At 51.5% G+C, this 57,671-nt stretch carries 44 protein-coding genes and 4 pseudogenes (1 of these 48 only partly in view); 22 read left to right on the top strand and 26 right to left on the bottom strand.

Features of this window, described 5'->3' with window-relative positions; genetic code table 11:
• Positions 1 to 1,486 carry the 3' portion of a [protein-PII] uridylyltransferase gene (locus AC1RP7_RS14910; RefSeq protein ID WP_057716175.1) on the top strand. The gene continues 1,217 nt to the left of window position 1, outside the view, so 1,486 of the gene's 2,703 nt are visible here — the last part of the coding sequence; its start codon lies off the left edge, out of view; it ends in the stop codon at positions 1,484 to 1,486.
• A 158-nt stretch (positions 1,487 to 1,644) separates the two neighbouring features.
• A complete protein-coding gene (dapC, locus tag AC1RP7_RS14905) occupies positions 1,645 to 2,844 on the top strand; it encodes a succinyldiaminopimelate transaminase (RefSeq protein WP_218495036.1) in 1,200 nt (399 codons plus the stop codon).
• Between the two features lie 21 nt (positions 2,845 to 2,865).
• Here the strand turns inward: dapC and AC1RP7_RS14900 are convergent.
• Positions 2,866 to 3,663: pseudogene (locus AC1RP7_RS14900) on the bottom strand (cation:proton antiporter family protein); the annotation flags it as partial.
• 289 nt (positions 3,664 to 3,952) lie between these two features.
• On the opposite strand from AC1RP7_RS14900, the gene AC1RP7_RS14895 reads away from it, so the two are divergent.
• The 6 genes from AC1RP7_RS14895 to AC1RP7_RS14870 all read left to right on the top strand — a co-directional run bounded on the left by AC1RP7_RS14895 (position 3,953) and on the right by AC1RP7_RS14870 (position 12,871).
• On the top strand, positions 3,953 to 6,277 hold the full coding sequence (locus AC1RP7_RS14895) for a hypothetical protein (RefSeq protein ID WP_493182175.1): 2,325 nt from the start codon (positions 3,953 to 3,955) through the stop codon (positions 6,275 to 6,277).
• A complete protein-coding gene (locus AC1RP7_RS14890; RefSeq protein ID WP_493182173.1) occupies positions 6,270 to 8,405 on the top strand; it encodes a tyrosine-type recombinase/integrase in 2,136 nt (711 codons plus the stop codon). Before AC1RP7_RS14895 ends, AC1RP7_RS14890 begins: the two co-directional genes overlap by 8 nt.
• A gap of 1 nt (position 8,406) precedes the next feature.
• Positions 8,407 to 9,411, top strand: coding sequence for a hypothetical protein (locus tag AC1RP7_RS14885; RefSeq protein WP_493182172.1), 1,005 nt, complete (start codon positions 8,407 to 8,409; stop codon positions 9,409 to 9,411).
• A complete protein-coding gene (locus tag AC1RP7_RS14880; RefSeq protein WP_493182171.1) occupies positions 9,408 to 10,718 on the top strand; it encodes a site-specific integrase in 1,311 nt (436 codons plus the stop codon). The genes AC1RP7_RS14885 and AC1RP7_RS14880 overlap by 4 nt, the downstream gene beginning before the upstream one ends.
• A gap of 610 nt (positions 10,719 to 11,328) precedes the next feature.
• Positions 11,329 to 11,865, top strand: coding sequence for a 2,4'-dihydroxyacetophenone dioxygenase family protein (locus AC1RP7_RS14875; RefSeq protein WP_017340009.1), 537 nt, complete (start codon positions 11,329 to 11,331; stop codon positions 11,863 to 11,865).
• 103 nt (positions 11,866 to 11,968) lie between these two features.
• On the top strand, positions 11,969 to 12,871 hold the full coding sequence (locus tag AC1RP7_RS14870) for a LysR family transcriptional regulator (protein ID WP_493182170.1): 903 nt from the start codon (positions 11,969 to 11,971) through the stop codon (positions 12,869 to 12,871).
• Between the two features lie 104 nt (positions 12,872 to 12,975).
• Here the strand turns inward: AC1RP7_RS14870 and ydiJ are convergent, their stop codons facing one another.
• Positions 12,976 to 16,029: a D-2-hydroxyglutarate dehydrogenase YdiJ gene (gene ydiJ / locus AC1RP7_RS14865; protein ID WP_493182169.1), complete on the bottom strand. Its 3,054-nt coding sequence runs from the start codon at positions 16,027 to 16,029 to the stop codon at positions 12,976 to 12,978.
• A 160-nt stretch (positions 16,030 to 16,189) separates the two neighbouring features.
• On the opposite strand from ydiJ, the gene AC1RP7_RS14860 reads away from it, so the two are divergent.
• Entirely contained in the window at positions 16,190 to 17,089 is a 900-nt protein-coding gene (locus tag AC1RP7_RS14860) for a LysR substrate-binding domain-containing protein (protein WP_017340012.1), read from the top strand.
• A 69-nt stretch (positions 17,090 to 17,158) separates the two neighbouring features.
• Here the strand turns inward: AC1RP7_RS14860 and AC1RP7_RS14855 are convergent, their stop codons facing one another.
• The 3 genes from AC1RP7_RS14855 to AC1RP7_RS14845 are packed head-to-tail and all read right to left on the bottom strand — an operon-like array spanning position 17,159 to position 21,015.
• Positions 17,159 to 18,760: a GMC family oxidoreductase gene (locus AC1RP7_RS14855; RefSeq protein ID WP_493182167.1), complete on the bottom strand. Its 1,602-nt coding sequence runs from the start codon at positions 18,758 to 18,760 to the stop codon at positions 17,159 to 17,161.
• Entirely contained in the window at positions 18,747 to 19,577 is an 831-nt protein-coding gene (locus AC1RP7_RS14850; protein WP_493182165.1) for a shikimate dehydrogenase family protein, read from the bottom strand. Before AC1RP7_RS14850 ends, AC1RP7_RS14855 begins: the two co-directional genes overlap by 14 nt.
• Before the next feature lie 4 nt (positions 19,578 to 19,581).
• Positions 19,582 to 21,015, bottom strand: a complete 1,434-nt coding sequence (locus AC1RP7_RS14845; RefSeq protein WP_493182164.1) for an aldehyde dehydrogenase family protein — start codon at positions 21,013 to 21,015, stop codon at positions 19,582 to 19,584.
• A 749-nt stretch (positions 21,016 to 21,764) separates the two neighbouring features.
• On the opposite strand from AC1RP7_RS14845, the gene AC1RP7_RS14840 reads away from it, so the two are divergent.
• Positions 21,765 to 23,192 (top strand): amino acid permease, encoded by a 1,428-nt coding sequence (locus AC1RP7_RS14840; RefSeq protein WP_493182283.1) that lies wholly within the window; start codon positions 21,765 to 21,767, stop codon positions 23,190 to 23,192.
• A 277-nt stretch (positions 23,193 to 23,469) separates the two neighbouring features.
• On the opposite strand, the gene AC1RP7_RS14835 is transcribed toward AC1RP7_RS14840, so the two are convergent.
• On the bottom strand, positions 23,470 to 24,105 hold the full coding sequence (locus tag AC1RP7_RS14835) for a cupin domain-containing protein (protein ID WP_493182162.1): 636 nt from the start codon (positions 24,103 to 24,105) through the stop codon (positions 23,470 to 23,472).
• Positions 24,106 to 24,491: 386 nt separating this feature from the next.
• Between AC1RP7_RS14835 and AC1RP7_RS14830 the strand changes: the two genes are divergently transcribed.
• The 7 genes and pseudogenes from AC1RP7_RS14830 to AC1RP7_RS14800 all read left to right on the top strand — a co-directional run bounded on the left by AC1RP7_RS14830 (position 24,492) and on the right by AC1RP7_RS14800 (position 32,248).
• Positions 24,492 to 25,544, top strand: a complete 1,053-nt coding sequence (locus AC1RP7_RS14830) for an ABC transporter substrate-binding protein (RefSeq protein WP_493182280.1) — start codon at positions 24,492 to 24,494, stop codon at positions 25,542 to 25,544.
• A gap of 173 nt (positions 25,545 to 25,717) precedes the next feature.
• Positions 25,718 to 26,797, top strand: coding sequence for an ABC transporter ATP-binding protein (locus tag AC1RP7_RS14825; protein WP_493182160.1), 1,080 nt, complete (start codon positions 25,718 to 25,720; stop codon positions 26,795 to 26,797).
• A gap of 10 nt (positions 26,798 to 26,807) precedes the next feature.
• Positions 26,808 to 28,055: an ABC transporter permease gene (locus AC1RP7_RS14820; RefSeq protein ID WP_493182158.1), complete on the top strand. Its 1,248-nt coding sequence runs from the start codon at positions 26,808 to 26,810 to the stop codon at positions 28,053 to 28,055.
• A gap of 5 nt (positions 28,056 to 28,060) precedes the next feature.
• On the top strand, positions 28,061 to 28,885 hold the full coding sequence (locus tag AC1RP7_RS14815; RefSeq protein WP_493182156.1) for an ABC transporter permease: 825 nt from the start codon (positions 28,061 to 28,063) through the stop codon (positions 28,883 to 28,885).
• Between the two features lie 100 nt (positions 28,886 to 28,985).
• Positions 28,986 to 30,233 carry an aspartate aminotransferase family protein gene (locus AC1RP7_RS14810; RefSeq protein WP_493182154.1) on the top strand — a complete coding sequence of 416 codons (1,248 nt, stop codon included), beginning with the start codon at positions 28,986 to 28,988 and terminating at the stop codon, positions 30,231 to 30,233.
• A 101-nt stretch (positions 30,234 to 30,334) separates the two neighbouring features.
• Positions 30,335 to 31,390, top strand: a pseudogene (locus AC1RP7_RS14805) (HAMP domain-containing protein); the annotation flags it as partial.
• A 93-nt stretch (positions 31,391 to 31,483) separates the two neighbouring features.
• Positions 31,484 to 32,248 (top strand): methyl-accepting chemotaxis protein, encoded by a 765-nt coding sequence (locus AC1RP7_RS14800; protein WP_493182276.1) that lies wholly within the window; start codon positions 31,484 to 31,486, stop codon positions 32,246 to 32,248.
• Between the two features lie 248 nt (positions 32,249 to 32,496).
• Here the strand turns inward: AC1RP7_RS14800 and AC1RP7_RS14795 are convergent, their stop codons facing one another.
• Complete coding sequence (locus tag AC1RP7_RS14795) at positions 32,497 to 33,255, bottom strand: response regulator transcription factor (RefSeq protein WP_493182152.1); 759 nt, start codon at positions 33,253 to 33,255, stop codon at positions 32,497 to 32,499.
• A 111-nt stretch (positions 33,256 to 33,366) separates the two neighbouring features.
• Between AC1RP7_RS14795 and AC1RP7_RS14790 the strand changes: the two genes are divergently transcribed.
• Positions 33,367 to 34,191: a carbon-nitrogen hydrolase family protein gene (locus AC1RP7_RS14790; RefSeq protein WP_493182150.1), complete on the top strand. Its 825-nt coding sequence runs from the start codon at positions 33,367 to 33,369 to the stop codon at positions 34,189 to 34,191.
• A gap of 97 nt (positions 34,192 to 34,288) precedes the next feature.
• Positions 34,289 to 35,614: an APC family permease gene (locus tag AC1RP7_RS14785; RefSeq protein ID WP_493182148.1), complete on the top strand. Its 1,326-nt coding sequence runs from the start codon at positions 34,289 to 34,291 to the stop codon at positions 35,612 to 35,614.
• A 431-nt stretch (positions 35,615 to 36,045) separates the two neighbouring features.
• Here AC1RP7_RS14785 and AC1RP7_RS14780 read toward each other — a convergent pair whose 3' ends face one another.
• From AC1RP7_RS14780 to AC1RP7_RS14745, 8 genes are all read right to left on the bottom strand, one after another.
• The gene (locus AC1RP7_RS14780; RefSeq protein ID WP_493182146.1) at positions 36,046 to 36,351 is read right to left on the bottom strand and encodes a hypothetical protein; all 306 of its coding nucleotides are present in this window, start codon (positions 36,349 to 36,351) and stop codon (positions 36,046 to 36,048) included.
• Between the two features lie 49 nt (positions 36,352 to 36,400).
• Positions 36,401 to 37,255 carry an S-formylglutathione hydrolase gene (gene fghA / locus AC1RP7_RS14775; RefSeq protein WP_493182144.1) on the bottom strand — a complete coding sequence of 285 codons (855 nt, stop codon included), beginning with the start codon at positions 37,253 to 37,255 and terminating at the stop codon, positions 36,401 to 36,403.
• A gap of 83 nt (positions 37,256 to 37,338) precedes the next feature.
• A complete protein-coding gene (locus AC1RP7_RS14770; protein WP_493182142.1) occupies positions 37,339 to 38,007 on the bottom strand; it encodes a glutathione S-transferase family protein in 669 nt (222 codons plus the stop codon).
• 11 nt (positions 38,008 to 38,018) lie between these two features.
• The gene (locus AC1RP7_RS14765; protein ID WP_493182140.1) at positions 38,019 to 39,785 is read right to left on the bottom strand and encodes a PDR/VanB family oxidoreductase; all 1,767 of its coding nucleotides are present in this window, start codon (positions 39,783 to 39,785) and stop codon (positions 38,019 to 38,021) included.
• A gap of 28 nt (positions 39,786 to 39,813) precedes the next feature.
• Positions 39,814 to 40,668 (bottom strand): aromatic ring-hydroxylating dioxygenase subunit alpha, encoded by an 855-nt coding sequence (locus tag AC1RP7_RS14760; RefSeq protein ID WP_493182138.1) that lies wholly within the window; start codon positions 40,666 to 40,668, stop codon positions 39,814 to 39,816.
• A 164-nt stretch (positions 40,669 to 40,832) separates the two neighbouring features.
• Positions 40,833 to 41,918 (bottom strand): sugar phosphate isomerase/epimerase family protein, encoded by a 1,086-nt coding sequence (locus AC1RP7_RS14755; protein ID WP_493182136.1) that lies wholly within the window; start codon positions 41,916 to 41,918, stop codon positions 40,833 to 40,835.
• A 32-nt stretch (positions 41,919 to 41,950) separates the two neighbouring features.
• Positions 41,951 to 43,294: a nucleobase:cation symporter-2 family protein gene (locus AC1RP7_RS14750; protein WP_493182134.1), complete on the bottom strand. Its 1,344-nt coding sequence runs from the start codon at positions 43,292 to 43,294 to the stop codon at positions 41,951 to 41,953.
• A 113-nt stretch (positions 43,295 to 43,407) separates the two neighbouring features.
• Positions 43,408 to 44,475: a Rieske 2Fe-2S domain-containing protein gene (locus AC1RP7_RS14745; protein WP_493182132.1), complete on the bottom strand. Its 1,068-nt coding sequence runs from the start codon at positions 44,473 to 44,475 to the stop codon at positions 43,408 to 43,410.
• Positions 44,476 to 44,879: 404 nt separating this feature from the next.
• On the opposite strand from AC1RP7_RS14745, the gene AC1RP7_RS14740 reads away from it, so the two are divergent.
• Positions 44,880 to 45,542, top strand: a complete 663-nt coding sequence (locus AC1RP7_RS14740) for a GntR family transcriptional regulator (protein ID WP_493182130.1) — start codon at positions 44,880 to 44,882, stop codon at positions 45,540 to 45,542.
• A gap of 31 nt (positions 45,543 to 45,573) precedes the next feature.
• On the opposite strand, the gene AC1RP7_RS14735 is transcribed toward AC1RP7_RS14740, so the two are convergent.
• The gene (locus AC1RP7_RS14735) at positions 45,574 to 46,362 is read right to left on the bottom strand and encodes an outer membrane protein OmpK (protein ID WP_493182128.1); all 789 of its coding nucleotides are present in this window, start codon (positions 46,360 to 46,362) and stop codon (positions 45,574 to 45,576) included.
• A 682-nt stretch (positions 46,363 to 47,044) separates the two neighbouring features.
• Here AC1RP7_RS14735 and AC1RP7_RS14730 point away from each other — a divergent pair.
• Positions 47,045 to 48,100 (top strand): Rieske 2Fe-2S domain-containing protein, encoded by a 1,056-nt coding sequence (locus tag AC1RP7_RS14730; protein WP_493182126.1) that lies wholly within the window; start codon positions 47,045 to 47,047, stop codon positions 48,098 to 48,100.
• A 189-nt stretch (positions 48,101 to 48,289) separates the two neighbouring features.
• On the opposite strand, the gene AC1RP7_RS14725 is transcribed toward AC1RP7_RS14730, so the two are convergent.
• Positions 48,290 to 49,402 carry an S-(hydroxymethyl)glutathione dehydrogenase/class III alcohol dehydrogenase gene (locus AC1RP7_RS14725; RefSeq protein ID WP_493182124.1) on the bottom strand — a complete coding sequence of 371 codons (1,113 nt, stop codon included), beginning with the start codon at positions 49,400 to 49,402 and terminating at the stop codon, positions 48,290 to 48,292.
• Positions 49,403 to 49,531: 129 nt separating this feature from the next.
• Here AC1RP7_RS14725 and AC1RP7_RS14720 point away from each other — a divergent pair, with 129 nt between their 5' ends.
• Positions 49,532 to 50,527: a GlxA family transcriptional regulator gene (locus AC1RP7_RS14720; protein ID WP_493182122.1), complete on the top strand. Its 996-nt coding sequence runs from the start codon at positions 49,532 to 49,534 to the stop codon at positions 50,525 to 50,527.
• Between the two features lie 326 nt (positions 50,528 to 50,853).
• Here AC1RP7_RS14720 and AC1RP7_RS14715 read toward each other — a convergent pair.
• The 9 genes and pseudogenes from AC1RP7_RS14715 to AC1RP7_RS14675 all read right to left on the bottom strand — a co-directional run.
• Positions 50,854 to 51,102 (bottom strand): annotated as a pseudogene (locus AC1RP7_RS14715) (MFS transporter); the annotation flags it as partial.
• Between the two features lie 415 nt (positions 51,103 to 51,517).
• Positions 51,518 to 51,883 (bottom strand): histone-like nucleoid-structuring protein, MvaT/MvaU family, encoded by a 366-nt coding sequence (locus tag AC1RP7_RS14710; RefSeq protein WP_493182120.1) that lies wholly within the window; start codon positions 51,881 to 51,883, stop codon positions 51,518 to 51,520.
• 566 nt (positions 51,884 to 52,449) lie between these two features.
• Entirely contained in the window at positions 52,450 to 53,004 is a 555-nt protein-coding gene (gene yddG / locus AC1RP7_RS14705) for an aromatic amino acid DMT transporter YddG (RefSeq protein WP_493182118.1), read from the bottom strand.
• Between the two features lie 190 nt (positions 53,005 to 53,194).
• A pseudogene (locus tag AC1RP7_RS14700) lies at positions 53,195 to 54,163 on the bottom strand (DUF4113 domain-containing protein); the annotation flags it as partial.
• Between the two features lie 453 nt (positions 54,164 to 54,616).
• Complete coding sequence (locus tag AC1RP7_RS14695) at positions 54,617 to 55,090, bottom strand: DUF411 domain-containing protein (protein ID WP_493182117.1); 474 nt, start codon at positions 55,088 to 55,090, stop codon at positions 54,617 to 54,619.
• Positions 55,080 to 55,817, bottom strand: coding sequence for a c-type cytochrome (locus AC1RP7_RS14690; protein WP_492586612.1), 738 nt, complete (start codon positions 55,815 to 55,817; stop codon positions 55,080 to 55,082). Before AC1RP7_RS14690 ends, AC1RP7_RS14695 begins: the two co-directional genes overlap by 11 nt.
• Positions 55,818 to 55,826: 9 nt before the next feature.
• Positions 55,827 to 56,813, bottom strand: coding sequence for a copper resistance protein B (locus tag AC1RP7_RS14685; RefSeq protein WP_493182115.1), 987 nt, complete (start codon positions 56,811 to 56,813; stop codon positions 55,827 to 55,829).
• Positions 56,785 to 57,051: a hypothetical protein gene (locus AC1RP7_RS14680; protein WP_492625591.1), complete on the bottom strand. Its 267-nt coding sequence runs from the start codon at positions 57,049 to 57,051 to the stop codon at positions 56,785 to 56,787. The genes AC1RP7_RS14685 and AC1RP7_RS14680 overlap by 29 nt, the downstream gene beginning before the upstream one ends.
• A 12-nt stretch (positions 57,052 to 57,063) precedes the next feature.
• The coding region (locus AC1RP7_RS14675; protein ID WP_493183991.1) for a multicopper oxidase domain-containing protein at positions 57,064 to 57,671 on the bottom strand (608 nt) is incomplete at its 5' end.

Below are 57,671 nucleotides of genomic sequence, written 5' to 3'. Positions count from 1 at the left end.
CGATATTCGCAACACCAGCCTGTTTATCGAATTGTTCAAATGCAAGATCGGCATCCACCGCAACCTGCGGCGAATGAACCGTTACGGCATCCTTGGGCGTTATCTGCCCGAATTCGGCTTTATCGTCGGGCAGATGCAACACGACCTGTTCCACATCTATACGGTCGATGCCCACACCCTGAACCTGATCAAACACCTGCGTAAGTTGCAGTACACCCAGGTGTCGGAAAAATTCCCGCTGGCCAGCAAAGTCATGGGCAAGCTGCCCAAGCCCGAGCTGATCTACATGGCCGGCCTGTACCACGACATCGGCAAAGGCCGGCATGGCGATCACTCGGACATCGGTGCGGTGGATGCCGAGGCCTTTTGCCAGCGTCATCAACTGCCCACGTGGGACAGTCGCCTGATCGTGTGGCTGGTGCAAAACCACCTGGTGATGTCGACCACCGCCCAGCGCAAGGACTTGTCCGACCCGCAGGTGATCCACGATTTCGCCCAGATCGTTGGCGACGAAACCCGCCTCGACTACCTGTATGTGCTGACTGTCGCAGACATCAACGCCACCAACCCGACCCTGTGGAACTCCTGGCGCGCCAGCCTGCTGCGCCAGCTCTACACCGAGACCAAGCGCGCCTTGCGCCGTGGCCTGGAGAACCCGGTGGATCGCGAAGAGCAGATCCGCCAGACCCAGAGCGCCGCCCTGGATATCCTGGTGCGCGGCGGCACCGACCCGGACGATGTCGAGCAATTGTGGGCGCAGTTGGGTGATGACTATTTCCTGCGCCACACCGCCGGCGACGTGGCCTGGCACAGCGACGCGATACTCCAGCAACCGGCCGACGGCGGACCACTGGTGCTGATCAAGGAAACCACCCAGCGCGAGTTCGAAGGTGGCACGCAGATCTTCATTTATGCCCCGGACCAGCACGACTTCTTTGCCGTGACCGTGGCAACGATGGACCAGCTCAACCTGAACATTCACGACGCCCGGGTCATCACCTCCAGCAGCCAGTTCACCCTCGACACCTATATCGTGCTCGACACCGACGGCGACTCGATTGGCGATAATCCGGCGCGGGTCAAACAGATCCGCGAGGGTCTGACCGAAGCCCTGCGTAACCCGGACAACTACCCGACCATCATCCAGCGCCGGGTGCCACGTCAGCTCAAGCATTTCGCCTTTGCACCACAAGTGACGATCCACAACGACGCCCAACGCCCGGTGACGGTGCTGGAACTCACCGCGCCCGACCGCCCGGGCCTGCTGGCGCGGATCGGCACGATCTTCCTGGAGTTCGATCTGTCGTTGCAGAACGCCAAGATCGCCACCCTCGGCGAACGCGTGGAAGACGTGTTCTTCATCACCGACGCCAACAATCAGCCGTTGTCCGACCCGTTGCTGTGCAGCCGCCTGCAGGATGCGATCGTCGAACAACTGAGCGTCAACCAGGAACCTGATATCAAACTGTCGCGCATCAGCATCTGACTTAACAACGGCCCGCCTTTTGTAGGAGCAAGCTTGCTCGCGATGAACTCAAATACGCCGCGTTATTCTGGCAAGAACGCGTTATCGTTGACGACCATCGCGAGCAAGCTCGCTCCTACAGGGACCAGCGCCGCTCCAACACCGAACGAGATTTATCGATGAACAACGCTCTGTCCCAGCTCCAGCCCTACCCGTTCGAGAAACTCCGCGCTCTGCTCGGCAGCGTGACGCCCAATCCGGACAAGCGTCCGATCGCGCTGTCCATCGGCGAGCCGAAACACCGTTCGCCAAGCTTTGTCGCCGAGGCCCTGGCCAGCAATCTGGAAAAAATGGCCGTGTACCCGACCACACTCGGTATCCCGGAGCTGCGTGAAGCCATCGCGGCATGGTGCGAGCGTCGCTTCGATGTGCCTAAGGGCTGGATCGACCCGGCGCGCAACGTGCTGCCGGTCAACGGTACCCGCGAAGCGCTGTTCGCCTTCACCCAGACCGTAGTCAACCGTGGCGATGACGCGCTGGTGGTCAGCCCGAACCCCTTCTACCAGATCTACGAAGGCGCGGCGTTCCTCGCCGGGGCCAAGCCGCATTACCTGCCATGCCTGGACGAAAACGGCTTCAACCCGGATTTCGACGCCGTATCTCCGGACATCTGGCAACGCTGCCAGATCCTGTTCCTGTGCTCGCCTGGCAATCCGACCGGCGCCCTGATCCCGGTCGAGACCCTGAAAAAGCTGATTGCCCTGGCCGACGAATACGACTTCGTGATTGCCGCCGATGAGTGCTACAGCGAGCTGTACTTCGACGAACAAACGCCGCCACCAGGCCTGCTCAGCGCTTGCGCGGAACTGGGTCGCAAGGACTTCAAGCGTTGCGTGGTGTTCCACAGCCTGTCCAAGCGTTCGAACCTGCCAGGCCTGCGCTCGGGCTTTGTGGCCGGTGATGCCGACGTCCTCAAGGGCTTCCTGCTCTATCGCACCTACCATGGCTGTGCGATGCCGGTTCAAACCCAACTGGCCAGCGTTGCCGCGTGGAATGATGAAGTGCACGTGCGCGCCAACCGGGCGCTGTATCGCGAGAAGTTCGATGCGGTACTCGAAATCCTCAGCCCGGTGCTGGACGTACAGCGTCCGGATGGCAGTTTCTACCTGTGGCCGAATGTCGCCGGTGACGACGCTGCGTTCTGCCGAGACCTGTTCGAGCAGGAGCACGTGACCGTGGTGCCGGGTTCTTACCTGTCGCGGGACGTCGATGGCGTCAATCCGGGGGCCGGGCGTGTGCGCATGGCGCTGGTTGCGCCGCTGGCAGAGTGCGTTGAAGCAGCCGAGCGGATTCGCGATTTCATCCAGCGCCGCAAATAACCCCCCCACGGGGGGCAGGTGTTACTTCACCTGACCGAGTTTGGCCTCGCTCAGATCCAGTTCCCCCAACACCTCACGCAACACGTCATCACCAATCTGGTGATGACGACTGAGGCTGTACAACTCCAGGCGCTGCGCCCGTAGCGCCTTCAAGCGCAAACGCCGTTCCAGCAAGTCCATCTGAAACGCCAGGGCTTGCGCCTCAGCGGAGTCGTTGAACACCTCCAACTGATGTCGGTACTCGGACATGATCCGCGCCTTGAGCTCGACGGCCAGTGCGGACTGGGCGGCGCCCTGTGGATTGACCTCTTCTGTCTCAAGCGCATGAATGGCCGCCTCGGCGGTCTTGCGCCAGGCGTCGCGCACTTCGTTGCGCCGCTTGTCGTCCGGACTGGCTTCGATGCCACGCAACAACAGTGGCAGCGCGATGCAGGCCGCAATCAACGACAGCAGAATCACCCCGGCGGCGATGAAAATCAGCAGGTCGCGCTCGGGAAATGCGCTCCCTCCCATGAGCATCGGCACCGACATCACACCCGCCAGCGTCACGGCCCCGCGCACGCCGCCCACGGTCAGCAACCAACAGGATCGCGCCGTCGGCACCCGGGTCACTTCACCCTTGCCGCGCAATCGCCGCAGCAGTACCGACAATCGCCAGATGCTTTGCACCCAGACGAACCGCAAAACCAGCAGCACCAGGAAAATCGCCACCACGTCGAGCCCGCGATACAACAACGTCGGCCATAACGAAGTTTCGTGACTGGCCACCGCCTTGATGATGTCCGGCAACTGCAAACCCAACAGCAGGAAGATCAAACCATAGTTTATCTTTCCATCATATGTAAACCCAACATGATAGTTTCCACGATTCGGAAAAGTAAACCATTCAGCAGGATCAAATGATGAGACAACTCCCATCCCCCGACACTCAGACCTCCTCGCCTCCCGAGCCTCAGGCGTTCTGCCGAAACCTAAAGGTGGTGAGCATAAAGGGTGTGCCAAGAACAGATCGCTGCTGCCGGCCTGCAATCCATCAAGTCTTCGCGAACGCTATTCCCATCAATCAGACGGCTTCACTGGCAAACAAGAAGATACCGGAGGGACTAGTGTGAAGGATGAACCTATCGACCCTCCGGTCAACGACGCTGTTTCACCACCCGCCGAGCAAACCCTAGAACAAGGCCCCCGAGACGCTTCTTTTGTCGGGCGTCCGGGAATGAAGGAAGGAGGTGGTGAAGATCAGCAATCGCTCGTTATTCCGGTCATATACGCATCGAATGGACAGCCGATCACCTGCACCTATGTGAACCATCCTGCATGGAATGAAAGCACAAACATTTGCATGACCCTGCATTTCATTATGCTCACGCTAGGCCCGACGCGAACTGCATCTTGGAGCTACCAGTTTCGCATAGCGATCGAAAATTTTTTCGACTTCGTGATTGACTACAACAGTCGGCATACTAGTTCACTACATATTGTGCACATCAGGGACATTACGCCTTCCACTCTACGAAGCTTCGGCCTATTTCTAGATCAGACGAGAAAAACGCGGAGACATGCCGTAATTCTTAAATCAGCTATTAATGTAGCAGCTAACGAAACCGCCGTTGTGCCGCGACTTGAACTTCCTGTTATCAAAATAAAACCAGGACCCGGGTCAGAGCCTCTTAGCGAAGAGGGCGTGGCAAGTCTCACAACCGCCACTCGGCAAATCGTAGATATCATACGTCAAACAATTGAGCGACGAAAAATAATTGATGCTTCGGAGCCTTACACCTTTGAAGAGCTTCAAGCGCACTTTGAACAACGGACAACCAAAAAAGACATCCTAACATGGGTAAAGTACAATCTTGACAATAACATCACCTTCAGAGCAGTCCAAGCAATGTTGCGTCTGGACAAATGTTGCGACCCTGAAATGATTGAATTGCGCAACGCACCTGGGCTTGTCAAGGCGCTCAAAAAGATGGCCTCAGCCGATCCAGACATTCAAATCCCAATAAACTATGAACCTAACATGAGGAAGACAGAAAGCTGGCAAAACACAGTGCTTGAGCCGCACCGCGTCGTAAAAACACTCAACGAGCATGGTTTCCCGTTTAAATTCAGTAGCGGCGACGTTAAGCAAGAATACTCAGGACTAGGAAACTCCGTCATTAAAGACTGCGACGATGTCATTAAACTTATTCTCAATAAGCTATATACTATTCGCATAAGATTTAACCGTAATTGCAAACAGGAACAGCACATGCTGTCCCTAGATGAACATCTTGCCCTGTATTATCCGACTGGAATTAACATGGCAGGGCTTGCCATACTGATGATGCTGCAAGCGGGGTGGAACAAAGAAACGGTAATGAGTTTAGACAAAGATAACTTCGAGCACCCACTCACCTCTACGATCGAAGAATCAATAAAGATTATTCACTCGGAAAAATTTCGTAGCCAAGGTTCAATCATACCATACGCTAAACCTAAGCAGATCCTAGCAGCCTCAGATGCTGACAACTCTTACTCATTGTACAACCTAATTCTTCTAGCGAAGGAATTCACTGCCCCTCTTGCGCCCTTCCTCAACGGCATGATTGATCCGATTAAGAACCGTCAAGTTAATACTCTCTTCGCCTACATGCGCCCTTGGTCAGGCTGGGTTAAATCAGAGAGTGTAACTGGACTGGCAACTCTCGATTATGCTAACCAATTTTCAAGAATGATGAGCGACCTCTTGAGTAACTATGAGGTAATCGATAACGGGAAACGTCTTACCTCTTCCTCTGAAATCTCTCGGCGCCTGCGTGTTTCTTGGCTGTTCTACAATTCGGAGGCAAAACCATTTGCTTTCCTGTCGCAACTAATGGGGCACCAATCAAGGGACACCAGCGATATATCTTATGACAATTCCCCTCAAGCCCGCGCCCGCCGCTTGAAGCGCCTGCGCTCAGGGCTTGAGCACATTGTGGAATTGTTGCGGGCACGCAAGTTCAAAGGTCTCTTGGGAAAGAAGGCGAGCGCGCTAGCGAATACTAAGCTTAGTATTTTCTTTTTGCCACACTTGGAGCGGCCTTTGTGGGCTTGCGGTAATCGCTACAAACCTGACTGGCCTGGAACGCCAAAGTTACCTAAAGGCGCCAAATGTGCTGCCTTGGAGCAATGCTTTTTCTGCACCCGAGTGTGGATTCTAGAAGACTCTCTTCCTTATTTGATTGAGCGGCTTGCTCATATCGATGAATTGCTGCGCGACGGCAGCGTGGCTGAATTTGGCAGCCGGCTTGAGGCTGAGCGGGAGGCGATTGACGTAATTCTGGATGCTTGGCCTGATGAGGATGCCATCGATGAGGCACTGCAGTACAGAACTGTAAACTCTCCCCTTCTGCCGCGTAACTTGCAGGATCTCCGCCTAATCTTCAAAACTGGTGATCTCGATGAATAATAGAACTAAGAATAAAGCCTCGCCAAGGAACCAAGCAGGGAATTCACTAGAGGACAAAGAGAGCTACGCTCAATCTCTCATTAATGAATTTGAGCAAGATATTCAAGAATCCATTCATGCGGAGATTGAATCCTTGCTCAGAGACACGGTAGACACGCACACTCCGAAAGGTGGACATTTGATCCTTATGCTGGAGCATAGCCAAGGTGAATTCCCTGTTTCACGACACTCGCTTTACCTCAATACCATTTGGCGGTTTCAAGTTAATAGCGGCTCTACTTCCCGCTCCATATCCTTCAACCACGTTACTGAAGGCGCCAATGATCTGAAGCGTGCACTCACATTTTATCTGCTTCCTGAACACAGCCATATTTTCGGCATAAAGAGCTATACATCCACTTTGAAATATTCCAGTGGCTTTTCACTCCTTGAAAAGTACGTATTCATTGATAATCACATCACTGCAAATCAACAATCACTGCAAACGATTAGCACAGTGATGATCAACAAGGCATTGGACAGAGCACGAGATTACGATTCTGCACCTAACTACATGTCCCTATTCTATATAATTAGGCTCTGGCTCAGTCTTTCAGCGCATGAACTCATTCCTGTAGGTATGCGAATAGATGTATCGCTCAAGAAGATCGTGGTGCCTGAAAGACGAGCTGATCTTTATGAAAAATTGCGTGCCAGCCTCCAAGCATGGGTGCCGTTTTCTGAGGACGATCTCAGCCACATGATGGAGTACGCCCTCTTCTGGATCGAAAAGGCCGCCCCGGAGCTTGCCAAAGTTGAGCCAACCATCGACAAGGTGAATCGGGACAACAAGCAAGGGGGCATCAGCCGCAGCAAACCCGACCGCGAACTGGAGTCGATGTTTGAAGTGAAGGTGGAAGGCAGAATTATCATGCAAGCCACTCGCCATCCTGCCTCCAACCGCCAGAACAAGAACTACTGTCGGTATACGTGGAAGGAAGACTGGGCTCTGGCTCTAGATCATGTCCGTAATGCCGTATTCATTCTAATTGCGTTAATCACCGGCGCCCGAGCTTCGGAGCTCGCGCCGCTTAGCATCACAGACATCACCAACGACAGAGAAGACGGCTCAGGTGAATACTGGATCCGTATTGTGCGCTGGAAGACAGCTCACGACCCGAACTACAACGGTGAAGTAGAGTACCTGCCACTGCCTAGGTTTATCGCGGAAAATGCGATTGCCTATGACAAGCTGCGCAATATCGGACGCAAAACCAACCGCCACTGGCTGTTCCAAAGCAACAGGAAGGGTTCGATAAATGAAATGCAGACGGTTACGACTCAGCTCCTAGCAGGCTTGATCCGTCAGCTCAAGGACGCCTTGCCGATCGAGCGTATTCATATACACCGGTTTCGGAAAACTATTGCCGAGATCCTAATTAACCAAGATGAACGTAACCTCGATCTTATTCGCGCGCTATTCGGCCACAAGACCTTCAAAATGACCATGAAGTACATCGCTCGCAATCCTGCCATGGTACGCAGCGTTGCTCTGAGCTTGGAGCAGTCGTACACCCATGAGCTCCAAGAAATCATCCAAGCCATACGTATCGGCGCCTATTCTGGACAAACTGCGCTCCGTATCTCCGAGCAAATTAAGGCCAAACTAGATGACTTTCAAGGCAAGAAAATTCAGATTTCGCTTCTGGAGTACGTGACCAATCTGCTGATAGGAGGTCACCCTTTGTTCATCAAGCGGACTGCCATTGGCACCTTCTGCGTAACGGCTGAACACTTCAAGCTCGATAACCTACCTCCCTGCATCCAAGGACGGGACTTCGGCGGTGCGCTGCCACGCCCCGACCCCACAAATTGCCATTACGACTGCCGCAAGATTGTAGTGCTGGAGAAGGCTAGGACTGCGCTTGAGCAGAACGTGAGGTTCTTCCAGCGAATTTTGGACAATCCAAAAGCAACGCTTCCCGACGCAACACGTCATGAAATACAAACGAAGATCGAGTCGTACCGATACCATCTGGCCAACCTGACTCACAGCAATCTCCATCATTACAATCCTGATTTTGCAGACCAATTAGCCGAAAACGACCCGCAATCCAATCGTATCTCAGCGGTAAGCCTCGATGATTAAAATGACGCAGAAAGAAGAAGATCTGAGCGCAAAAACGCAGAAGAATTCGACACGGCAGAAGCTGATCGAGATCATCGTGGACACCTACTTCAGCCGTGGTGGTGCTTTGCAGGTGGGCAAGGTAGCTAAAGAGGCAGGTATAACACGACAAGCCTTCCACCGTTACTACGGGGATCTGCTTGGCTACATCAAGGGCGAAAAGGATGTGAATGCCCTGCTGCCGAAATCAGCACCGAATTCGGTTAGTGGATTACTGCAGGTCACTCAGGAAAGGGCAAGCCAGTTGGAGAAAACCCTTGCCGAGATTGAGAAGCGGCACAAGGCAGAACTCTCCGCAGCGCTTGACCGCCACATCACATCACTCATGAACAATGACATCACATTGTTCGAGACGGACTGCGTCCGTGTGACGCTGGACAAACAGACCACCTATATCGGCAATCTGATAGCGCAGTTGGACCAGGCTAAGGCTGAGCTCACCAAGGCGAAGCTCAATGCTACCAACCAGCGGCTGGTCGCCACCCCAGGCTCGCGAATCGTTTACGAGCCCAACCTTAAGCCGGCTTTCGCCACTTACAAAAAAGGAGGCGACTACAAGGTTTATCTGGGCGAAAAAAACAAGGAAATCACCAAGATCATCGACAAAGTGAACCTGCATGAAAACCCTTCCACCCAAGTGATCATTTTTGTGGATCGTTTCATCTCCAACTTTGAGGATTTCCTTGAACAACTTCCACCTCCGCGCACGACACAGATTGTAGTTCGCCTGCCAGTTTTCAGTTCAATGGAGATCAAAAACCATCTCCGTAAAATCAGAAACACCTCGATTTTCATACATGTCCCTGAGTGCCCATCCGTCGCGGAAACGGCAGCGCAGCGAAAATTTCGAGCGAACAGCTTACCTGCAGAGGAATTGTTGGCTGCCGAGAAAGCCGACCATATTTTTCTTTTCAAAGGTATCGAGCAAGTCGTCCATTTCAGCGCTACAAGTGGGACGGCCAAGTGATCAAGATAACCAAAAAATATGTTGAATATGTGCCTGCAGAGAGCAACCGAAGAGTCGCCCACTACATCCTAATTTTCGAGGACAAGAAACACAGTGTGCTGTTGAGCCATGTGAATCTTTTCCTCTATTCGAAGACCCGTTCTTCGGAAAAGACCTCTTCACGGTACGCCAGTATCATTTCGATGTTCTATCGATACCTGTCGACAACGGACGACCATCAACGAATCCATCCAAGCCAATACCATCTGTTCGCCCGCAACAAGCATGTGAAGCGATGGCAGAACGCTCGTGAAATGGAACGCGTTGCAGAAGGCTCAGCTAGCCCATCCACGGAGACAATTTTCGGGGAAGCCAAGCTGCTTATGAATTACTTCAGGTGGTTGGGTGATGCTGGTTTTAATCCGGGTGTTGAGGTACAGCTCAAGACCTGGATTCCCCCCTATAAAAGCTCCCGATACCAAGCCTACATTGCTGTGAAAGCAAAGAAGGTAATAGATCCCACGAGCATCGAGGTGCTGGACAAGGAGAGTCGTCAGTCGGCAATTCGTTCGCTCATCACCCCTCAGGAGATCAGCCAGCTGGTTGCAAATTACTCAGACCCAGTTTATGCCGCCTTGCTTGTGTTCGCCGTGGCCACCGCAATGCGACCTATGGATCTCTGCCGATTCCCGTACTACGGAAATGGTGTCAACGCGCACATCGCGCCCTTCTCTTCCATGGAGTTCAGCGAACAGAACGTGAGCTATACCATTTACAACAGTAAGGGTCGGAAGACGCGCACGATCCTCGTACACCGGGATGCGCTCCGGGACCTTGAACAAATGTACATCAAGCCCCTTTACGCAGAGAGGGCCAAAAAATACGAGAAAAACTATGGTGAGAAACCACCGCTATCTCAGCTATTTCTGACCAAGGATGGCCACCCAGTGACACCGGATAGGATTGCGCAGCGCACGACCACCGCAAAAAAGAAGGCACTCGAACTCAACCCTAAGCTTCGGAGGAATCTCAAGTTCTACGATGCGAGGGACTGGTGGCCGACACAATTTCTCATTCGTAACTTCGGCGAAGATATCTTGCAAAATGACGGGCTTTTTAACCTAGCGGTGGCTCAAGTGCTACAGAATCAGATGGGGCACAAATTTCTCCAGACGACCTTCGATCACTATGTCGATCTGGCCCGGGTGATCATGACGATGCACAAAAAACGGTCGACAGAGATTTACAAAGCCGCAGATTTGTCTGCCAAGGACTTCATCAGCGCAGTGGGAACACTCGACGAGAATAAAATGGTGTCCGTAACTTGACCATCTTCCCTCTCTCTCGCATCCGCCTAATTATGCGAAATTGCGTCCCAGTCGACCACCCATTTGCATTGCTCTTGACCACTCGTTTGCATTGGATGTGACCATCCGTTTGCATTCGACTTGACCAACATTCGCGGTAGCGGACACCGGCAGAGAACGGCCAGAAGCAGACGTTCGACTAAGAGCTACTCCCGGTCAAAGGCAATCATCGGTTGCCCAGTGAGTCCGAGGAAACACTATGCTGCGTTTGCTACTGGACGATCGTTGGAAAGAAACCCACTTGCTGCAAATGATCCATATACTGCTTGGTTGCGCGGCCCCCACACCGAGCGCTACGATAATCTTCGCGGCCACCGCAGAGCCCGGGATCCCAAATGACTAGCGATTTTGCTCAGCGCAATTTCATCCTTCTCTGTTACGCATTCAACTCGTAATGCTCCATCAATTTGCGACCCGAAATCCCATACTCGGCCCCTCCAAACTATGACGACTGTTCACACTTACTGTGAAGTTTGACGTCTTTTTTCGCCTGTCTTGCTGCCGTACTCTTTGGTTCAAGCCCTCATGTCACCACTAGGGCCCCACTAACCTAGCTGTGGAAACCATAAAAATGAGCACTGCACCGAAGCCTGATGAACTTGCAATCCCCTATCAACTGCCTCAGGTTCCATTCATGTCGCCAGACATGGTGCACCCAGGCGTCCTGACGAACTGGCTGGAAGACGACAAGCTGTGGGTACCCGTCACCGGCTCGGTCTCCTTCAAGCCATTGCTGCTGAGCGTCACTGGCGGTTACTACATCAACCTGCTCCGCGTACGCCAGGCCGGTGTGCTGTCCCGCCATCGCCACACCGGCGGTGTTCATGCCATCGTGCTCAAGGGCCGCTGGTATTACTTGGAGCATGATTGGGTCGCATCCGAAGGCTCCTTTGCGTACGAGCCTCCAGGCGAAACCCATACCCTTTTCGTTCCAGAAGATGTTGAAGAAATGATCACCTGGTTCCACGTCCAAGGCGGATACACCTACGTCGATCCACAAGGCGTGGCGGTCGGCTACGAAGACGTTTTCACCAAGCTTGAAGCAGCCCGCAAGCACTACAAAGAGCTGGGTCTACCTGATGACTACATCGAGCAATTTATTCGCTGATAAGTGATCCGAAGATCTCAAGCGCGCCTATGGCGCGCTTGTTGTTTCAGCCCTAGAAAAGTGGCACGCTGATTTTCGAAAAGCCCTCCTACAAGGTAGATCAATGGACAATTACTCGCAGATGTTGGCCTTCATTTGGGCTACCGAGCACGGTAATTTTTCTGCAGCAGCGCGCTCAAATGGACTAACACCTTCCGCCATCAGCAAGCTCATCACTCGCCTTGAAGATCGGCTGCAAACTCGCCTGTTCCAGCGAGGTACTCGCAATCTCACACTCACTGAAGAAGGTGCTGCTTACCTAGTGAGCGCGCGGGAAGTGGTTAACGCCATGGCAGAAGCAGACTCCCTGGCTGAAGCGTTCCCTACGCGCGTTAGCGGAACTCTGCGCATCCATACGATGACAACCTTCGCCAAGCATCAAATTTTGCCCTGGCTACCAGAGTTCCTTGCCACATACCCTGCCCTGAGCGTCGACATTCAAGTTGGCCCCCAATACATCGACCAATTTGAACAGGGTCTTGATATAGCTATCCACAGCGGTGTCTTACCCGACTCATCACGGATTGCCAGAAAGGTAGGTGAAAGTGCTTGGGTCATCTGCGCCTCGCCGGAATATATCGAGCGTTGCGGTAGACCTAATCACCCACAAGACCTTGTGAACCATGACTGTTTTAACTTCAGCTTCAAAAGCGCATGGAATAACTGGGAGTTCGAAATCGACCACCACAAGACCTTGATCCCTGTCGGCGCTAAAGCGTCTTTTGCTCAGGGTGACCTGCTTCGCCAGATGGCACTATCGGGTGCAGGCATCGTGAAGCTTGCGCAATTCCATATCGGGGCGGATATCAGGAAAGGGCGCCTGATCCCATTGCTTGAGGAGTACGCCCTAGATGAAAAAGAACCCATCTACATGGTGTACTCAAACCGCAAGCATCTCAGCCCAAGGATCAGGGTCTTTCGAGATTTCCTTGAGACCAAAATTGCTGAGCAACCCTGGGCCATATAGCTATCGCGCAGAAACAGCGCGCCCCATTTACCATACAGCCTCACTCGAAAATGCGAGGCGTTTGAACCGCACCAAGCCACGGGGGGTAATCAGCGAGGTGACAATTACCCGACGATACCCCGAACGACCGCTAATAAAGCCTGTAGAGGATGCAGAATCGTCGCACCATGCTTGCGTTTAACCTGGCTTCGGCATGAATAGCCATCCGCCAATAGGCGCCCTGATTGGTTGAATTTTTCCACCAGCGGCCCCCAAGACTGACTGTAAATAACGTCTGAAGTCTTAGCGTTTTGCGTCTCATGTCCATACGTGCCTGACATGCCACAGCAACCACTCGCTTGTACCTGCAGCTTCAACCCCACTCGCGCATAAATTTGTTGCCAAAGGCCGATGCTGCCAGGCTCATTAGTTTTCTCGGTGCAGTGAGGAAGGAAGTAGTAGGTGTCTGTGTCCTTGATCGCATTCGATGACGGGAGCACATCCGCAAGCCACTCCTGCGGCAACAAGACGGTTGGAATCTGGTCGCTGCCAAGCGTCTTGGCGTACTCTTGCCGATACACCAAACTCATAGCGGGATCCAGGCCAACCAACGGAACCTGATATTGGTGAAGCTTATTCAGCGATTTGGCATTGAAATGCGCGGCTTTTTCAAATGCCTTGAGGAAACCCTGAACCTGCAGAGGTTTACCGTTCGGAGAGAACGGAGCTATGTACACCTGGAACCCGAGCCTTGAGATCAGCTCAACCCAGTCGGCAAGCACATGAGTTTCGAAGTAGCGCGTAAAGGCATCCTGCACGATAATCACACTGCGCTTACGCTCCCCCTCCTCCAATGCAGCCAAACGCTCCGGGGTTGCCATCTGCACCTTCCAGCGACGGCATACTTCATTAAAGTCCATCAAGCTGAGCAATGGGCTATCGACCATTCCGGCGACGTGCTCAAGAAGGACGCGTACAGGACGGGCGCCCATGATGAAGTTGTATAAACGCGGCACGCGCGCAATGTAGGGAATGGTGTACTCAAGCGAGCCGATGAGATAGTCCTTCAAGGGGCGCAGATACCGGCTGTGATACAGCTCCAGGAACCGCGATCGGAACTCCGGCACATTGACCTTCACAGGACACTGACCAGCACAAGATTTACAGGCGAGACACCCCGCCATGGCCTCATAAACCTCATGGGAAAAATCCTTTTGCCCCAACTTTTGCGCGACTGTATTCGCAGCTCGTTTAGCAATACTAAATACGCTGGAAGTCGAGCGCAGCCGATCACTGGTGGCCAATACATCGATGTCTTGTTGGCCCTGCAATCTCAACCATTCCCGAATGAGCGAAGCGCGACCTTTGGGTGAATGGACTCGGCTACGAGTGCCTTTCCAGGAAGGACACATAGCGTCATCAGGATCGAAGTTGTAGCAGGCACCATTGCCGTTGCAGTGGACGGCAGTGTCATAGCTTTTCCAAACCCGCTCATCAATTGTCCGATCTAGCTCGCCCCGCAACTTGACCTCGTCAACGCGCGTCAATCGAGCGCTAGGCACAGTCTTCGGCGTGGCGATTTTGCCGGGGTTGAGTTGGTTGTGTGGATCAAAAGCAGCCTTGAGCTCCTGCAATGCTGGATAAAGCTTCCCGAAATAATCGGGCACATACTGGGATCTCAACCCCTTTCCATGCTCACCCCACAACAAGCCGCCATGCTTTTGCGTCAACACGGCGACGGCATCGGAAATCGGCTGAATCAGAGCAGCCTGAATTGGGTCTTTCATGTCCAGGATCGGGCGCACATGAAGGACTCCCGCATCGACGTGCCCGAACATTCCGTACTCCAAGTCATAGCTGTCCAGAAGCGCTCGAAACTCCAGGATGAAGTCGGCCAAATTCTCAGGCGGAACGGCGGTATCTTCGACAAAGGGTTGTGGCCGGGCCTCTCCTTTGACGTTGCCGAGCAACCCTACTGCTCGCTTACGCATCGCATAAACGCGTTTGAGGGCGTCAGCACCTATTGCAAGCGTGTGACCCAATCGCACGACGCTGGTATCGCGCTGCAGGTGCAAAACAAACTCATGAACACTCTGCTGAACTGTCTCTTCATCGTCGCCGCTAAATTCAACAAGATTGATTCCGAGTGTCGGTGCGTCTGGGTCTTCCGGGAAGTATTCTGCGACGCCGTGCCACACTATGTCCTTCATGGCCAGCATGAGCACTTTGGAATCGACTGTCTCGATAGACAAAGGCTTCAAAAGCATCAACGCCTTGGCGTCCCTCAGAGCATCCATGAACCCTGCATAACGCACGTTCACCAGGATCGAATACTTGGGGATTGGTAACACGTTGAGCTTGGCTTCAACGATGAACCCAAGGGAGCCTTCGGAGCCACACAAAACGCTGTTGAGATTGAATCGATCATTTGGCTCTTGCAGGTGAGCCAGGTCATAGCCAGTCAAGCAACGATTCAGTTTCGGAAACGTACTCTGGATCAGATCAGCATGATTGCGCGCGATGTCTGTGGCACATCGGTAGACCTCACCTACCCGATCTGTGCGACCTGTTTCCGCCCACCAACAATCGCGTTCCAAAACAGAACTGTTGAGTCGATCCCCACCCAGCAAAACGGTAGAAAGTTCCAAGACATGGTCACGGGTTTTGCCATACGTACAGCTTCCCTGACCACTCGCGTCGGTATTAATCATTCCGCCGATGGTGGCGCGGTTTGATGTGGATAGTTCGGGCGCGAAAAATAATCCATGTGGTTTCAATGCAGTGTTGAGCTGATCCTTAACCACACCGCTCTGCACGCGAACCCAACGCTCCTCGACATTGATCTCAAGAATACTGTTCATATGGCGAGACAGATCGACAACAACCCCCTCTGTTAGTGATTGGCCGTTGGTACCGGTTCCACCTCCACGGGGTGTGAGCACAACAGATCTAAACTCGGGACGGGCCACCAGGCGTGCCAAGGTCTCGACATCCCGAGCATGCCGTGGAAACACCGCCGCTTGTGGTAGGCGCTGATAGATCGAGTTGTCGGTTGCCAACACCATCCTATCGCCATAACTACGCGCGATTTCGCCCTGAAAGCCCTCTTCCTCAAGCCGACTTAAAAATTCTTCGTAGGATACGTTTTGGACATCAGGGGGAGACAGCCGAGCAATCATGGTGGAGTTCCTACGGGTAATGCAGCTAATCTAAACATTCTCGTTATGTATGCTCAGCACCAAGGTGCTAGCAAACCATAAGGGGTTTTACCTTCGATTTTGTCGGGACATGATGACTCGGACAAACGTAAAACCTGCAAAATTTGCATGAGCTTTGTGAATGAACCCAAGAAGACTGACGCCCTCCATGTCCCTGCTGATTGCCTTCGAAGCAGCCGCTCGGCATTGCAGCTTTACCAAAGCTGCAGACGAACTGGCATTGACTCAAAGTGCCGTCAGCCGGCAAGTGCAATCCCTGGAAGCCCAGCTTGAGATCGAGCTCTTTCGCCGTGATGGACGGAAGATCGAATTAACTGCAGCCGGTGCCCTGTACCAACATGAGCTTGCCGCTGCACTGGGTCGAATTCGAAGCGCAACACTGCAGACAATTGCTTACAAGGCTGAGGGTGGGCCGCTAAACCTCGCTGTACTTCCGACATTGGGATCAAAGTGGCTCCTCCCCAAAATGCATGAGTTTTATGCACTCCACCCGGGGAACCTGGTGCACATCCATTCAAGGATCATTCACGCCGATATCCAGTCCAGCGCGAGCGACATGCAGGCAATCATCTGCGCCGGCAAAGGAGACTGGCCAGGCTACATTTCGCATCTATTACTCAAAGAAAAACTGGTCGTTATAGCGAGCCCTACAGCGCTTGCGGATTTTCGCGCCATGTCACCACCGGACGTCGCTGATCAAGTTTTGTTGAATGTCGTCTCTCGGCCCAATGCGTGGTCTGATTGGTTTGACCGCAACAACCTCGGCCATAGAAGCATGCGTACCGGCCCAAGTTTCGAGCTCACTGCTCACCTCATTCAGGCCGTATCAGCGGGTATTGGAATCGGGCTGGTTCCCGACATTCTGGTGCAGGACGAACTCAAATCCGGAGCGCTGGTAGCACTGTTCGACCCGATGGAAAGCGGTCGCAATTACTACCTTGCGTATGCCACACGCTATCAACATCTGCCCGCGCTAAAGACCTTCAGCACTTGGCTGCTGTCCCTACCATTCCCGGATTAAAGATCCCTGGAGCACAACACCACAGCAATGCTTAGTGTTACTTCAAGCATTGCTGTGGCGAGCCCATTCTCAGTAATGAACGGGAGCGGAGCCAAGTATCAAGTCAGCCCCACGCTCAGCAACAGCCATAACCGCACCTTGGATGTTGCCGGAGATCATTGATGGAATGACCGAGGCATCGACGACACGAAGACCACTTAGGCCATGAACTCGCAACTGTGAGTCGACCACGGCCCCCTCGTCCTCGCCCATCCTGCAGGTGCCGATGGGGTGATAAATCGTCTGACCATTATCTCGTGCAAATTCGAGCCAATCTTCATCGCTCTTGGTTTGGGAGCCCGGACTGGTTTCTGCATCGACGAATGCACTCATCGCCGGTTGTTCCATAATTCTTCGCGCGATTTTCATGCCCTCAATCAGACTCGTGCAGTCTTCATCCTCGGTCAGAAAATTCGGGCGAATCGCCGGCATAACATCAGGATCCTTTGATTGGATGTGGATGCTGCCCTGAGACTTAGGGCGTAGCTGACTGACTCCAATCGTGAAGCCCGGGTGCTTGTCCAAAATTCGCTCGGCGGCATTGGCATAGCTTGCATGTACGACGAAATATTGCACATCCGGCGTAGGCATTTCAGGCTTGGTCTTCACAAAACCATGAACCAAGCCGGTACCCAGTGTCAGAATTCCCGTGCGCTTGGTGAAGTACTCAGCCACGGCAAGACCAAGTCTCCATCCGCGTGCCAGCTCGTTGAGAGTCACCGTGTTCTTCAGTCGCCAGTTCATACGGGTGGCAAAGTGATCGATGTAATTTTCCCCTACACCATCAAGACGGTGCTTGAGTGGGATGCCAGCCTTGTCGAGCACATCAGGTCGCCCGATTCCCGACAGCTCCAGGATTTGCGGAGATTGAATGGCGCCGGCACACAGAATGACATCCTGTCGGGCACTGACAGTGACCTCGCGACCGCCTTGACGGTAAGTGATACCAGTGCAACGTGAGCCTTCAAGTTCGAGGCGCAACACATGCGCATTGGTCTCGATATGCAGGTTAGCGCGTGCTCTTGCCGGTTTAAGATAGCCGTCCACAACGCTCCAGCGCCGCCCCTTGTGCTGGGCAACCTGGTAGTAACCAAATCCAGTCTGATCATCGCCGTTGTAATCTTTATTGTGCCGGTGCCCATCTTGAATGCTTGCCTCCAAGAAGGCGTCCGACACGGGATAGCGCTCTGTGACCTGTTGAATATGCATCGGGCCTTCATGCCCACGGGAGTCATCACCTTGAGCATAAGACTCGAATTTTTTGAAGTAGGGCTTGAGCGTGGCGAAGTTCCACTGCTTCGCCCCTGTGGACTCCCAAGCGTCATAATCCCCAGGCTGCCCACGCACATAGATCATCCCGTTAATGAGGGTAGATCCGCCGAGGCCTTTTCCACGGGGTACGGAAATTTCCCGTCCGCGCGTGTTTGCCTCAGCCTGAGTCTTAAATCGCCAGTTGTAGCGCTTGTCCACTAGCAGCTTGGTAAAGCCAGCAGGAATAGGAATCCAAAAACCGTTCGGTTCGCCCCCCGCTTCCAGCACCAAAACTTTATATTTGCCTGAAGCAGTAAGCCGATTGGCGAGGATACAGCCAGCGGTGCCGCCTCCAACAATGACGTAATCAAATGTACTCATGATTTTGCTCGTTCTTATTAGTCGCCATCGCCTCAGCCATCAACTCAATCTGGCAAAGCAGCATTGGCATTCCATCAAGCACTCGACAACCCTTTTCAGTTGCGGCTGCCAACAGGGGAGTGATCGCAGGTTTCATAATGATTTCTGCGACAATTTGCGATGAGGTAAGCAACGCCACATTCAAGGGCAGAATGTCATCCACAGAGAGCCCAAGGGATGTACTGTTTACTACCAAATCATGGCCAGATGGATCATCTGAGCCGACACACAACTCCACAGCGGGGAAGACAGTGGCGAGTCGTTGGATAAGCGCCTCTGCCTTGCATGTGGTGCGATTGAAGATGGTGATTTTTCTGACGCCTGCAGCGGCGAGAGCGAACGCGATTGCCTTTGCTGCCCCCCCTGCACCAGCCAAGTAGACCGACATGCCGGTCGGCTCTACATCCCGTTGACGTAGACCTGCCAAGAAACCCGCACCGTCCAGAATGTCGCCATGCAGGCTTCCATCTTCGTTGCGTCTCACTACGTTGACCGCACCTACGAGTCGCGCAGCATCTGACACAGAATCGCATAGCTCAACGACTGCAGATTTGTGCGGCACCGTAACGATGAATCCATCCAGGCTTTGTATTCCGCGCAGTCCTGCAACAACGCCGTGGAGACTTTCTGTGCTGACATGAAATGGCACCATTACCCGATCGTCACCGCGCTCAGTGAACAGGCGGTTCATCGCACCAGGTGTCTGCACATGATGGATGGGGTCAGCGATGATCGCGTATACCCGTGTGGTGCCACTGATCTTGTTTTTATTTTCCATGAGTTCAGGCCAATGTATAGGTGGTTTTGACGGAGGTATAAAATTCCTTTGCGTACCCACCTTGCTCGCGAGACCCATAGCTTGAGTTTTTGCGACCGCCGAAAGGTGCGTGGTAATCCACTCCTGCCGTCGGGACGTTGACCATCACCATGCCGGCGGTAGATCGTTGCTTAAAGTCCGAGCTGTGCTTGAGAGAAGTGGTGCAAATCCCAGATGACAAACCGAATTCGGTGTCGTTAGCCAGCGTGACTGCCTCCTCGTAATCCTTAACTCGGATGACACTCGCCACCGGGCCGAAAACTTCCTCCCGGTTGATACGCATCTGGTTAGTGGTTTCAGTGATCAGCGCCGGAGAAAGGTAGAAACCTGGCGTGCCCCTTGTCAGCAGCTCGCCGCCGTAAGCGAGTTTCCCACCCTCTTCCTGGGCGCTCTTGATGTAATCGCAGTCTTGCTTGAGCTGCGCCTGTGACACTACAGGGCCCATGTCACAGCCTTCAGACAGTGCGTGATCAACCTTGAGCGAAGAGAGACGCTTGATCACGGCCTCAACAAATTGATCGTGTATGCCATCCTGGACAATCAATCGGCTGGAGGCGGTGCATCGCTGACCTGTAGAGAAGAAGGAGCCGGAAACCGCTACCTCAACTGCCTGATTGATATCTGCGTCATCCAAAATAATGAGCGGGTTCTTGCCACCCATTTCCAGCTGAACTTTTGCACCGCGCTCCATGCAGGTCATACCAATACTGCGGCCTGTTCCAGTGGAGCCTGTGAACGTCAAAGCCCGTACTTTTTTAGACTTCGCAAAGACATCACCCACTTTTGAGCCAGGCCCCATGACCAGGTTGAACACTCCGGACGGAAGCGCACCAGCTCGAACAATAATTTCCGCCAGCGCCCACGCACTGCCAGGCACCAGATCAGCTGGTTTGAAAACGACTGCGTTACCGAACGCCAGTGCAGGGGCAATCTTCCAGGCAGGAATTGCGATAGGGAAGTTCCAGGGTGTGATGATGCCTACCACGCCCTCTGGCTCGCGCCGTACATCTGCCTCAACGCCAGGGCGAATGGATGCCAGGCGTTCGCCTGATAGGCGCAATGCTTCGCCCGCAAAAAACTTAAAAACCCTGCCGGCGCGAACCACTTCACCAATACCCTCAGGAAGGGTTTTCCCTTCCTCGCGCGCGAGCAATCGGCCCAGCTCTTCACGGCGCGCCAAAATCTCAGTGCCAATACGGTCGAGCGCGTCACTTCGCACCTCGGCGGTAGATCGAGCCCAGTTCGGAGCCGCTTCAAAAGCCGCATCAACAGCCATCGCAGCTTGAGAAGCATCTGCGCGCGCGTACTCACCGACCACATCATTGGTATCGGAAGGATTGATATTCAGGTTGATATCGGCGCCTTCGAGCCACTCTCCGGCAATAAAATTCTTATTCATGCATTCTCCCAGACACTAATATTTATGTAGGTGAACTGAAGGGTAAATATGACTTTTCGTCAGCGCAGATTAATCAACAAGCACTTAACAAGCTGAGCCAGCCACGCATCGCAATAAAACCAAACTACTTTTCGGCTCTAATAAAATGATGCCAATGAACTACATTCGAGGCAGTGAGTTTTCACAAACTAGTCAGGCTACCGCGATTACGGCCTTGCATGCATCTCAAGCACTGAATAAAACCTTACCCCCCACCCCCATTACTGTCTACGGCCTAGCTGTTCCTGCAGTTCACACCCAGTATGAAGAATAAGAACGAAAGGGTGCAGCCATCTCCTCCATACAGCGAACGAGAGAGCTCGCACTAAAATAAATTGGAGTCGATGTAACTACTTAAATTAAGCCAAAAACGCTTACTCAGATCTAAACGGCGAACTCCCGACGGGCGCGACCTTTGATAAACCAGTAATAGAGCAAAAGTTTAATCCTGCGACGACTCGAATTCATGCCATCTAACATCCATACCAATGTGCCTCTGCATCACAGTCACCTCAAAATCATCATCCATATGAATCGCTTTGAATGGCCTCTTCAAGCTCGCCCGCCCGCCCATCTGTGACGAGCATTCACACCGAATATGAATCGGGGCGACCTAATCTCCATGCAGCATACGAAGTACCGTAGAGGTCATGATCGTCATGAATCGATCAATACAAGAAAAATTAGTCTTTGTGCCGAGGTACCAGCCGATGCGTCAAAACAAACAGTTAGCTAACGACAAGCTAGGGAGCGGCTTAAAAAGCAAACAGGTCACGATGATCTCTATCGGTGGTGTTATTGGAGCCGGCCTCTTCGTAGGCTCATCCAATGCTATCGCCGCAGCAGGGCCTGCAGTTCTGGTTTCATACTTGATTGCCGCCATCATTGTTGTTCTCGTCATGCAAATGCTCGGAGAGATGGCAACGGCGCGCCCTGATACCGGCTCTTTTTCTTCTTACGCAGATCAGGCAATTGGACGCTGGGCAGGGTTCTCTATCGGCTGGCTGTATTGGTGGTTTTATGTACTTGTTATCAGCATCGAAGCCATCGTAGCTGGCAATATTCTGGGCGACTGGCTGGCAATCCCTCACTGGATGGCTGCGTTCGGAGTGACATTTGCACTAATTGCTTGCAACAGTCTCAGTGTCGGAAATTTCGGCGCGATGGAGTACTGGCTTTCACTCTTCAAAGTGTTCGCAATAGTCAGCTTCATCATTTTGGGTGTGCTGGCGATTCTGGGTTTTCTACCAGGTTCATCTACGAGCGGTATCGAAAACCTGTATGTGAACGGCGGGTTCGCCCCCAACGGTGGCGTAGCGATTATCGCTGCCTTGCTGACCGCTATGTTCAGCTTCCAGGGAAGTGAAGTCGTCACCATCGCGGCGGCAGAATCCAAAGAGCCGAAGGCCAATATCAAGAAAGCAATTCGTGCAGTGGTATGGCGTCTAGGCCTGTTTTACCTAGGCTCCATGTTCGTGGTGGTATGCCTGATTCCGTGGAACTCCCCTGGTCTAGCCACCGGGTCGTACCAAGCCGTACTGGTAGCCATGAACATCCCTTGGGCGCCTGGCATTATGAGTATCGTAGTACTCGTCGCGGTAACTAGCTGTTTGAACTCCGCTCTCTACACGGCATCACGAATGGCCTACTCGCTGGCCCATCGAGGCGATGCACCCAAAATACTGTCTCGTACGACTCAAAGCGGCGTTCCCGTTAACGCAATAGCCTTGACTGCAGTGGTCTCTCTGATTGCGCTGGGAGCCAACTATTTGCTGCCGAAACAGGTCTTCGAATTCCTCTTGGCCACCAGCGGCGCCATCGCACTGCTGATGTACTTGGTCATCGCTGTGACCCAACTTTGCATGAGGAAGAAGTTGGTGGCGCAGGGGCAGAAACTCGAAGTGAAAATGTGGCTGTTCCCCTATCTTACAGTGCTCACCATCGCCTTCATTCTGGTCGTTTTTGGGATCATGGCAGCCTTCCCTGGCCAGCGCATCGAGCTTCTTTCGACACTCGGCCTCACCGTAGCGTTGGTTTGCATTGGTGTGTACCTACAGAGGTCGCAACCGGAGCTGTCCGCGAAGCGAAGCACCATGTCCCAAAAGGGACAAGCACAGATAAACCGCGCCTTCGCTTAACTGAGCGCTATCACCGTCTCACCCTCAGCTGCTGCCAGATCGACACTTTTACTGGCAGCGGCTTTTTTTATGCACGAGCAGCTCACCGCTATGGGCTAGGAAGGAAGATTGTCTTCAGCGAGAACTCGGCATCCGAGCAAGAGTTTATCGAGTCGAAAGCTCCGAGCGGAGTAAGAACACAGGGGAGGATGCTTATGGGATCAAGCCCGGTGTCTGCACGCGCAGCCAATTGGCGTGCGTGCAGCCAAACACCTGATAACTCAAGGAAGTAGTTCGGTCAGAACGTTGGGGGAGAAACCGCGCTCACCACGATACAAACCTCGTCAAAAGGATTGCGCATGCGATGCGGGAGTCTGCTGTCGAAGTAGTAGGCATCACCCACCGAAAGGATTCGCACCTCATCCCCAACGGTCATTTCAAGCTTGCCCTCGATGATGATTCCGCCCTCCTCGGCCTCGTGGGAATAAAGTTCCTCACCCTCTTGCCCAGTGTCAGCTCCAGGCTCGTACCGCTCGTGCAGGATCATCATGGAGCTGTTCGCCAGGTTCGCTCCCACCTGTCGATAGGAGAGTTTCTTGCCATCAGCAAGCTCCACCAACTCATCGGCTTTGTAGAAAACCGCCCGATCTACAACTGCCGAATCGGAAAAAAACACACTAAGGGTGACATTCAGAGGGCGTAGCAAGCGCTTCAAAATACTTACGGACGGGCTGGATTTGTCTCGTTCGATGATCGAAAGCGTGGCATGAGGAACTCCGGCCTGCTCAGCCAACCCTCGAATTGTAAGCCCGCGACTCTGTCGCAATGCTTTCAGTCTCGCACCCACCGAAGCAGTCTCCTGGAGTTCTGAAGGGTTTTCAGACGGCTCTTCTGGAGCATGCGGGCTTCGACTAATCGCCGATGTTTCTATCACGGTTAAATCCTCAGATAAACGGCACCCGAGGGGGCCAAGCTTCAATTCGATGACTTGAACCGCCCACTCTCTTTGAAGCCAACACGAATCATACGCACCAATTTGGGTTGTTTCGCACCATGCAATGCGCCCCAAGGGAAGCAAAGTAACACGATTTCAAGATCGCTCGTCCATGACAAAAGCCCTTGGGCAGCTAATCTAAACTCTCAATATCGAGTCACGTAACGCTCAAAATCACGAATTTTAGGCATTAAAAAACAATCGCTTACCGTTTATCCGGGCGATTAAAAATTTCTCGACGTTACAAAAATAAAACTTGCCTAGGTTATTTTTGAGTGGTAAAAATTTTTACCAACACCACACAACAACCTGCGTCGAGGTTTAAAATGCACAAGCCATGCCACGCTGTAGCAGCACTTGGATTTGCCCTCGTTGGGATTGCAGCCTCACAAGCTGCCAACGCCCGTGACCTCACGATCGTTTCCTGGGGAGGAAATTTTCAGGATGCACAACGTGAGATATTTTTCGCGCCATTCGGAAAACAGATCGGAAAGAATGTCCTCGACCAGAGTTGGGACGGCGGCGTCGGTGTCCTAGACGCAAAAGTAAAAGCAGGAACACCGAACTGGGACGTCGTTGAAGTCGAAGCTGAGGATCTGGCCCTTGGATGCGACTCCGGTCTCTACGAAAAAATTGATTGGGCAAAGGTCGGTAACAAATCCGACTTCATCCCCGAAGCCGTGAACGATTGCGGCGTGGGCGCCATCGTTTGGAACACCGGTTTGGCCTGGGACGGCGACAAACTGAAGGCCACTCCAACTTCTTGGGCCGACTTCTTCGATACCAAGAAATTCCCAGGGAAACGTGGTCTGCGTAAGGGCCCAAAATATTCTCTTGAATTTGCGTTGATTGCAGACGGTGTAAAACCAGCCGAAGTCTACAACGTGCTGCGCACTCCAGAAGGTGTCGACCGAGCCTTCAACAAACTCAACGAGATCAAGTCGAGCATTGTCTGGTGGGAAGCCGGCGCACAGCCGCTGCAAATGCTTTCTGCGGGTGACGTTGTCATGAGCTCTGCCTACAACGGTCGCATCACCGGCTTCAATCGCAACGAGGGCAAGCACTTCAAGTTCCTGTGGAATGGCAGCGTTTCGGCCATCGACTCGTGGACTGTCCTCAAAGGCAGCGAGAACAAAGCAGCCGCCATGGATTTCATTGGCTATGCCAGCAAACCTGAAAACCAGGCAAAGCTGCCTAAGTTCATCGCTTACGGCCTGACCAACAAAAACGCCAACCAACATGTACCGGCGGAGTTGAAGGCTGACCTGCCAACAACCCCAGAAAACCTTGCTCAATCGGTGCCTCTGGATGTCGAGTTCTGGGTCGAAAACACTGAACCACTGACCGAGCGCTTCAACGCTTGGATCGCCCAGAAGTAACCGATACACCGAGGTAGCTCCTGCCACCTGTTACCAGGTGGCAGGTCAACTACCAGCAAAACCTAGACCCAACCTGCGATTAGAACAAATAACGATTGCTTCTCTTTTTTTGAATGAATAGGCGGATGAGTAGCGAAGATTATTTCTGCCTACTCCCGAATGAGGGTTGCCACATGAATCACTTGGTCAGCTTCAAAAACATCCAGAAAACCTACGATGGTTTTCGGCCCGTCGTTAAGGATCTGAACCTTGATATCAAAGAGGGAGAATTCGTGACACTGCTCGGCCCATCGGGCTCCGGGAAGACCACGAGCCTCATGATGTTGGCCGGTTTCGAGACACCTACACACGGCGAGATTTTTCTGAAGGACAAGCCGCTTCACAACCTACCGCCACACAAGCGCGATATCGGCATGGTGTTTCAGAATTACGCCCTGTTCCCTCACATGACGATCGAGCAAAATCTCGCCTTCCCACTCTCCGTCCGCAAAATGAACAGCGTCGACAAAAGGGAAAAAGTTCGCCGTGCATTGGACATGGTGAAGCTCACCGACTTCGCAAAACGCTACCCCGCTCAAATGTCGGGAGGTCAACAACAGCGAGTTGCGTTGGCTCGTGCCCTGGTGTTTGAACCCAAACTTGTATTGATGGATGAGCCACTGGGTGCTTTGGACAAACAGTTGCGCGAACACATGCAACTGGAAATCAAACACCTCCACAAGCAGCTGGGTCTGACCGTTGTTTATGTAACCCACGACCAAAGCGAAGCGCTGACCATGTCCGACCGTGTCGCGGTCTTCAATGACGGCGTGATCCAACAGATCGACAGTCCTGCAGCAATTTATGAAGCCCCGACCAAAAGTTTCGTGGCTCAGTTCATCGGTGAAAACAACACCCTGATCGCAACGTTTGTTTCCAGAGACGAAAGTCACACCATCGCACGCCTGGCTGACGGTAGCTTGATCCGGGCGATTTCGGTAGTTGGGGCTAAGCCTGGAGATCAGGTCGCGCTTTGCATTCGACCAGAGCGCGTTGTGGTTGGGCCGGCTGGCAGTACGCCTTTGACCGCTCGCATTCAGGATTACATCTACCTGGGCGACCACGTTCGAATGATTACTGAAATTGCAGGGCAACCGAACTTCATGATCAAGCTTCCTGCCTCGCAAATGGATAGCAGCTGGACTGTAGGTAGCTCGATTTCCATTTCTTGGGCGCCAGAGCACATTCGTGCCCTGGACGTGACCACACACTGAGTCGCCGATCATGAGCCAGTCAGCAGCAATTCTTTCAGGCAAGGCGGAAGCGGTAGATCTTAGAGCCAAGCTTAGAAAAGCCGAACGTTCATACAAACTGAAATCGCTAGCGCTCATCGCGCCGCTGTTTCTGTTCGTACTCGTATGCTTTGCCTTCCCTATCGGCACCATGCTTACTCGAAGCGTGGACAACCCCGACGTGAATAGCGCCATGCCTGCAACAACACTGGCGCTCGAATCCTGGGACGGTACCTCGCTGCCAAGCGAGGGCACTTTCGACGCTTTGGTAAAAGACCTGGCTAGCGCAAAAGAGAGCGGTCAGATCGGGGCTATTTCCAAACGCTTGAGTTACGAAATCCCTGCTTACCGAACCGTTATCACCAAGACACTGCGCAAACTCCCAGACAGCACCGCAACGTCTAAGCGTGAGGCGCTGATCGCTGTGGACAGTGCTTGGGGAGACGTGAACTATTGGAAGGCCCTGAAGCAAGCATCGTCGAAACTGACACCTTACTTCTTGCTTGCAGCCCTTGATCATCGTGTTGATTCCGCCACCGGCAGCATTGTCAAAGCAGAGCCGAACCAATCGATTTACTTGGATATTTTCACACGTACCTTCTACATCGGCGGCGTTGTAACCATCCTCTGCCTGTTGCTCGGTTTTCCAGTCGCTTACTGGCTGGCCACTTTGCCAGAGGGTAAAAGCAATCTGTTGATGATCTGCGTTTTGCTGCCCTTCTGGACATCTCTGATTGTTCGCACAGCGGCGTGGATCGTACTGTTGCAGTCAGATGGCCTGATCAACCGCTCGCTCATGTTCCTAGGGATTGTGGATGCACCTGTCCAGCTTGTTTTCAACAGGACTGGCGTAATCATCGCGATGACTCATGTCCTTCTGCCGTTCATGATTTTGCCGCTCTACAGCGTGATGAAAAGCATTCCTTCGAACTATGTTCGCGCTGCCATTTCTCTTGGGGCACATCCTTTCGTTGCCTTCTGGCGAGTGTATGTCCCCCAGACCTTTGCGGGTCTGGCAGCCGGCGGTTTGCTCACCTTCATTCTGGCGATTGGTTACTACGTGACACCAGCGTTGGTAGGTGGTGCAGCGGATCAAATGGTCAGTTACTTCGTCGCGTTCTACACCAACAAAACCGTCAACTGGGGCATGGCATCGGCGCTTGGTAGCCTGCTGCTGATCGCAACACTGCTGCTCTATGTGGTGTACGGAAAGCTCACCAACCAAACCCAGGCGAGGTAATCAAAATGTTGCAGCCTTACGCTTCCTCAGCAGAGAAACTGGCCCGGTTTGGATTGGTCTCTACCTCAATCCTCGTACTGCTGTTTTTGATTGTTCCGATACTGGTGATCATTCCCCTGTCGTTCAATTCGTCGTCCTTTCTTACATACCCAATGGATGGTTTCTCGTTCCGTTGGTATGAAGAGCTGATGTCGTCTCAAGAATGGCGCCAAGCATTCAAGAACAGCTTCATCATCGCTCCTGGCGCCACCTTGCTGGCGATGGTGTTCGGGACGATGGCATCCGTTGGTTTGTGTCGGGGCAACTTCCCGTTCAAAAACGTGGTTATGGCCTTTCTCATCTCGCCAATGATCGTACCTCTGATCATCGTCGCAGTAGGCCTGTACTTCTTCTTTGCCAAACTGCAGTTGCTCAATAGCTACATTGGATTGGTACTGGCGCACGCGATGCTGGGTGTCCCTTTCGTAGTTATCACGGTTAATGCGACCTTGCAGGGCTTCAACACCAATCTGAGCAGGGCAGCTGCCAGTCTGGGCGCCCCGCCGCTCACGGTCTTTTTCAAGGTCGTGTTGCCTTTGATTGCCCCAGGGGTGATCTCGGGAGGACTGTTCGCGTTTGCCACGTCTTTTGATGAAGTGGTGGTCACCCTCTTCTTGGCCAGCCCGTCGCAAAGAACGCTCCCGCTTCAGATGTTCTCGGGTATCAGAGAGAACATCAGTCCAAACATCGCGGCTGTCGCCACCATCATGGTCATCCTGTCCGTACTGATGTTGCTGACGTTGGAGTTACTCCGCCGTCGCAACGAGAAAATGAAGATAAAACAAGAATAAGAAGGCACGCGCAGCCTATTAAGGCTCGTTGAAAGCTCCGTAAACCCCTCCCGGGCTTGATACCCGGGACGGCTAACTACTTCAAAATTCAGAGGTTCTTATGCCTAACTTAGTTGGTGATGTTTCCAGTGCTGCCCGTATCCTGCCTGACCTGAATGGTGAAAAACTGTTCATTAGCAAAGGTAAAGGCGCGTACCTTTGGGATGATAAAGGTCGCAAATACATCGATACCGCGCTGGGCTTTGGTGCGGTATTGCTAGGCCACTCGAACGACTCGGTAAATGCCGCAGTTACTGAAGCATTAGGTGACAGTGCCGCACCATCCTGGGCTCATGTCCGTGAGCATGGCGCCGCAACTGAACTGGCCAAACATACCGGCGAGCTTTCGAAGGTGATCTTCACTAACTCCGGTAGCGAAGCTGTGCACCTCGCCTGCCGTGCAGCTCGGGCTTATACCAGCCGTGGAAAAATTGCCAAGATGGCTGCCGGTTTCGATGGCTGGTTCGATGATGTCAGCTACGGCAACGTCACCTCCAAGGAAGCCAGCTTCCAGGACGGAAAGCGTCCGTCTACCGAACGTACCACGCTGATCCGCTACAACGATTTCGCAGATGTAGAGCGGCTATTCGAAGAAGACAATGACATCGCAGCGGTAATCCTTGAGCCGATGCTGGCCAACGCTGGCTGCATTATGCCATTGCCTGGTTACCTCAAACATGTGCAGGACATTGCTCATAAACACGGTGCACTCGTGATTTGTGACGAGGTTCTGATGGGTTTCCGGCTATATGCCGGCCTGACAGGGCTGCGTGAAGGTTTGAGCCCTGATATCGCGAGCGTCGGTAAAGCGATTGGTAACGGTGTTCCAGTTTCCGCTATTGTCGGCAAACCTCACATCTTTGCAGGCTTTGAAGAAGGGCGTGTCCTTCGCGGGGGCACATTCAGCGGTAATCCGCTGGCATGTGCAGCCATGACGAGCACCCTGACTCAACTGGACAACAGCGACTACGAGCAGCTCATCCAACGCGGCAACGATCTGCGTGTTGCTGTTGAGGCCATTTTCGAATCGCATGGCGTGATCATTTCAACCAGCGGCTACGGGAATGTGTTTGGTGTTTGGCTGGGAGCAAAAACTCCGGTCACGTACGAGCAGGCAGTCGAAATAGCGAACCCTGCATTCACCAAGGCATTGCACCTTGCGCTGCGCGAAGCGGGAGTGTTGATCATGCCGTCACCGTATGGCCGCATCTACATTTCATTTGAGCACAACAGCATCGTGATCGAAGAAATGAAGGTTGCCTTTGAGAAGGCCGCTGCCAAGTTAAGCGCTGAATTCGCAAACGCTTGATCGAGAAAGGAGGCCTTCAGGCCTCCTTTTTTTTACCTGAAAATAGACCAGCTTCTGAGGGCTATCTCTTCGGCCATCCTGGATGTCTGGCGCTACCGATAATGTCGTTCGGACAAGGGATACCGATGAAGTCCAACCTTAGGTTTAGCCATAAGATCTTGCTTGCTGCGTCGCTGGTTGTCGGAACAGCCTTCGCATTGTTCACCCTTTATAACGATTACCTACAGCGGGTCTCGATACAATCGACCATTGAAGGAAACTTACGAGACATCGGCGAAGTAAGCGCAAACCATATTCAGAGCTGGATGGCGGGCCGCGTTCTTTCCATTGAAACCATGCTCCAAGCCATCGAACTCAATCCGCAAGAATCAAACGTCACTGCAGTGCTCTCTGGTGCGGCGGTGAGTCGTACCTTCAGCCTCACGTCACTAGGCACCCAGCAAGGCGCTTTCCTGACCTATCCGCCCTCAAAAATGCCTGATGGATATGATCCTAGAACTCGCCCTTGGTACAAAAATGCGGTAGCCGCAGCGAATACAACTATCACCGAACCATACATGGACATGGTCACGAACACCTTGGTCGTCTCGATCATGGCACCGGTTTACCGAGACAAGGTTTTGATCGGTGTCGGGGGTGGCGACTTGAGCCTCGACGCTCTCGTCAAAATAGTTAACTCGCTCAATCTTGGAGGACTAGGGTACGCATTTCTGGTAAGTGGAGATGGCAAAATCCTCGTCAGTCCAGATAAGGATCAGGTCACCAAAAACCTATCCGATGTTTATCCAAATCAGACGCCCGTCATCAATAACCGACTCAACGAAACCAAGCTTGGCGGCAGTGACAGAATTATCAGGTTTATCAAGATCCAGGGGCTTCCCTCAGTAGACTGGTATATCGGCCTATCCATAGACAAAGAAAAGGCATACCAACCTCTCCGAGATTTTCGATACTCCGCATTGATCGCAATTGCCGTCTCGATAGTATTGATCGTTTGTCTTCTGGGACTGCTCATCCGCCTGCTCCTTCAGCCACTGAGAGAAATCAGCAGCGCCATGGAGGATATCGCTGCCGGCGAAGGAGATTTGACCAAGCGGTTGGCGGTAAAGTCGAAAGACGAATTTGGAGTCTTGGCCCTCGCCTTCAACCGCTTCGTGGAAAGGGTTCATGGATCAATTACACAAGTCTCCGCCGCTACTCAGGGCGTAGCCCGGGTTACCCGCGAAGTCCTAAGCGCTTCGAACGATTCGATGTCTAACACCGACGAGCAAGCCAATCGTACCCATAGCGTGGCGGCCGCCATCAACGAACTCGGCGCAGCCGCACATGAGATCGCAGGCAATGCAGCACAGGCATCCAAACACGCATCTTCAGCACGTGTGCAATCGCAAGAAGGTCGAGAGGTCGTCGAGGAGACGATGAAAGCCATGACCGCTCTCTCTGCAACGATCCGTACCTCGTGCACAGCGATAGAATCGCTGAATACCAAGACCGTCGGTATTGGCCAGATCCTGGCAGTCATCAAAGGCATCTCCGAGCAAACCAATTTGTTAGCCCTGAACGCCGCAATCGAAGCGGCCAGAGCCGGTGAAGCGGGACGAGGCTTTGCGGTGGTTGCTGACGAAGTGAGGGGTTTGGCCCATCGCACTCAGGAGTCGACCCAAGAAATCCAGCGCATGATCCAGGAGCTGCAAGTCGAGGCCAAAGGTGCAGTAGAGACGATGACGGACAGCCAACGCCAGAGCGAAGGTAGTGTCGAAATTGCGAACCAAGCCGGGATTCACCTGGGAAGCGTGACACAGAGGATCGGTGAGATCGACGGCATGAATCAATCAGTCGCCAGTGCAACTGAAGAGCAGACAGCGGTTGTTGAATCTTTGAATTTCGACATCAGCCAGATCAACGACCTGAACCAGGCTGGCGTGCAGAACCTTCAGGCCACGTTGCGAGCCTGTACAGCTCTCGACGAGCAAGCTCAGAAGCTGCAACGTTTGGTCAGTGGCTTCAAGATTTAAGCGTTCAGAGTCAGTACAAAACAGTCAAAAAACGGCCTGCCTCAAAGCATCTTGATGGCAGGTCAAAGCTGGGCAACTGTTTCTCGCACGCGTTGCGGGGCGGTGTCTTCGCAGTTTTCAATTAAGCGAGTCGGTAGGGAAATTTGGGCCGCCCTTAGCCCAACCGCACCTTTAACATTGGAAGAATATAGACCCATCCGACTTTCCTTCGTCGCGCCCAAAGCCTTGAAAATTTGGTGACATACCGTTCAGGCGTGACTGTTTAGGAAGCGGGCAAAAAGCTCGGATTGGGTTTTGATGTTCAGCTTGCTGTAAATGTGACGTCGGTGTGTTTTCACTGTATCGACCGAGATTAAAAGTTTGTCGGCAATTCCTTTGCTGGGGTGCCCACTCAGCATGAGCTGGCAAATGTCGAACTCTCGCGAAGTCAGAGCAGCCCTCAACCCATCAAGCCCATCATTCGGTTCAACACCTGCAAGATCTTGCCGCTCGTAAGCCATACGTTGCCTCATCAAGGCTAACAACCAAGGCTGCATCAGAGTCAGCCAAGCAACCTCTTCATCAGCGATCCTGCGATGAGATCCGAACGACAGGCAAACTAAACGCCGCTCATCCAAGCGGCAGTTGAACTGGATCTCGTCGGCTACCACATTCAGATGAAAGTAGCGTTGGTAGTAATCCGTGTCCTCAAAACAATCCGGCGCAACATCCCGAAGCTGAAACAACCCACTGCGCGCATCTTCACAGTTCACACGGTAAAACGGGTCTATCAGATAGATACCGCCCAAGTAGTCTTGGAACAGTGGATCTGGGCCACCATCGGGTGCAGTAGATTCCGCCAACAAATAGGGACGGCCATCCTGAAAAAGAAGTGCGACCCAGTTATCGAAGTGAAGGACATCACCCACGCGCCTCACCACAGCCTGCCAGAAGCCTGGTTGGTCGATGGATTCGATGAGAATGCCAAAAGCTCGGTGCCAGGCGATCTCTTGCAAAGCAGGGGTCATTGTCACTCCTTAGGATTACCTATCTCGTGCGATTACCGCGTGAGCGGTGGCTGGCCATAATACCGCAGCACCACAGGTTGAGGCCTGATCAATGTCTAGTGGAGATCGTGAATGAATGTTGAGTTAGCCCAAATTACAGGGCGCGACGGTGATACCGCATACAACCTCGCTCGGGCGCTGAAAATCATCGAAACGTGCGCCAGCGAAACGGAATTGTTGGTTCTACCAGAAACGTATCTGACGGGATTTCCCACCAAGGCTAATGTTGCCCAAATCGCCGAACCTCTCGACGGCCCAAGCTTAAAAGCTATTCATCAAGCGGCGAAGAAAAAGGGCTTATCAGTGGCCGTGGGTTTAGCCGAAATTGACGATGGTCGGTTCTATAACACCACCGTATTGATTACCCCCAATCAAGGGGTCTCTCTCCACTATCGCAAGACACATCTTTGGTCGGGTGAGCGGGAGGTGTTTGAGCCAGGAGACCGTATGGTCACTGGGATGTGGAACGGGATCCGGGTCGGCCTCTTGATTTGCTACGACATCGAATTTCCCGAAACAGCCCGGGCGCTTGGGCAATTAGGTGTTGAGTTGCTGATAGTTACCAACGGCAACTTCGATCCTTATGGGCCAACGCACCGCACCTGCATCATGGCCCGAGCTTTAGAAAATCAAGTGTTTGCAATCATGGTTAACCGGGTCGGCGGTAGCGATGACGGGCTGGTGTTTGCTGGCGGTTCTGCTGTGGTGAATCCCTTTGGTGACCTATTGGTTGAAGCTGGTAGAGAGGAGGCTCGTGTGCGCATGTCATTGGACACCTCCCTGCTTGCGAAAGCACGTGTTCCTTATATTTACGACAACGACCAACGAATGCGCCTGGATGGCCAATTCTGGGAAGAAGGTGAACGCCGCGAGTTAATTATCCCCAAGCGTAAATAGGCACTCCAACAACAAATAATAAAGCCCACTTCTTAGCAATATCTGCCGTATATCCGGCCGCTCCTGGCGGACGATAAAAACATAATCGGAGACGTCAATGGCTAACTTAAAACGCACCTTGTCGCTGAGCACCCTAGTGATTTTCGGGGTCGGACTCATGACCCCTATCATCGTGCTTGGCACGTTTGGAATCTTGGCGCAGTCGAGTGGAGGACATGTTCCGACGGCTTATCTTGCTGCCCTTGTAGCCATGTTGCTGACGGCACTGAGCTATGCCCACATGGCCCGAGCTTTCCCTGTTTCTGGATCATCGTATACCTACGTACGCAAGGCGATCGATGCACGCCTTGGCTTCATGACGGGTTGGGCCATCCTCTTGGACTATCTATTCCTACCAATGGCGATATGGTTGATCGGGACAGCGTATCTCAGCTCTGCTTTTCCTGGGGTACCTGGGTTCGTGTGGCTGCTATCGTTTATTGGGCTAACAACGCTGATCAACATCGTGGGCCTTAAATTGGCCACGGCTGTGAACATTCTACTGCTGCTATTGCAGGTACTAATTTTGGGGGCGTTTGTGGTTATGTGCATCCACTACACCCTTGGAGACCCTACAAAACCACTTTTCAGCTTGGCGCCGTTTGTAAGCGGAGGCATTCAATGGCCACTGATCATGAGCGGCGCAGCCATCGCATGCTATTCCTATCTTGGCTTCGACGCTGTCAGTACCTTGACTGAGGAAACTCATAATCCAGAGCGCAATATGCCAAGGGCAATTCTTTGGGTAACCTTGATCGGTGGATTGATTTTTGTAGGCACCTCATATGTTGTGCAACTGGCTCAGCCATCGCTTGAGTTTGAAAACGTAGATTCTGCTGCCTACGAAATCGCGCGCAACATCGGAGGTGACCTGTTCGTCTCGATCTTCCTGATTGGATTAGTACTTGGACAGTTCACATCCGGCATTGCTGCTCAGGCGAGCGGATCTCGACTTTTGTTCGTGCTGGGACGAGACTCGGTGCTGCCGAAAGCTTTCTTCGGCTACCTTTCTCCACGCTTTGGCACCCCAGTCTGGTGCTTGATACTAAGCTCAGTAGTAGCCTTGCTTGCTCTCAACATGGATGTGACAACCTCGACCTCGTTCATCAACTTCGGCGCATTTCTGACCTTCATCCTGGTCAACCTTTCTGTAGTTTTCCACTACTGGCGCACCGAAAAGCGCCGAGGGTTTCAGGCTTTTGTTCTGTACCTGATGCTTCCAGTCGCAGGAATGGTTGCTGATCTTTGGCTGATGTTCAGCCTGGATCACAAAGCTGTGGTGCTAGGCCTATCGTGGCTGGCGATCGGCTTTATTTACTTGATCTTCCTAACAGGCGGGCTTCGCAACCAGCCGCCAGAATTGGTTTTGGAGGAGGCAATTTAGCCAGACTGCTAAGCCGCCATTTCAACATCTATTCAACAACAGAAGGGCCCTAGAAGGGCCCTTTTGTACTCAAACTAAAATCACTTAGTAAGTCAGTACTGGAAGCATTCGGCGTTTTCTCCCTTCTCATCTGAGTCACTAGAGTAAAACGATCTTCAGGATGTGTGGTTTCCGACCCGGCTCGACTAAAGCCAGAGAATCGCCCAGTAGCCACTAGCACTGCATAATTGGTGACAGTACGGCCTTTAAAATCAATCTCGCGGGCCACCCTTTAAGTGGCCTTTTTGATGTTCGAGAGCGAGGTTTCAATCATCGTGATCTGTGGATAATCCTTCACTGCGAGATGGTCAACCAGCCTGAAGCATCACACGTGACGAACGGATGTATCTAAAGGCGACTGTTGTCCGATGATGCTCACTAACGAGTGGATGCTATGGATCGCTGATGGCCAGCGGATTCCAACCATAGGAACTCTGAGCAAAATGGATCATGCTGATATATCTCCACAGCTCCGTAATCTTTATAGATTTTTGCAACGCCATCGACCGCATAGGCTCTCGCTTTGACCGCAAAGTCGTGACCGGCGTTACCAATGGATAAATGGTATCAGGCTTGCTACCTTCAAATACCAAGCTGAAACTACCAGCCGCTAAAATCTCTTCGTCTCTCAATAAAAAGGAATTGCGCACCTTATTGAATACAGGCCCAGAAAAAGCTTCTTGTTCGACCGCGTGCATATCAACCTTCGAACGCACCCCCACTCACGTAAACTCGGATAGGCCCAATTTAACTTGGCTCATCAATCAACGCTTTAGCGTGATGCCTGAAGTGATCTTCGATAAAAGACGCCACAAAATAGTAACTATGATCGTAACCGTAATGAATCCTGATATTCATCTCATAGTCAGCTTGTGCAGCTGCAGAAGCCAACCTTCCAGGCATAAGCTGAGTATGGATAAACTCATCACTGGCCCCTTGATCAACCAACAGTGGCAATTTGTGAGAAACTTTAGAAATAAGCGAGCACGCGTCCCAATCAGCCCACGCTGCCCTGTTATCTCCAAGCATTAACCCAAAGGCTTTTTGACCCCAAGCGCTTTCTACGGGGTTGGTAATAGGTGAAAAAGCTGAAACAGATTGATACCTTCCAGGGTTACGAAATGCGCAGATTAGTGCTCCATGCCCCCCCATCGAGTGACCACTGATGCCACGCTTATCTGAAACAAGAAAACTCTCTTCGATAAGGGACGGCAATTCATTCACAACGTACTCATGCATCTGATAGTTTTCACACCAGGGTTCCTGGGTCGAATCTATGTAAAAACCTGCACCTAACCCAAAGTCCCAACTTTTTAAAGGGTCGTCGGGAACATGCTCACCACGGGGACTTGTGTCCGGGGCGACGATTATGATTCCTAGCTCCGACGCCAGACGGTGCGCCCCGGCTTTTTGCATAAAGTTTTCATCAGTGCAAGTCAAACCCGACAGCCAATAAAGTACTGGGGCACCCTGCTTAGTATCAATATTGGGTGGAAGGTATACACCGAACGTCATCTCACAATTAAGAGAAGTAGATTGGTGCTTAAAGCGCTTAAAATAACCATTGAAGCTTCTCTGCGACGAAATCTCAGTGATAGTCATTAATCCTTACCTCTGGCTTTACAAGTAGTCTGACGTTAGGTGGTGCTTGGTCGGATGGCGACCAAGCACGTTTTCAGGGTTATCTATGCACTGACCCGTTGCGTGGAACCTTCATTCATAGGTGAAGTGGGGAATACTCCCGACATTACGGTAAAGCCAGGTAGGCGTTTTACTCTATCTACCCAACGACGTACGGCAGGGAAGTCTTCCAGGGATACGCCCCCCTCATCTGACAAAGCAATGTATGGAAAGCAGGCGATGTCTGCGATCGTAGGATGCAGCGAACTGCAAATATATTGAAGACCTTTAAGATCCCTGAACCAAAGATGTTCATCCAGGATCCTCAACAAATCTCGGGCGCGCAGGCGACATGCATGTACATCGAATTCGTAGAAGAATAAGTCATGCAATCGCGCGGCAGAAATGGTGCTGGTCAGACTATCAGCAAAGGCCATCCACATGTTGACCTCAGCCATCAGATCCGGGCGAGCGGTCGGGTACCAGTAGCCGCTCTTATCGTACTGAGTAGCCAGATAGACGAGAATCGCCTGGGCGTCCCTCAGCACAAGATCTCCATCCTTCAGAGCAGGAAGTTGGCCGAGAGGATTGATTTTCAGAAACTCCTCAGACTTATGCTCGCGCAACGGATAGAACTCTACAGGCTCAGTTTGGTAGCCCAGATTCAGGATCGACAAGAAAAGCCTGACCTTGTAGCAATTCCCGGAAAGCTCGTAGTCATAGAGTGTAATCATGGTTTTAGGCCTCACAGGTCGAGAACGATTTTTTTGGACTTGCAGCGCGAAACACACGGCATGATCCACTTACCGCTTTCTCTTTCTTTCTTAGAAAGGTAAGTGTCATGATGCTCGATCTCGCCAGATACAACAGGAGTCATACAAGTACCGCATACTCCCTGCTCACACGAGGCTTCGATGTGAACATCGTTATCCAAACAAGCTTGCAACAACGTAGAGCCAGACGAGACCGTGAATGTTTGACCCGATTTTTTGAGCTCAACCTCATATTCTTCATCAGAAACGGGTGCATCGTTCTTTTTACTGAAAAATTCAAACCGGATGGACTCTTCAGCGACTCCATGAGAAAGAGCGACAGCAGATACAGTTTCGATCATTGGTTGCGGGCCACAAGTGTAAACATCTACATCTTGGGCGTTATGAGTCTCCATAATTTCGGTAAGTTTTGCTCTGGTCTCGTCTGGGCCTAGGCCAAGATGCACATTCAAGCGATCGCCCAATGCAGTCAGTCGATCCTGGAACGGAACATGCTCAAATGCACGAGCAAAATAATGTATTTCATACGGTGAGCCTTGCTGATCCAGAGCCTGCGCCATGCACAAAATTGGGGTGATACCAATGCCACCAGCTACGAGAATCGGGTGTTTACCGGTTTGGACGAGTGGGAAACCGTTTCTCGGAAGTGTGACTTTGAGTTGAGTTCCAACCTTCACGTCTTCATGCATTGATCTGGAGCCACCACGGGACTGAATCTCTTTCTTCACACCGATGATGAAGGATTCACGCTCGTCAGGCCCATTCACAAGGGAGTATTGCCGAATGCTGCCCTCCGGCGTTGTGATGCTAATGTGCATCCCAGGAGTGAATGCTGGAAGTGGATACCCAATAGGCTTTAGCCAGTATGAGTTGATATCACTTGTCTCTTGAGTATGCGTAACCACTTCGCAGATATAGTGGGTTGGAGGAGCTTTAGTCATATTTTCGCGAACAACTTCAAGTTCTTCGACAGTCTGATCGCTGATATCAGTTATGCTGATCAAGTCGGTAGCTACAGCTTCTGCTGCCCTCCGGATAACGTTCATGGCATGCGAGTAGTTCTTTTGAAACTCGTATCCCGAACGTCCTGGAGTGAGTACTTGCGCATGTACTACGCATTTGCTAACAGTTGCGCGCTGCATGTACAAATGAATTGCAATGGAGCCTGCTTTTGTAACCAAAATCGCTCGGTCATTCAGCATGGTTTTCAAATGCAAATCTTCAGCGCTGGTCACACGAAACACATCGATGAACGCTGAAAGATTCTGACGTAGGGTGCTAACCACTCCGTCAATATCTGTAGCTATAACTACGCTATGCAGATTTGTTTTTACAGCGTTTACAAGCTGAGCGTCATCGAGGATTGAAATGGGCTCTCCTGCCGGCTGACCTAGGGTCGTCCAGATAAAGCCATGCTTTTCACGGGCAGGGAAAGTATTGACCCGCGCGGCACTTGGGGGCGGCGCGTCGCGATGGGCCGGGACAAAGGTGCAGCCACCAGTCCCGCTTTCATAAGTCCATCCATGATACTGGCAGCGCAACTCGTTACCGGTATTAGCGCCTAGAGTCAACCGCAACCCTCTATGAGGGCAGCGGTTCTCCCAAGCATTCACTGAGCCATTATCATCGCGCCAGATGGCCATTTCTTGCCCCATCAACGTCGCATGAAAGACATGGCGCTTCGGGAGATCTTCAGTGGTAGCAATAGGAAACCACTGGTTGACGTCAAGTTTATTCACGGCACATACCTCTTATCAATTCTTGTTATTAGTCCCGCAGAGCGCCATATTGCACACCTTTCTCACGCAGCCAGCGACGATAAGCTGTTGCAAGAACATCGGCCCGGACTGGGCTTTCTCGACTCGCAGCCAACGGAAGACGCTTTGGAACTTGGTTAATAAGAATCATCAAGTCCTGGCCAAAAATCGTCTGTTGAAAATGGCGAAGTTGTTGGTCTGTGTTAACGTCGTCCACATAGCACATTATTGTATGTGCAATGCACCAATCTTCATCTACAGGTTGAATAAACAGGCCGAGCGCATCCCACCTATGTGGTTCGGGCGGGCAAGTTTTGTATAAAATTGCGGAATATGGTCTTGTAACGCGGTAGATATACTGCATATCAATTGGTTCGACTGCAGTAGCTGAGCCTTTGGGTTGCGGGAACTTACACTCCGTAGCAAAAATCTCATCGAGACTTTCATCATGGTGGACGTTATACGGCTCAACCTCCGTCAGTGGCTCTGCACCCAAAATGTCCGTATGAACAAATGGAAAATGAGCCATGTCTAGAAAGTTCTCGATAGCGCGCAACCCTGAGACATTGACGCGCACAGATCCAGCGCTAACGATTCGGCGATCAGGCTCATTGAACTCCGCGATATCGAACATCTCACTGGGTTTGTCGGCAAAGGAGAGCCACAGGACACCATAGATTTCTTTGGCGCGGATAGGCTTAATCTCGCCTGCACTTGCTTCCCAATGAGCATGAACCGCATCAGCACTTTTCACATAGTTGACTGTACGCCCCAGCAGTCGGCAGCGGTATTTTTTATCGAGTGATACATCATCCAAAGCAGCGACTGGATGCCAGTCGTTAAAAATTACTTGGTCAGTAGACATTACAATCTCCTCTGGCCTCTCAGATTAGCTATCTGGTATACCAGATAATAGCTTAAGAACTACTGACTATCAAACCTATTAAGATGGGGTCAGCAATTCTTAAGCAGATTTTTGAATAAAATCTCGTGCCCCTCTCAGAGGCTACAGATGTCGAGATCCGAAAATTACAGTTGATTACGGTGTTGGTTTACAAAATCCGCACCTAGAGACTTCCTAGCTTCATGCACAGCTACTCGCTCCGCATAAAGCTCCCGTACAAACTGGGCCACCAAACAGCTATCGGCAAACATGTCGTATTTCCAACCTGTACCGTATGCAGCGAGGTTGATATTGTCGATCGTCATCAGCCGAAGACTGGATTTGTCTTCCTGGATGTAGCTGTCAATCGCTTTACGAATCAACTCTTTGGTGGGGGCAAGCTTATGCGCATGCCAAAAATCGGTATGCCATTCGCCTGGTTTTGGATTGCTAAATGGATATTGGATGGAACGCCCTGGGCGGTCATACCCTAAGCCATCCCAAGGGCCAGTTTCGCCAGCCCACCAATTACGAGGCCCGTTGGGTGCAGCTGGTCGCACTTGCGCCCAGTGGACAGTGTTACGAGCCAACCATTCGTCCGCGTAGCTGTCGTCATTGAAGGGGTCGAGGCGACGAATACCGTCTTGATCACCTCGCAATTGGGCGACCGCGATTTCAACTTCGTTTTCGACTTTGAAGATGCAATGGCTGTAATCCATGCAAATGTTGAATGGGATGCCGTGTCGTTCCACAATATTGGCTACTTTTGAAACACGCCTCGGATCCTCAGACCACATATCAACGTGATTCTCAAAGGTAATAATTACACCTTGTTTTTCCGCATATTCAAAGGCGTTTAAATACGAAATCGCTACCTCCTCATCAGTAATGTAGTGACCATCAGCATGCTTCGCCCACACCATAAGATTGTGGTACTTAGCGCCCACAGCCAAGGTCTGATCAATATTTTCGCGAATACGTTGCTCATCGGCACCGAGCGTATAAGTCCAACTTCCACTGTAAACTGGCAAGGAGTATCGCTGACTTGCCTTGATGTACTCATCTAACTCTTCTGTGCCCACTGGGATTCGATCAACAAAGTCCCACAATCCCGATTCCTTTTGAAGACGAAACTGCTCCATAATCGGCAGTTCGCGATCAGAGACCGGTTTACTGATGGACGAGGGCTGAACGCCACGACCTGCACAACCAAGCAAGAACATCTTTTTCATTGTTTTTCTCTCTTAGATGGAATTGTGAACTTTCAAACCTCTGCTTCTTTTGCAGCCATCAGCAGTGACTCCTTAGCATCCTCCTCACTTCCAAAGCCATTGAAGAAGACATTCAAAACCACCGCACATATCGCAGTTAGCAATACAGGGCTTTCTAGTAACGGCGCCAAATCCTTTGGCAGTTTCGCGAAGAATTGTGGCGACACGACTGGAATCATTCCTATGGACACACTAATTGCTACTACATAAAGATTTTTACTATCGGTAAAGCTGACCCTGGATAAAACCTTGATACCGCTAGCTGCAACCATCCCAAACATTACCAAACCGGCCCCTCCCAAGACGTATGGTGGTATTGAGGCGATGATCATTGCAACTTTAGGGAACAATGCCAATCCTACCAAGAAGAGTCCGGCGAGAGCGCATACCCATCTACTCTTGACACCTGTGATGCCAATTAGACCAATGTTCTGAGCATATGACGTATAGGGGAATGTATTGAATACGCCACCTAACATCGTTCCAACCCCATCAGCTCTAAACCCACGCACCAGGTCTTTTTCTTTCAAGGGCTTATCTACCAACTCGCCCAATGCCAAGAACATTCCTGTGGACTCAATAAAAGTAACCAGCATCACAACGCACATTGCAACAATAGGCCAGAGACTAAACGAAGGCACTCCAAAATGGAAAGGTAAAACCATTCCAAACCAGGGGGCTGCGCTCACATCATCGAAATTAACCTGCCCCGTACCGAAAGCTAAAACGAACCCAAACGCCATGCCCAACAATATAGAAATGTTGGATATGAAGCCTTTTGCAAATCTAACAATCAATAGGATTACGATCAAAACGGCGGCAGCAATAGCAAGGTACAGCGGATTTCCAAAATCAGGATTGCCGTATCCACCCGCTGACCAGCTTGCAGCTACTACCATCAGCGACAAACCAACCGCCAAAATTTCCGTACCGGTTACCACGGGAGGAAAGAATCTTACAAGTTTTCCGATGAAGGGGGCGATCAGAAATCCGAAGATTCCGGCAGCGATAGTAGAACCAAAGACTTGAAGCAATCCAGCTTCGGGATCTGTCCCGATCGCGATCAGCGGCCCAATTGCAGTAAAGGTTACGCCCATCATTACAGGCAACCTGATCCCTACATTTGCAAACCCAACACACTGAATTAATGTCGCGATCCCACTGGCAAATAGGTCTGCATTGATTAAGAACGCAACTTGATCCTTAGGCAGCTTTAGCGCGGCGCCAAGTATCAGCGGAACGGCGACAGCACCGGCGTACATCACGAGTACGTGTTGCCACCCCATGAACATGACTTTCCAAATGTTCGTTTTCTTCTGCGAGGCTAGTGATTGCATGAGATGCACCCAAGCTAATAGTTATTAGTGACAAAAAATGGTCTGCACCAGGCGTTTCAAAAGACGCGTGCCGCCCTCCTCAGGTCGGCACTGAACTTCCGCCTAGCAGAGCCTTACTGTTCCTCTTCAATAACAGTGGTCAAAACGGAACTACAGAACGCCTCCCGTCCTTCAACGGCTGCCAGAGATAACTCTTTGTGCCATTTGCGGAACTGGATGGAAACTTTATCGGTCGCAACTGAGACCTCTGAGGTCTGTATTTCTACCGGCCATTGCGACTCGATAACAGGTTGATCTTCTTCAAGCACCCTTTTCTGGAAAGCCAGGTGCATGTGATCAGGCTGGTTGTCTTTTTCACGTACGATAATCATGAAGTTGCGGCAAGTCTTGTCATCGACAGGGCTAGCGGTAGTCCAAAGAATGAAACGTGAATCATCTTTCCACAATTTGATTTCAAGATTTACCGAATACGGCATTGTGCAACGATAGTTGAAGTCACCCATTGGCGCTTCTGGCGGGATGCCTTTCATTTCACGCGGCGGAGCGAGTTTGAATTGCAACTCACCATCAACACGATTTACGTAAACAGTCGGGTGGCTAGCGAAAAACGGATCATAGAGCGTACCTGGATGCACGAAGGCAAAGTGCGAAAAGTCTGTAAAATTCTCCCAGCGCCGTTCGGCGACAGTCTCCCAAATATATGAATCGGCAACAATTACCTGCATGTCAGGATTGTCGAAATCGCTGAGGTATGGAATCTGAGTGCAATCGAAGCTGTTGTCCAGCCGCACCCAGACGATGTCGTATTTCACCTCACAATCGAATGCGGAAATCTTGGCCCGAGGAGAAATGCTTTTGTCAGGGCAAGCAGGGATCAGTTGGCATGCTCCTGCCTCATCGTACCGCCAACCGTGATAGGGACATTCGAGATAGTCCTTACCGGCGTGGCTGCAAACGCGGCCGATGGAGAGCTGTGCAGATCGATGAGCGCATCGGTCAGCAGCCGCGACGATCTTTGAGTTTAACCTGGCCAACACCAATTTCTCGCCTAACAAGGTGACGCCCATGGGGCCGTGCCCACTGGCGTTGGCGCGTTCGAATTCACTAAGGGTACAAACTGGATGCCAGAAGTGGCGAAGGTAGGTCTTGTCGTCTAGCAACGGCTTGAGCTGTTCTTTCACGTGAGTGTCCTCAGGGCTAGGGATTGCTTGTCTTATTGTTCTAAACCAAAACCGCCTACTAGGTTTACCAGATATTCAATCTGGTATACCAGTGTAGTCGCATTTTTTGACGTGTAACGTTTTATCGCTACCCGTCGGAAAGGCTGTGCTGGGTGTTAGAGGAAGGCAGATTTCGTGCCAGAACGCAGGTGCTACAATCTCCAAGGAATGCTATACCATTGAAAATTCGGAATTTTTTTTTAGCATTAGGGCAAAAAACCTCACCATACTGTATACAACACTAAGCAATTTTGTGTACCACCTATGTTTCTAACGGTGACACCAGCCACGGCCGTGTTACATTTTGGTGCCGTGTTCGATCACCATGACAGCTCTTAGAGCCGAAAGGCGCCAAAGGTAAATCAATGCTGACCCAGACAATCGTTGCTGCCATATCTGATGCGATCTACCACCGACGGCTTCCCCCCGGAACGAAGCTGAACGAGCGCGAGATCGCAGAGCTTTTCAACGTTAGCCGCACAGTAGTCCGCCAGGCCCTCATCCGACTGTCTCAAGACAAGCTGGTGGAAATCTCGCCCAAACGCTCAACAAGCGTGTGGTGCCCCACATTTGACGATGCCTTTGAACTCTACCAAATGCTCTTGGTACTCGAAAGCGGTGTGATTGATCAATTAATTCAGTGCATCACGGAACAGCAGTTAGAAGAACTAAGGACTCACACCCAAAAGGAACATACTGCGCATCAGTGCGGACTGGATGATGAAGGTGATAAATTAGGAAGAGGCTTTCATTCGCTTCTTATCTCCTTCTTGGGAAATAATACCATCAATCAAATTCACTCCCAACTACGACGCCGTGAAGCGCTGATAAATGCCCTATACCGAGTTGGGTTCGACTACTGCAAGCTCAGGAATGAACATGTACAGCTCGTATCATGCCTGGAGCGCAAAGATGCTGTGGAGGCCAAAGAGCTTCTGGCATCGCATTACAACCTGGTTATTAAAGGATATAAGTTTGACGCAGCCCGCTCTCCTGAGATAAACCTGAAGTTTGCGCTGAGAGTCTGAACAAAAAAGGGGGCATTGCCCCCACCCTCGATCAGAAATAATATTTTATTAATGCACTTGTCACACTTTGATTCGTATCATACGCACTGGTACTTTCAATCCCATATTTATTAGACCAGTAATCGTATTCAATCCCAACGTAAGCTTTCCCTTGAACGTTCCAAAACGCTTTACCAATATCGTACTTAATTTGCGGATTGAAATGAAAATTATGCTCAAAACCGTATTTATCACCTATCACCCAATCAATATAGCCATCAATCAAGATATCACTTTTCCCAACTGGGACTGTATACGACCAAACGGGTGAAACCTGCCAGCCTCCAACGCCTTCCCCACCCTCAGGTTTCCGATAGTAAAAGTTGAGCATGAAGTAATCGAATCCTGGTAAAGAAAGATCGAATCCTGGCCCAACCAAATAATTCACTTGATCATCGCGCCCGCTCCTGTTGTTATCCCACTCAATTGTCGTCGCGACAAGCACATCTTTCACTATCCCCCAGCTATAGCTATTTCCTGTAATTTTGGACAATGAAAATCTAGGAGAGTATTCGGAATACATCCCGTGATGCCCGTCATATGCTGTTTGCGCGCCAGGATACCAATAATTATCTATGAAAAAGAATAAGTCCCCCCACGCCCATGCGCTCGTATGTTCAAACGAAATGATCTGCATTCGCCTGGGATCTACTTTGAAGTCCTTACCATATTGATAGCTAACGCTTTCCTGATGCCATAACAGCGTGCCATCAGCTTGGCTTATTGGCGCTACTGCTGCAGCGGATAGAAACAGGCATGCGCTTATTCTTTTGTCTTTCACTCACTCTCTCCTCATAATCTGACCTAAGAGTCAGAATCATTGTTGAGCAAGATGTGAGCCAAAATTAAAACGATAAATTCGTTAGCCAAACAAATAAAATTGTACACAAAGCTATTTTGCTACCTACATTCTCACGAGACTCCTGTCAGATTAGAGATCTATCAAGCCAGTTACCTTGCCATGTAACTTATCCCTCCAAAATTCAGCAAATAACCTTTGGTTTCGCTTAAGAAATTTATGCTTTCGTTCAAAGGTATTGTGAAACCTATTGACCAACCCTGAATGCTGTGCACTGAAACTGCACCAGGGGTAGCACTGAATGTAACGAATTGGTGCACAACTCCAGCTCCTATTGTTTCTTTTCCACCGATAGCAATCCGGCGTGCTCTAAGCTGCAAGCTAGAGCGAATACGCAAATACTTAGCTAACACTCTAAAAATAAGGGCCTCGCTTCTGCGCATTTTATGCTGTTCCTCCTGACGGCTAATGGTTGACACCGTTCTCTAAAATGGCCTACCTTTCTGGTGTACCAGATTAGAAACCTGATGTACCAGCGGTATGATTGGTGTAAATACATGATGTACCTAGTGTTTACCCTTTCTGTGAGTAGAAGTAGGAGACATGGCAGCTGGGTAATCCAACTGCTTCAAACATAACAACGTCATCCACAAAGGCTACATACATGGAACAGGCAATCATTAATGATGAACGGGAATATCTTCGCCATTTCTGGCATCCCGTGTGTACTGTAACTGAGCTTGAAAAAGCGCACCCTTCCAGCCTCGGCCCTCTGGCCGTTAAGTTGCTGAATGAACAGCTCGTTGTCGCCAAGTTAGGCGATGAGTACGTCGCGATGCGTGATAGATGCGCTCATCGATCAGCTAAGCTTTCCCTGGGTACAGTAAGTGGAAACCGCCTACAGTGTCCTTATCATGGGTGGCAATATGATGCGCATGGTGCTTGCAAGCTCGTACCAGCGTGCCCCAACAGTCCAATACCCAACAAGGCTAAGGTTGATCGCTTCGATTGCGAAGAGCGCTATGGATTAATTTGGGTTCGATTGGACTCTAGTTTTGAGTGCACTGAAATTCCCTACTTTAGTGCAGCCAATGATCCCAGGTTGCGTATTGTTATCCAAGAACCTTACTGGTGGGATGCGACCGCTGAGCGTAGATGGGAAAATTTTACAGACTTTTCTCACTTTGCATTCATTCACCCTGGCACGCTTTTCGATCCAAACAATGCTGAACCTCCGATTGTTCCGATGGATCGATTCAATGGCCAATTCCGCTTTGTCTACGACACTCCGGAAGATATGGCTGTCCCTAATCAGGCTCCAATTGGGCAATTCTCGTATACTTGCAGCATGCCGTTTGCTATTAACCTTGAAGTATCTAAATACTCCAGCAATTCGCTGCATGTATTGTTCAATGTGTCATGCCCGGTAGACGATCACACAACGAAAAACTTCCTGATCTTCGCCAGGGAGCAATCGGACGACTCGGATTATCTACACATTGCATTTAATGATCTCGTCTTTGCTGAAGACAAGCCGGTAATTGAGTCCCAGTGGCCTAAAGACGCGCCAGCAGATGAGGTCTCAGTAGTCGCGGATAAGGTATCGATTCAATATCGAAAATGGCTGCGGGAACTAAAAGAAGCTCATAAAGAAGGCTCGCAAGCCTTCCGAAGTGCTTTGTTAGACCCAGTCAATGAAAGCGATAGGAGCTACACATAACTTTATAAAGCATTAGGTGGCGTTTTCAACGCCACCTTTTTTTGATGTAAAAAAGACGGCCTCGAAAGAGGCCGTAAACTCGCTGCTATGTGGACTTTAGGGATGGGGGGGGGAATGAGTAAACAGCTAGCTTGTTGCCATCAAGGTCGCGAACGATGTGGACATTTTTACTCCTTGGGTGGATAGGAATTAATAATGAATTACCGTTCGAATGCTCTTACCTTCATGCATCAGATCAAATGCATCATTGATTTGGTCAAGCCCCATCGTATGGGTGATGAATTTGTCGAGTGGAATATCTCCCCTCTCCGCTCTTTCAACATAGCTTGGCAGTTCACTCCTGCCTTTAACGCCACCAAATGCGGATCCGCGCCAGACACGGCCAGTCACCAATTGGAATGGTCGAGTGGTAATTTCGGCTCCTGCGGGTGCAACGCCGATAATTACAGACTCTCCCCAACCTTTATGGCAACACTCAAGCGCAGCGCGCATAAGGTTGACATTTCCGATGCACTCGAAGGAATAGTCAACACCTCCTTCCGTAAGTTCGACAATAACATCTTGGATAGGACGATCGTGCTCTTTGGGGTTAATGAAGTCAGTAGCCCCCAAATCTCGTGCGATTTCAAACTTAGAGGGATTTATATCAACCGCAATGATACGACTGGCTTCCGCCATCTTCGCACCAATAATAGCCGCGAGTCCGATGCCTCCCAGACCGAACACCGCCACAGTAGCACCTTTCTCTACCTTAGCTGTATTGAGTACTGCACCGATCCCCGTCGTTACACCGCAGCCAAGCAAGCATATTTTTTCAAGTGGCGCTTCTTTAGGAACTTTAGCCAAGCTAATTTCAGGCAACACCGTATATTCAGAAAACGTGGAGCAGCCCATGTAATGGTAGATAGGCTCGCCTTTGTAACTAAAACGTGTCGTGCCGTCTGGCATAAGTCCTTTGCCTTGTGTTGACCTCACGGCCTGGCACAAGTTGGTTTTACCTGACTTGCAAAACTTACACTCTCCACATTCTGCGGTATAGAGAGGAATGACATGATCGCCGACCTTAAGAGAAGTGACTCCTACGCCTACTGCTTCAACGATCCCACCACCCTCATGCCCCAAGATGCATGGAAATACGCCTTCAGAATCTTGCCCAGAGAGCGTGTAAGCATCCGTATGACAAACACCGGTGGCTACCACTCGAATCAGTACTTCACCAGCCTGAGGTGGCTGAACATCGACCTCAACAATCTTTAGGGGCTGATTGGGGCCGAACGCTACTGCTGCACGTGATTTTATCATTCTAGTTACCGCATTTTATTATGATTCGGAGATCTCAGTTTATCTCCATAGGGAAGGATCGGATATTCAAAGTAACGCGAAATGCGGACAAAACGACGTTAATATCAGACATCGAGGAGAGCCCACAACGTGCACGAAGAATTTGGCAAAACAAGGAAAATTGACATTTTAATTTACCCTGAATTTAAGTCATTTGAGGCGATTGGCCCTATGACCGTCTTCACTTATGCAAACAAAATCCTGCAGGCTAGTGGGTCACTTGACCGTTACCACCTTACTATTCGCTCAACTACAATTGGCCCAGTAATTTCGGATACAGAAATATCGTTCCACGCGACTGAGACCCTGGAGAGCATTGAAGCCTCAAGTTCTGTTCTTCTTGTTGGCGCCCATGATATACAGCGACTCGCAAAAGAAAACAGTGAACTCATACATTGGATTACACATAACGCTCAGAAAGTTGACCGTTTTGCTGCTTTATGCTCCGGGGCTTTTTTCCTAGCCGCAACTGGCTTACTAAATGGTCGTCGGGCCACTACTCATTGGCGAATGGCAGATGAATTAAAGTCTAGTTTTCCCAATGTAATCATGGACATAGATTCGATTTTCATTCGCGACGGAAATCTATGGACATCTGCTGGAGTCAGTGCATCCATAGATCTGGCTCTAGCGTTCGTAGAAGAGGATCATGGACATAAGCTCGCACTTCAGGTGGCGCAAGACCTTGTCATATATCTCAAGCGTCCTGGAGGTCAGTCTCAATTCAGCACAAACCTGATGACTCAAAAAACTCAATCATCAAGTCTTCGACGGGTTCAAGAATGGGTATTCGATAACTTAGATAAAAAGATTAATGTTTCGATGATGGCAGATCGCGCTTCAATGAGCACTCGACATTTCGCTCGATTGTTTCAAAAGGAGGTTGGAATGTGCCCTTCAGAATTTTTAGAACAATCTCGTATTGATTTCGCCAGGCGCTTGTTAAGCGGTGGTGATCTCCCTCTAAAAACGATAGCCTTCAAAGCCGGATTCACCAACTCCGATCACATGCGACTAACATTCAAAAAGTATCTTTCAGTAACCCCTAAAGAATACCGTAGCCGCTTCGTTAAAAGCTCTGGATAAGCCCCTGACATATACTCCATCAATACAACACGCCCACAGGCCTTTCCAAATGACTTCTTTGAAATTTTCGATCATCAAGGTTCCATTTCTGCATCGAGTTGATACTGAGCAATTCAAATAGCACCGTGTGCTCTATGGAAAACGGCGCAGAGGTTCGATCAACGAGCGGATACTGTGGATAGAGATAGAGAATGAGGCGTCTGATCTTCATCAGCGGGTCGACGCAGGGGCCCGACAATTAGCAGGTAGCTGATAAAGGCGCCTGCGGCATTCAATGAAACGTACACCAAGGCACCATTGAATGAGCCCATCGACTGCACGAGGTACCCAATAACGATTGATGTCACGACGCAAGCCCAACCCAGTGCACCAACTCTTTTGCCGAAAATCCATGTCAGCAGTGGTGTGAATACCATAGCGGCGAAGTATTGCGAGGAGTTGATATTGCTATTGCGGTACCTCGCTCTGCGGTGGGGAACCACATCGAAACGATCTTGGTATTGCCGGGAAAACAAGGGACTTCGGCCCCCAACCAGGAACCGGAATACAAAGACAGCAAGGAATGGAAGTCCGACAGGTATTAGGGCTAAGGTTGTTGAGCCCTGATTAGCTCCGCTTGAAACGTTAATCCTCGCCTTTGATTCATTTGGGGGTACCGAAATGTCAGTTGTTCATTCGACTCGTCTGGCAACCCATGGATTGCCAATCACTCCTAAGTAAGGAATGCATATCATGATCGTTGAGGGGGCCAGACTACGGTTCAGCTCTTCGAACAACACCTTGTTGAAACTGGCTGGGCTGCCATCTGTGACACATGGCCTTTGCCTGCAAACTCGATCAACCTCGCTACCGAAATCAACTTGGCTGCCTACCCCCCAAGGACACGGTAGTGACCGACCTTCGCCTTAATATCAGGTCAGGCGGGACAATGAAGCACTATTCTGCAAAAAGAGGGCCTTGCTTAAGGCCCTTTTTGTACTCAAACCAAGATCACTTGGTCAACCAGGATTCAACAGTCGCGGAGCCGTGCTGCGCTTTCCATTCCTTCAGCGTTTTGTGATTGCCGCCTTTGGTTTCGACTACTTCACCTGTGTGAGGATTTTTGTAGACCTTCACTTGGCGCGGCCTGCGGCTGCCGGCTTTAGATTCGGCTGCTGGAGCGCGACGGCCCGCTTGTGGATCAAGCAGGTTGATCACGTTCGGCAGGCTGTAACCGTACTCTGCGAGCAAAGCACGCAGCTTCGTTTCGAATTCGATTTCTTTTTGAAGGCCAGCATCGTCTTTCAGGGCTTCGAGAGCTTGGAGCTGCTCGGCGAGGTGTTTTTCGAGCTGACGGAATTCTGCAAGCTTAGACATGATAGATCTCTATGTAGTTAGTCTCCTAACAATACACCAAAAACAGCAATTTGAATTTAGGATCAGTATTCTGCGTGATCTTTCGACCAATAGTTTGAATCACGGAGGTGGCACGTGCTCAGCTACTTGGTAGCGGTAAGACGGGAAGCAGAACCCAGTTAACTTAAACGCTAACATTAGTCAGGTAGCGAACGTTGTATGAAGCCCCCAACACCCAGCGCTCATACTGAATCACTTCGCTGTCGAGTAGCTAGCCAACAGACAAGCGATCCTGCTGTAACCAGCACTGCCCCCTGCCAAAACTGCATATTCAACACAGCACCCAACCATACTGCAGCAAATGCCGACGACAGCACGGGGGCGAAGTAGGAAGCAGTAGCCAACAAGGTGAGGTTTCCGCGCAAGATGCCAATGTTCCAGAGCCCGTAGCCACCAGCCATTCCTATAGCTGCGGCAACAAGCTCCAGACTGCTACCCAAGGTGAACGCCGGGATCACTTCGCTACTGAAGAAGTATTTCAACCAAAGAACTACCGCTGTCAGGACAAAGAACAACACCACAAGATTCTACCCACCCGCGTAACGGCGAGTGACGTTGCAATACAAAGCGAACGTGATCCCGCAGGCTAGCGCCAGACCATAACTGAGCGGATTGGACTGCACATTGGCGACGATGCTTGGCAGTGACAATCCATCACCACTCACTACCCACAATATGCCGAACAGAGCGAGCGCCGTACCAGGGATGATAATCCACCGTGCCTTTTGGCCATTCATGATGATGGCTAGCACGATGGTAAGACAGGGCCACAGGTAGTTCACCACGACAAGTTCGATCGCTTGATTACGGCTACTGGCAAATCCTAGAGCAAGTGATAGGCACACCTCGTACGCAACAAAAAGGGCACTGCCCAAAACGAGATAGAGCTTAGGTGTCGAGCGAAGTCGAGGTTTCCCCAATAGGCACACCAGCAAGATTGCGCCCAATGTGTAGATCAATGCTGCGCCATCTATTGGGCCGAAGATTTCGCTCACACTCCGGATAAGCCCTGACGCGGTGCTCCACAAAATGATCGCCACTAATCCACATGCCGTTGCGGCACGCTCGCCTCTAATCCGCATTATCCCCTTTAGCCCAAAAAATCGGCGAGTCTACAGGAACGCCCAAGGCTCAAGCTGTGAGATGAAGGTCGAAGAACCCAGGTGGGGATTCTTCAGTTGGAAATTCAGGCTTCGAAAGAACCTCATGAGCAGATAGCTATACGCTGAAAAATTCCGCCACGGCATCGGGGAAGCCAACAGACGACTCGAACTATCGGCAGTACACCGTCCAAAGCTGATCAACCCTCGTAGTAAAACTCTGACTCATCATCTCCCGCCGCATACCCCAATCCGGATCAGTCGGTACACTCGCCAGGCGCATCGTCCCCCTGCCCCATCGCTCATTGATGGAATCCAAGACACCCATGACTTTTTCACTGGCGACCGGCTGAGTGATCGAGAAAAGATCTTCGGTGTACTCGCCCTTCTGGCAAAGATTGACCAGGAGTACCTCAGCCTTGCTGTACTTGAAGCCTGATCGGAAAACTCTATCCACTGCTTCCACGGCGGCTTTTGTCATCAACCGAACATCGTCAGTCGGATACGGCAATTCGACCAGGACTCCATTGGCGTATTTGGCTTCGTCCGGATTGAACATGCCGGTGCGGATAGACACGCGGATTTTCTTGCACAGTGACTGCTGCGCCCGGAGCTTCTCGGTAGCCCGCATCATGTAGGTCGCGACGGCCTCTTTGATTGGCGCAATATCGGTGAGACGCTTGCCAAACATTCGGGAACAGCAAATCTCTTGCTTCGGTGGATCAAGCTCATCAAGCTCAATGCATGGCGTGCCGGCGAGCTCACGGGCCGTCCTCTCGATCACCACGCTGAATTTTTTGCGCAACATCCAGGGATCGGTTTTGGAGAGATCCCAAGCTGTCTTGATGCCCATCCCCTCCAAGTGCAAAGTCATCTTACGCCCTACTCCCCAGACATCTGAGACTGAGCATTTCTTCAGCACCCAGTCGCGTTTGATCTCGTCACGAAGATCGACCACTCCGCCGCTCTGGGATTGCCATTTTTTGGCTGCGTGATTGGCGAGTTTGCTGAGTGTTTTCGTGCCGGCAATACCTACCCCGACCGGGATACCAGTGCTCTTGTAAACCTGGGCACGTATCCGTCGTCCGAGTGCCTCGAGATCACCTGGTACGCCTGCCAAATCTGCGAAAGCTTCATCAATTTAAAGGCAAGATTTCAAGCTATGGACATGGTTCCGCACCTTGCTACCCGGTAGTTCAAGGTCGCTCTCCAGATGTCCATGGTAATAAGACATTTTCTGTCGATCTTGCTTGGTTATGTCCATAGCTCCTAGTCCCAAAGCAACAGGACGGTCGGACACTTTAAGACGCATAGGCTGGACAAGCGTCCAGTGCCACTGACAACCGATTGCATCGGATTTGACCAGCACGCTTTATAACGATGATCGGCAAAAAATTGCCGATTACTGCCGATGGCGGCGACAGACAGAAAGCGGCCACAAGCGGACGTTCCGGCCAGAATCGGACATTCGGCATGCGCCCTTACGCTTGCTCATGCTTTCCATCACACAGCGTTCTGCGTTCTTGGGTAAGGGCTCGCTTCACCTGCATGGTCACGAGCAGTGATCATGCAGGGATGACGGGCAGTTTGAAAACTAGTGTGCTGGGTACTCAGCGAGTACTTCATCAGTACCTGCTTTGGTCAGGCCGATGACTTGGTAGACTTCCTGCGCTCCCTCGCCCTCCATCCCGGGCGAGCCTGCCGGCATGCCGGGTACAGCAATCCCGAGAAGGTCGGTGCGCTTAGTCAACTCGACTATTTGCTCGGCAGGCACGTGGCCTTCAACAAATTTCCCATTGATCACCGCAGTGTGGCAGGACGAGAGGCGCGGAGCGACGCCCAGCTCCTGCTTGACCGCGCTCATGTTTGTGTTTGTTTCTACATGATCAATGACGGTGAAGCCGTTCGCTTCAAGGTGCTTAATCCACTTCTTGCAGCATCCGCAGTAAAGCTCTCGATAGACATCAATCGTCAGAGGTTCAGCCGCGTGGGCAGCCGAGCCGATAAACAAAACCGCAAATGTCGCGAGGCGAAGTGCCCGGCCGGAACGACGAAAATTATTGCGCATGAGTGTGCTCCTTGCCATCGGCATGGGTATGAGTCTTTGGCTGAGCGGCTGAAGGTGCAGGAGCATGGGCGCCGCTTGTGTCGCCGTGGTGAACGTCAGCTTCGGCGAGTTCTTCAGCTCCGCCTGCATCATGGTGATGTGAAGAAGTCGCTTCTTCTTGACCATCATGCTGACCTTCGTGGTTATGCATCATGGACTCACCCCCACCGTGCTGATGGCCACCGCTGCTCGCGGCTAACGCTCTGTATTCCTGAGCATCCATACCCGGAAGCTGCTGAAGAAAAGCAACCATTCCCCAAATATAGGGATCGGACATGCTTTTACCCCAGGCAGGCATGCCCGTGGACTTGATACCGTGCTTGATGATCCAGAACGCTGCTGCTGGGTTTCCATCGACACCAAGCTTCGACAAGTTGGGAGGTGCCGGATAGAGGCTCTTACTCAACTCGGTTTGCGCGAGCTCTGGAGCCAAGTGGCAACCAATGCACATAGCATTGTAGTTGCCAGCACCTGCACGAATGAGCGCTTCGTCTGTCAGGTCGGGGACTTCAATGTCTCGGGAGCGTACTTCGATCGATCGATCCCGAGCGGTTGAGAGTAGGGAGTGCACGGCCTGCGAATGGGGGTCATCGGCGCCCACATTAAACACCCCGAAATACACGACACCGGCGCCTACAATGGCGGCGACCACACTGGCAGCAGTCAACGTTTTTATTGTTCTTTTCATGTCAGCCCCTTAGAACCACATGCGAATACCGGCTACAAAGCGAGCCTCGTTGGTATCTTCCCCTTCATCGCTGGCCAGGTCGGCGGTCTTGCCGTAGGAGCGATTCCAGGTAACCCCGATATAAGGGGCAAACTCACGAACAATCTCATAGCGCAACCGCAAGCCCACTTCGGTATTGGCTAATCCAGAGCCAATGCCGCGCTGTGGGTCGTTTTTCCCGTAGAAGTTCACTTCGGCGGTCGGCTGCAAGATTAAGCGGTTGGTGAGCAGAATGTCGTAATCACCTTCTAGTCGAGCGGCGGTCTGGCCGTTCTCGCCTATGAAAGCGGTTGCTTCAGTTTCGAAGTTGTAGAGGGCCATGCCCTGGATCCCAACAGCCCCCCACGTCTGCGGTGAACCGGGTTTGAAGTCCTGGCGCACACCGGTGACAACATCCCACCATGGACCGATGGAATGGCCCCAAAGCGCCTGGAGTTCGGCATCTTCCGTCACACCATTAGTACGCTCACCTTCCGAGCGTAGCCACAAACGATCGACGTCGCCTCCGATCCAACCTTTGGCATCCCAACTCAGAGCGCTGCCGTTATCCGCGTCTTGATATTCAAATTTATCCAGGAGGACGAAAGAGTTGAGTTTCTTGTCATGCACGCCATGACCTGCGACAGGCGGAAAGGCGGCCTTACGATCAGCATCGGTCAATACAGGAATGGGCGTCCGACTCATGGTGGTTGCCCCAGCATCCATATTCATGGTGCTGTGATCCATGCCCTCCATTTGGCCTTGGTCCATGTTCATATTGCCGTGATCCATTGCCCCCATGCTGCTATGGTCCATGGTTCCCATCGAACCGTGATCCATCTTGGAGTGATCCATCTCTTCAGCCGCGGAAGCGATACCAACAAACACAGAGCTGACTGAAACCGTCAACGCCATCAGGGTCGGACGTAAAAGCTTAAGGGTCATGGTCTCAATCCGCTTTTTTAGTGTTTGAGTCATGATCCATCGACTCGTGATTCATTTTGCTGTGGTCCATCGTTCCATGGTCCATAGAACCGTGATCAGACTTGGACTCACTTGTCTTGGTCTTATGCTTTGTTGCTGACTTGTCTGTGTCGGCAGCAGCGTAAGCGTGCTCGGCATTGCCTTCCCCAGCTTGTACCAAGGGCACTCCACTCAATATGCCGATGGCAAGGGCGCAACCAATCAATGACTGACGATTCAGATATCTGCTCATAATCCGTTTCCCTTACTCATCAACCCGTACTTCACGGAACATGCCCATTTCCATGTGAAACAGCAGGTGGCAGTGATAGGCCCAGCGTCCCAGGGCATCGGCGGTGACGCGATAACTGCGTTTGGTACCGGGTGGCATGTCGATCGTGTGTTTGCGCACCATGAATTTCCCGTGCTCATCCTCGAGGTCGCTCCACATGCCGTGGAGGTGGATGGGGTGGGTCATCATGGTGTCGTTCACCAGCGTGATGCGCAGGCGCTCGCCATACTTGAGGCGCAATGGCTCGGCGTCGGAGAATTTGATGCCATTGAATGACCAGGAAAACTTCTCCATATGGCCAGTCAGGTGCAACTCGATCGTCCGATTGGGCTCGCGGCCATCAGGGTCCTGGAAAGTGCTCTTCAGATCCGCGTAAGTGAGCACGCGACGGCCGTTGTTCCGTAGGCCAATACCCGGGTCGTTGAGCTTCGGCGTAGTGCTCATGGCTTGCATATCGACCAATGGGTTATTGGTCTCGGAGGCTGGGTGCGACTGCATCTCCATGCCACCCATGCCAGCCATTCCTGACATGTCACCATGGTCCATACCAGCCATCTTGCTGTGGTCCATGCCGGACATAC

It is taken from the genome of Pseudomonas sp. GW822-FHT01E03 (genome assembly GCF_058802985.1).
Note: the sequence above shows the minus strand (reverse complement) of the source record. Positions and strands in the feature narration are given on the sequence as shown.

Excerpts from the sequence above, each read along its gene's own strand:
- AC1RP7_RS14810 (WP_493182154.1), top strand. The coding sequence starts at position 28,986 with ATGCCTAACTTAGTTGGTGATGTTTCCAGTGCTGCCCGTATCCTGCCT.
- AC1RP7_RS14740 (WP_493182130.1), top strand. The coding sequence starts at position 44,880 with ATGCTGACCCAGACAATCGTTGCTGCCATATCTGATGCGATCTACCAC.
- AC1RP7_RS14790 (WP_493182150.1), top strand. The coding sequence starts at position 33,367 with ATGAATGTTGAGTTAGCCCAAATTACAGGGCGCGACGGTGATACCGCA.
- AC1RP7_RS14770 (WP_493182142.1), bottom strand. The coding sequence starts at position 38,007 with ATGATTACACTCTATGACTACGAGCTTTCCGGGAATTGCTACAAGGTC.
- AC1RP7_RS14890 (WP_493182173.1), top strand. The coding sequence starts at position 6,270 with ATGAATAATAGAACTAAGAATAAAGCCTCGCCAAGGAACCAAGCAGGG.
- AC1RP7_RS14825 (WP_493182160.1), top strand. The coding sequence starts at position 25,718 with ATGAATCACTTGGTCAGCTTCAAAAACATCCAGAAAACCTACGATGGT.
- AC1RP7_RS14785 (WP_493182148.1), top strand. The coding sequence starts at position 34,289 with ATGGCTAACTTAAAACGCACCTTGTCGCTGAGCACCCTAGTGATTTTC.
- fghA (WP_493182144.1), bottom strand. The coding sequence starts at position 37,255 with ATGACTATCACTGAGATTTCGTCGCAGAGAAGCTTCAATGGTTATTTT.
- AC1RP7_RS14755 (WP_493182136.1), bottom strand. The coding sequence starts at position 41,918 with ATGAAAAAGATGTTCTTGCTTGGTTGTGCAGGTCGTGGCGTTCAGCCC.
- AC1RP7_RS14830 (WP_493182280.1), top strand. The coding sequence starts at position 24,492 with ATGCACAAGCCATGCCACGCTGTAGCAGCACTTGGATTTGCCCTCGTT.
- AC1RP7_RS14725 (WP_493182124.1), bottom strand. The coding sequence starts at position 49,402 with ATGATAAAATCACGTGCAGCAGTAGCGTTCGGCCCCAATCAGCCCCTA.
- AC1RP7_RS14780 (WP_493182146.1), bottom strand. The coding sequence starts at position 36,351 with ATGCACGCGGTCGAACAAGAAGCTTTTTCTGGGCCTGTATTCAATAAG.
- AC1RP7_RS14800 (WP_493182276.1), top strand. The coding sequence starts at position 31,484 with ATGTCTAACACCGACGAGCAAGCCAATCGTACCCATAGCGTGGCGGCC.
- AC1RP7_RS14710 (WP_493182120.1), bottom strand. The coding sequence starts at position 51,883 with ATGTCTAAGCTTGCAGAATTCCGTCAGCTCGAAAAACACCTCGCCGAG.
- AC1RP7_RS14680 (WP_492625591.1), bottom strand. The coding sequence starts at position 57,051 with ATGAGCAGATATCTGAATCGTCAGTCATTGATTGGTTGCGCCCTTGCC.
- yddG (WP_493182118.1), bottom strand. The coding sequence starts at position 53,004 with ATGCGGATTAGAGGCGAGCGTGCCGCAACGGCATGTGGATTAGTGGCG.
- AC1RP7_RS14690 (WP_492586612.1), bottom strand. The coding sequence starts at position 55,817 with ATGAAAAGAACAATAAAAACGTTGACTGCTGCCAGTGTGGTCGCCGCC.
- AC1RP7_RS14820 (WP_493182158.1), top strand. The coding sequence starts at position 26,808 with ATGAGCCAGTCAGCAGCAATTCTTTCAGGCAAGGCGGAAGCGGTAGAT.
- AC1RP7_RS14875 (WP_017340009.1), top strand. The coding sequence starts at position 11,329 with ATGAGCACTGCACCGAAGCCTGATGAACTTGCAATCCCCTATCAACTG.
- AC1RP7_RS14850 (WP_493182165.1), bottom strand. The coding sequence starts at position 19,577 with ATGGAAAATAAAAACAAGATCAGTGGCACCACACGGGTATACGCGATC.
- AC1RP7_RS14760 (WP_493182138.1), bottom strand. The coding sequence starts at position 40,668 with ATGTCTACTGACCAAGTAATTTTTAACGACTGGCATCCAGTCGCTGCT.
- AC1RP7_RS14885 (WP_493182172.1), top strand. The coding sequence starts at position 8,407 with ATGACGCAGAAAGAAGAAGATCTGAGCGCAAAAACGCAGAAGAATTCG.
- AC1RP7_RS14730 (WP_493182126.1), top strand. The coding sequence starts at position 47,045 with ATGGAACAGGCAATCATTAATGATGAACGGGAATATCTTCGCCATTTC.
- ydiJ (WP_493182169.1), bottom strand. The coding sequence starts at position 16,029 with ATGATTGCTCGGCTGTCTCCCCCTGATGTCCAAAACGTATCCTACGAA.
- AC1RP7_RS14855 (WP_493182167.1), bottom strand. The coding sequence starts at position 18,760 with ATGAGTACATTTGATTACGTCATTGTTGGAGGCGGCACCGCTGGCTGT.
- AC1RP7_RS14815 (WP_493182156.1), top strand. The coding sequence starts at position 28,061 with ATGTTGCAGCCTTACGCTTCCTCAGCAGAGAAACTGGCCCGGTTTGGA.
- AC1RP7_RS14860 (WP_017340012.1), top strand. The coding sequence starts at position 16,190 with ATGAACCCAAGAAGACTGACGCCCTCCATGTCCCTGCTGATTGCCTTC.
- AC1RP7_RS14795 (WP_493182152.1), bottom strand. The coding sequence starts at position 33,255 with ATGACCCCTGCTTTGCAAGAGATCGCCTGGCACCGAGCTTTTGGCATT.
- AC1RP7_RS14845 (WP_493182164.1), bottom strand. The coding sequence starts at position 21,015 with ATGAATAAGAATTTTATTGCCGGAGAGTGGCTCGAAGGCGCCGATATC.
- dapC (WP_218495036.1), top strand. The coding sequence starts at position 1,645 with ATGAACAACGCTCTGTCCCAGCTCCAGCCCTACCCGTTCGAGAAACTC.
- AC1RP7_RS14870 (WP_493182170.1), top strand. The coding sequence starts at position 11,969 with ATGGACAATTACTCGCAGATGTTGGCCTTCATTTGGGCTACCGAGCAC.
- AC1RP7_RS14685 (WP_493182115.1), bottom strand. The coding sequence starts at position 56,813 with ATGACTCAAACACTAAAAAAGCGGATTGAGACCATGACCCTTAAGCTT.
- AC1RP7_RS14750 (WP_493182134.1), bottom strand. The coding sequence starts at position 43,294 with ATGCAATCACTAGCCTCGCAGAAGAAAACGAACATTTGGAAAGTCATG.
- AC1RP7_RS14840 (WP_493182283.1), top strand. The coding sequence starts at position 21,765 with ATGCGTCAAAACAAACAGTTAGCTAACGACAAGCTAGGGAGCGGCTTA.
- AC1RP7_RS14695 (WP_493182117.1), bottom strand. The coding sequence starts at position 55,090 with ATGCGCAATAATTTTCGTCGTTCCGGCCGGGCACTTCGCCTCGCGACA.